General features: G+C 63.3%; 59 protein-coding genes (2 of these 59 cut by a window edge). 19 read left to right on the top strand and 40 right to left on the bottom strand.

The genetic code is table 11. From position 1 onward, the window contains the following. Together ACIQUB_RS25940 and ACIQUB_RS25935 are read left to right on the top strand one after the other, a co-directional pair. Positions 1-492 carry the 3' end of a TIGR02302 family protein gene (locus ACIQUB_RS25940; protein WP_113235408.1) on the top strand. 2,250 nt of this gene lie to the left of the window's left edge, so only the last 492 of its 2,742 coding nucleotides appear in the window; the start codon falls outside the window, past its left edge; it ends in the stop codon at positions 490-492. Positions 493-617: 125 nt separating this feature from the next. Next, positions 618-1,070, top strand: a complete 453-nt coding sequence (locus tag ACIQUB_RS25935; protein ID WP_111565151.1) for a hypothetical protein — start codon at positions 618-620, stop codon at positions 1,068-1,070. A gap of 53 nt (positions 1,071-1,123) precedes the next feature. Here the strand turns inward: ACIQUB_RS25935 and ACIQUB_RS25930 are convergent, their stop codons facing one another. The 3 genes from ACIQUB_RS25930 to ACIQUB_RS25920 form a co-directional block, all read right to left on the bottom strand. Continuing rightward, on the bottom strand, positions 1,124-1,483 hold the full coding sequence (locus tag ACIQUB_RS25930) for a response regulator (RefSeq protein WP_026283548.1): 360 nt from the start codon (positions 1,481-1,483) through the stop codon (positions 1,124-1,126). A 195-nt stretch (positions 1,484-1,678) separates the two neighbouring features. Beyond that, positions 1,679-2,221 carry a hypoxanthine phosphoribosyltransferase gene (gene hpt, locus ACIQUB_RS25925; protein WP_018901493.1) on the bottom strand — a complete coding sequence of 181 codons (543 nt, stop codon included), beginning with the start codon at positions 2,219-2,221 and terminating at the stop codon, positions 1,679-1,681. A 62-nt stretch (positions 2,222-2,283) separates the two neighbouring features. Continuing rightward, positions 2,284-2,958: a hypothetical protein gene (locus tag ACIQUB_RS25920; RefSeq protein WP_113235414.1), complete on the bottom strand. Its 675-nt coding sequence runs from the start codon at positions 2,956-2,958 to the stop codon at positions 2,284-2,286. Between the two features lie 205 nt (positions 2,959-3,163). Between ACIQUB_RS25920 and ftsE the strand changes: the two genes are divergently transcribed. The 4 genes from ftsE (at position 3,164) to ACIQUB_RS25900 (ending at position 6,490) form a co-directional block, all read left to right on the top strand. Further along, entirely contained in the window at positions 3,164-3,823 is a 660-nt protein-coding gene (ftsE, locus tag ACIQUB_RS25915) for a cell division ATP-binding protein FtsE (RefSeq protein WP_047508673.1), read from the top strand. Beyond that, a complete protein-coding gene (locus ACIQUB_RS25910; RefSeq protein WP_113011861.1) occupies positions 3,816-4,826 on the top strand; it encodes an ABC transporter permease in 1,011 nt (336 codons plus the stop codon). Before ftsE ends, ACIQUB_RS25910 begins: the two co-directional genes overlap by 8 nt. An 83-nt stretch (positions 4,827-4,909) precedes the next feature. After that, complete coding sequence (locus ACIQUB_RS25905; RefSeq protein ID WP_289730244.1) at positions 4,910-5,605, top strand: YdcF family protein; 696 nt, start codon at positions 4,910-4,912, stop codon at positions 5,603-5,605. An 84-nt stretch (positions 5,606-5,689) separates the two neighbouring features. Next, positions 5,690-6,490, top strand: coding sequence for a lysophospholipid acyltransferase family protein (locus ACIQUB_RS25900; protein WP_113235409.1), 801 nt, complete (start codon positions 5,690-5,692; stop codon positions 6,488-6,490). A 53-nt stretch (positions 6,491-6,543) separates the two neighbouring features. Here ACIQUB_RS25900 and ACIQUB_RS25895 read toward each other — a convergent pair whose 3' ends face one another. Further along, entirely contained in the window at positions 6,544-7,074 is a 531-nt protein-coding gene (locus ACIQUB_RS25895; protein WP_113011864.1) for a gamma-glutamylcyclotransferase, read from the bottom strand. 51 nt (positions 7,075-7,125) lie between these two features. Between ACIQUB_RS25895 and ACIQUB_RS25890 the strand changes: the two genes are divergently transcribed. Beyond that, a complete protein-coding gene (locus ACIQUB_RS25890) occupies positions 7,126-8,127 on the top strand; it encodes a DUF2125 domain-containing protein (protein ID WP_113235410.1) in 1,002 nt (333 codons plus the stop codon). Between the two features lie 37 nt (positions 8,128-8,164). Here ACIQUB_RS25890 and ACIQUB_RS25885 read toward each other — a convergent pair whose 3' ends face one another. From ACIQUB_RS25885 to ACIQUB_RS25875, 3 genes are all read right to left on the bottom strand, one after another. Beyond that, positions 8,165-9,094: a prephenate/arogenate dehydrogenase family protein gene (locus tag ACIQUB_RS25885; protein ID WP_047508689.1), complete on the bottom strand. Its 930-nt coding sequence runs from the start codon at positions 9,092-9,094 to the stop codon at positions 8,165-8,167. Further along, complete coding sequence (hisC, locus tag ACIQUB_RS25880; RefSeq protein WP_113235411.1) at positions 9,091-10,200, bottom strand: histidinol-phosphate transaminase; 1,110 nt, start codon at positions 10,198-10,200, stop codon at positions 9,091-9,093. The genes ACIQUB_RS25885 and hisC overlap by 4 nt, the downstream gene beginning before the upstream one ends. 336 nt (positions 10,201-10,536) lie before the next feature. Beyond that, positions 10,537-11,313: a class I SAM-dependent methyltransferase gene (locus tag ACIQUB_RS25875; protein ID WP_026283544.1), complete on the bottom strand. Its 777-nt coding sequence runs from the start codon at positions 11,311-11,313 to the stop codon at positions 10,537-10,539. Positions 11,314-11,366: 53 nt separating this feature from the next. On the opposite strand from ACIQUB_RS25875, the gene gloB reads away from it, so the two are divergent. Then, a complete protein-coding gene (gloB, locus tag ACIQUB_RS25870; RefSeq protein ID WP_113011868.1) occupies positions 11,367-12,137 on the top strand; it encodes a hydroxyacylglutathione hydrolase in 771 nt (256 codons plus the stop codon). Positions 12,138-12,151: 14 nt separating this feature from the next. Beyond that, on the top strand, positions 12,152-12,574 hold the full coding sequence (locus ACIQUB_RS25865; RefSeq protein ID WP_113235415.1) for a cupin domain-containing protein: 423 nt from the start codon (positions 12,152-12,154) through the stop codon (positions 12,572-12,574). A gap of 7 nt (positions 12,575-12,581) precedes the next feature. Here ACIQUB_RS25865 and ACIQUB_RS25860 read toward each other — a convergent pair whose 3' ends face one another. The 11 genes from ACIQUB_RS25860 to ACIQUB_RS25810 form a co-directional block, all read right to left on the bottom strand. Further along, entirely contained in the window at positions 12,582-12,929 is a 348-nt protein-coding gene (locus tag ACIQUB_RS25860) for a metalloregulator ArsR/SmtB family transcription factor (protein ID WP_113235412.1), read from the bottom strand. A gap of 104 nt (positions 12,930-13,033) precedes the next feature. Then, complete coding sequence (locus ACIQUB_RS25855; RefSeq protein WP_402933584.1) at positions 13,034-13,804, bottom strand: SDR family NAD(P)-dependent oxidoreductase; 771 nt, start codon at positions 13,802-13,804, stop codon at positions 13,034-13,036. 172 nt (positions 13,805-13,976) lie between these two features. Further along, positions 13,977-14,384: a F0F1 ATP synthase subunit epsilon gene (locus ACIQUB_RS25850; RefSeq protein ID WP_018901478.1), complete on the bottom strand. Its 408-nt coding sequence runs from the start codon at positions 14,382-14,384 to the stop codon at positions 13,977-13,979. Positions 14,385-14,461: 77 nt separating this feature from the next. Next, entirely contained in the window at positions 14,462-15,910 is a 1,449-nt protein-coding gene (atpD, locus tag ACIQUB_RS25845) for a F0F1 ATP synthase subunit beta (protein WP_018901477.1), read from the bottom strand. A 23-nt stretch (positions 15,911-15,933) separates the two neighbouring features. Beyond that, positions 15,934-16,818, bottom strand: a complete 885-nt coding sequence (locus tag ACIQUB_RS25840; protein WP_018901476.1) for a F0F1 ATP synthase subunit gamma — start codon at positions 16,816-16,818, stop codon at positions 15,934-15,936. Positions 16,819-16,844: 26 nt separating this feature from the next. Beyond that, positions 16,845-18,374 (bottom strand): F0F1 ATP synthase subunit alpha, encoded by a 1,530-nt coding sequence (atpA, locus tag ACIQUB_RS25835; RefSeq protein WP_018901475.1) that lies wholly within the window; start codon positions 18,372-18,374, stop codon positions 16,845-16,847. Beyond that, complete coding sequence (locus ACIQUB_RS25830) at positions 18,374-18,940, bottom strand: F0F1 ATP synthase subunit delta (RefSeq protein WP_026283540.1); 567 nt, start codon at positions 18,938-18,940, stop codon at positions 18,374-18,376. Before ACIQUB_RS25830 ends, atpA begins: the two co-directional genes overlap by 1 nt. 254 nt (positions 18,941-19,194) lie before the next feature. Then, positions 19,195-19,584, bottom strand: a complete 390-nt coding sequence (locus ACIQUB_RS25825; protein WP_111565144.1) for a DUF4345 domain-containing protein — start codon at positions 19,582-19,584, stop codon at positions 19,195-19,197. An 80-nt stretch (positions 19,585-19,664) separates the two neighbouring features. Beyond that, positions 19,665-21,878: a primosomal protein N' gene (locus ACIQUB_RS25820; RefSeq protein ID WP_402933577.1), complete on the bottom strand. Its 2,214-nt coding sequence runs from the start codon at positions 21,876-21,878 to the stop codon at positions 19,665-19,667. Between the two features lie 54 nt (positions 21,879-21,932). Continuing rightward, positions 21,933-23,078 (bottom strand): AAA family ATPase, encoded by a 1,146-nt coding sequence (locus ACIQUB_RS25815; protein WP_113239235.1) that lies wholly within the window; start codon positions 23,076-23,078, stop codon positions 21,933-21,935. 22 nt (positions 23,079-23,100) lie between these two features. Beyond that, on the bottom strand, positions 23,101-24,048 hold the full coding sequence (locus ACIQUB_RS25810) for a GNAT family N-acetyltransferase (RefSeq protein WP_018901470.1): 948 nt from the start codon (positions 24,046-24,048) through the stop codon (positions 23,101-23,103). A 142-nt stretch (positions 24,049-24,190) separates the two neighbouring features. Here ACIQUB_RS25810 and ACIQUB_RS25805 point away from each other — a divergent pair, with 142 nt between their 5' ends. Beyond that, positions 24,191-25,126 (top strand): tyrosine recombinase XerC, encoded by a 936-nt coding sequence (locus ACIQUB_RS25805; protein ID WP_113239236.1) that lies wholly within the window; start codon positions 24,191-24,193, stop codon positions 25,124-25,126. An 86-nt stretch (positions 25,127-25,212) separates the two neighbouring features. Continuing rightward, complete coding sequence (locus ACIQUB_RS25800) at positions 25,213-26,301, top strand: TraB/GumN family protein (protein ID WP_402933571.1); 1,089 nt, start codon at positions 25,213-25,215, stop codon at positions 26,299-26,301. Positions 26,302-26,587: 286 nt separating this feature from the next. Here ACIQUB_RS25800 and lpdA read toward each other — a convergent pair whose 3' ends face one another. From lpdA to sdhC, 17 genes are all read right to left on the bottom strand, one after another. Further along, the gene (gene lpdA, locus ACIQUB_RS25795; RefSeq protein WP_113239238.1) at positions 26,588-27,994 is read right to left on the bottom strand and encodes a dihydrolipoyl dehydrogenase; all 1,407 of its coding nucleotides are present in this window, start codon (positions 27,992-27,994) and stop codon (positions 26,588-26,590) included. Between the two features lie 26 nt (positions 27,995-28,020). Then, positions 28,021-28,659, bottom strand: coding sequence for a LysE family translocator (locus tag ACIQUB_RS25790; RefSeq protein WP_402933567.1), 639 nt, complete (start codon positions 28,657-28,659; stop codon positions 28,021-28,023). A gap of 31 nt (positions 28,660-28,690) precedes the next feature. Further along, positions 28,691-29,443, bottom strand: a complete 753-nt coding sequence (locus tag ACIQUB_RS25785) for an SDR family oxidoreductase (protein ID WP_113239239.1) — start codon at positions 29,441-29,443, stop codon at positions 28,691-28,693. Then, positions 29,440-29,994: a hypothetical protein gene (locus tag ACIQUB_RS25780; protein ID WP_113239240.1), complete on the bottom strand. Its 555-nt coding sequence runs from the start codon at positions 29,992-29,994 to the stop codon at positions 29,440-29,442. The genes ACIQUB_RS25785 and ACIQUB_RS25780 overlap by 4 nt, the downstream gene beginning before the upstream one ends. 54 nt (positions 29,995-30,048) lie before the next feature. Next, positions 30,049-31,287, bottom strand: a complete 1,239-nt coding sequence (gene odhB / locus ACIQUB_RS25775; RefSeq protein ID WP_113239241.1) for a 2-oxoglutarate dehydrogenase complex dihydrolipoyllysine-residue succinyltransferase — start codon at positions 31,285-31,287, stop codon at positions 30,049-30,051. A 118-nt stretch (positions 31,288-31,405) separates the two neighbouring features. Then, on the bottom strand, positions 31,406-34,390 hold the full coding sequence (locus ACIQUB_RS25770) for a 2-oxoglutarate dehydrogenase E1 component (RefSeq protein WP_047508723.1): 2,985 nt from the start codon (positions 34,388-34,390) through the stop codon (positions 31,406-31,408). A 159-nt stretch (positions 34,391-34,549) separates the two neighbouring features. Further along, on the bottom strand, positions 34,550-35,452 hold the full coding sequence (sucD, locus tag ACIQUB_RS25765; protein WP_018902319.1) for a succinate--CoA ligase subunit alpha: 903 nt from the start codon (positions 35,450-35,452) through the stop codon (positions 34,550-34,552). 240 nt (positions 35,453-35,692) lie between these two features. Beyond that, on the bottom strand, positions 35,693-36,886 hold the full coding sequence (gene sucC, locus ACIQUB_RS25760; RefSeq protein ID WP_047508728.1) for an ADP-forming succinate--CoA ligase subunit beta: 1,194 nt from the start codon (positions 36,884-36,886) through the stop codon (positions 35,693-35,695). Between the two features lie 40 nt (positions 36,887-36,926). Then, positions 36,927-37,889, bottom strand: a complete 963-nt coding sequence (mdh, locus tag ACIQUB_RS25755; RefSeq protein WP_018902317.1) for a malate dehydrogenase — start codon at positions 37,887-37,889, stop codon at positions 36,927-36,929. 180 nt (positions 37,890-38,069) lie between these two features. Then, on the bottom strand, positions 38,070-39,233 hold the full coding sequence (zapE, locus tag ACIQUB_RS25750) for a cell division protein ZapE (RefSeq protein WP_402933560.1): 1,164 nt from the start codon (positions 39,231-39,233) through the stop codon (positions 38,070-38,072). A gap of 48 nt (positions 39,234-39,281) precedes the next feature. Further along, positions 39,282-39,803, bottom strand: a complete 522-nt coding sequence (locus tag ACIQUB_RS25745) for a protease inhibitor Inh/omp19 family protein (RefSeq protein WP_113239243.1) — start codon at positions 39,801-39,803, stop codon at positions 39,282-39,284. A 303-nt stretch (positions 39,804-40,106) separates the two neighbouring features. Further along, a complete protein-coding gene (locus ACIQUB_RS25740) occupies positions 40,107-40,886 on the bottom strand; it encodes a succinate dehydrogenase iron-sulfur subunit (protein ID WP_018902314.1) in 780 nt (259 codons plus the stop codon). Further along, positions 40,879-41,334, bottom strand: coding sequence for a type II toxin-antitoxin system VapC family toxin (locus ACIQUB_RS25735; protein ID WP_113239244.1), 456 nt, complete (start codon positions 41,332-41,334; stop codon positions 40,879-40,881). Before ACIQUB_RS25735 ends, ACIQUB_RS25740 begins: the two co-directional genes overlap by 8 nt. Then, entirely contained in the window at positions 41,334-41,567 is a 234-nt protein-coding gene (locus ACIQUB_RS25730) for a hypothetical protein (RefSeq protein WP_402933555.1), read from the bottom strand. Before ACIQUB_RS25730 ends, ACIQUB_RS25735 begins: the two co-directional genes overlap by 1 nt. A 51-nt stretch (positions 41,568-41,618) precedes the next feature. Then, positions 41,619-43,475, bottom strand: a complete 1,857-nt coding sequence (sdhA, locus tag ACIQUB_RS25725; RefSeq protein WP_113011879.1) for a succinate dehydrogenase flavoprotein subunit — start codon at positions 43,473-43,475, stop codon at positions 41,619-41,621. Between the two features lie 8 nt (positions 43,476-43,483). After that, positions 43,484-43,864 (bottom strand): succinate dehydrogenase, hydrophobic membrane anchor protein, encoded by a 381-nt coding sequence (gene sdhD, locus ACIQUB_RS25720; RefSeq protein ID WP_026283704.1) that lies wholly within the window; start codon positions 43,862-43,864, stop codon positions 43,484-43,486. A gap of 11 nt (positions 43,865-43,875) precedes the next feature. After that, entirely contained in the window at positions 43,876-44,271 is a 396-nt protein-coding gene (sdhC, locus tag ACIQUB_RS25715) for a succinate dehydrogenase, cytochrome b556 subunit (RefSeq protein ID WP_026283703.1), read from the bottom strand. A 315-nt stretch (positions 44,272-44,586) separates the two neighbouring features. Between sdhC and ACIQUB_RS25710 the strand changes: the two genes are divergently transcribed. Next, positions 44,587-45,171: a hypothetical protein gene (locus ACIQUB_RS25710; protein ID WP_113239245.1), complete on the top strand. Its 585-nt coding sequence runs from the start codon at positions 44,587-44,589 to the stop codon at positions 45,169-45,171. Positions 45,172-45,180: 9 nt separating this feature from the next. Here the strand turns inward: ACIQUB_RS25710 and ACIQUB_RS25705 are convergent, their stop codons facing one another. Genes ACIQUB_RS25705 through tsaD form a run of 5 tightly spaced genes read right to left on the bottom strand, consistent with a single transcriptional unit; the run spans position 45,181 to position 48,657 of the window. Next, a complete protein-coding gene (locus ACIQUB_RS25705) occupies positions 45,181-45,828 on the bottom strand; it encodes a class I SAM-dependent methyltransferase (RefSeq protein WP_402933550.1) in 648 nt (215 codons plus the stop codon). 4 nt (positions 45,829-45,832) lie between these two features. Beyond that, entirely contained in the window at positions 45,833-46,264 is a 432-nt protein-coding gene (locus ACIQUB_RS25700) for an EVE domain-containing protein (protein WP_037181980.1), read from the bottom strand. Positions 46,265-46,269: 5 nt separating this feature from the next. After that, the gene (locus ACIQUB_RS25695; protein ID WP_113197401.1) at positions 46,270-46,563 is read right to left on the bottom strand and encodes a YciI-like protein; all 294 of its coding nucleotides are present in this window, start codon (positions 46,561-46,563) and stop codon (positions 46,270-46,272) included. Positions 46,564-46,573: 10 nt separating this feature from the next. Beyond that, positions 46,574-47,566 (bottom strand): NAD(P)H-dependent glycerol-3-phosphate dehydrogenase, encoded by a 993-nt coding sequence (locus tag ACIQUB_RS25690; protein WP_113238655.1) that lies wholly within the window; start codon positions 47,564-47,566, stop codon positions 46,574-46,576. Next, the gene (gene tsaD, locus ACIQUB_RS25685) at positions 47,563-48,657 is read right to left on the bottom strand and encodes a tRNA (adenosine(37)-N6)-threonylcarbamoyltransferase complex transferase subunit TsaD (RefSeq protein ID WP_113197399.1); all 1,095 of its coding nucleotides are present in this window, start codon (positions 48,655-48,657) and stop codon (positions 47,563-47,565) included. Before tsaD ends, ACIQUB_RS25690 begins: the two co-directional genes overlap by 4 nt. A 73-nt stretch (positions 48,658-48,730) precedes the next feature. On the opposite strand from tsaD, the gene hemC reads away from it, so the two are divergent. The 7 genes from hemC to ACIQUB_RS25650 all read left to right on the top strand — a co-directional run. After that, positions 48,731-49,660 (top strand): hydroxymethylbilane synthase, encoded by a 930-nt coding sequence (hemC, locus tag ACIQUB_RS25680; RefSeq protein ID WP_402933543.1) that lies wholly within the window; start codon positions 48,731-48,733, stop codon positions 49,658-49,660. 6 nt (positions 49,661-49,666) lie between these two features. Further along, the gene (locus ACIQUB_RS25675) at positions 49,667-50,389 is read left to right on the top strand and encodes a uroporphyrinogen-III synthase (RefSeq protein WP_113238657.1); all 723 of its coding nucleotides are present in this window, start codon (positions 49,667-49,669) and stop codon (positions 50,387-50,389) included. An 89-nt stretch (positions 50,390-50,478) separates the two neighbouring features. Then, a complete protein-coding gene (locus tag ACIQUB_RS25670) occupies positions 50,479-51,819 on the top strand; it encodes a COG4223 family protein (protein WP_113238658.1) in 1,341 nt (446 codons plus the stop codon). Between the two features lie 4 nt (positions 51,820-51,823). Further along, positions 51,824-53,452: a heme biosynthesis protein HemY gene (locus ACIQUB_RS25665; RefSeq protein WP_113238659.1), complete on the top strand. Its 1,629-nt coding sequence runs from the start codon at positions 51,824-51,826 to the stop codon at positions 53,450-53,452. Between the two features lie 15 nt (positions 53,453-53,467). Next, a complete protein-coding gene (locus tag ACIQUB_RS25660) occupies positions 53,468-53,953 on the top strand; it encodes a TerB family tellurite resistance protein (protein ID WP_112946040.1) in 486 nt (161 codons plus the stop codon). Further along, positions 53,943-54,776, top strand: a complete 834-nt coding sequence (locus tag ACIQUB_RS25655; protein WP_402933538.1) for a glutamine amidotransferase — start codon at positions 53,943-53,945, stop codon at positions 54,774-54,776. Before ACIQUB_RS25660 ends, ACIQUB_RS25655 begins: the two co-directional genes overlap by 11 nt. A gap of 140 nt (positions 54,777-54,916) precedes the next feature. Then, on the top strand, positions 54,917-55,395 hold the 5' portion of the coding sequence (locus ACIQUB_RS25650) for a RidA family protein (RefSeq protein WP_047508761.1). The gene runs 7 nt beyond the window's last position; only the first 479 of its 486 coding nucleotides appear in the window; it begins with the start codon at positions 54,917-54,919; the stop codon falls past the right edge of the window.

Here is a 55,395-nt window from a genome sequence, read left to right as displayed (position 1 = left end):
CTGAAGCAGCTGCGCGAGCGCCAGGACCAGCTCGGCAAGCAGCTCGGCGAAATGCAGAAGAGCCTCGGCGACATGGGCATGAAGCCCGGCCAGGGCTTCGGCCAGGCGCAGCGCGAGATGGAAGGTGCAGGTCGAGAGCTCGGCCAGGGCCGCGGCGAACCGGCCATCCAGGGCCAGGGTCGCGCGCTGGAAGCATTGCGCCAGGGCGCCCGCGACATGATGAACCAGATGATGCAGGCGCAGCAGGGTCAGCAAGGCCAGGGTCAGGGGCCGCAGGGTCAGGTCGGCCAGGGCAATCAGAACGGCCGCGATCCGCTCGGCCGTCCGCGCCGCGCCGACGGTCCGGACTTCGGTGACCAGGTGAAGGTGCCCGATGAGATCGACGTGCAGCGCGCCCGCGAAATCCTCGATGCCATCAGAGAAAAGCTGGGCAACAACCCTTCACAGGAGATGGAACGGCGCTATCTTGAACGCCTGCTCGATATTCAATAAGACGCAGGATATATTCTTGATTTCAAACCTGCCCCGAACAGCGGCTTTTCACCCGTATGGGGCTATTCCAAAACCGCGGAAGCTTCGTAATGTCGCGGCGGCAGGCGACGAACGATAGCGATTCGATGGCAATTCTCTTCAAGACGGTAATCGACGAAAACACGGCATTCGAGATGATCGGCAATGCCCTGTCCGAGCATGGCAACGACTATGACGGCTATCTGAACGTCGTCGCTGACGAAGGTGAGCAGACGCTGACCTGGGGCCCAAACATGCATGCCGAGCAGTTCCAGGCCGAAATGACGGAGATCTTTCGCGCCACCTGGGACATCTGCCCTTTCTGGGTGGTCTATGAGCGCCGCGACGACCGCAAGGATCCCGACGCCAACGACATCCGCAACGCCGCCTTCAGGCTGACCCGCGCATATGACGGCGTGCTCGTCGTCACCCTCAGCTTGCTCGACAAGCGCGACCACGCCGAAGATATCGAGCTGATCTTCGTCTGCTTCAAGGAAGACCCGCAGCGCCGGAATTTTCGCGTACGCTTCGAGGGCAAATTCATTCAGCCGCAAAACTGAAAAAGCCGGCGAGAGCGCCGGCTTTGATACGATAGATCTGCCTTAGCCAGCCCTCAGGCAGCGAGAGCCCGGGCAACCGCCTTGCGGATATCGGGAAGCGCGAATGGCTTCGACACGACATCGACGATCTTCTCGGCGAGGTCATCGGCACGTTCGCGCTGTTCGGCATAGCCGGTCATCAACAGGATCTTCAGCGCCGGAAAGGCCGACTTCGCCTGGTGCGCGAGTTCGATGCCGTCCATCACGGGCATGCGGATATCCGACAGCAGCAGGTCGTAACCGCCGATGTTGAGCTTCTCCAGCCCTTCCGCACCGTCAGCCGCTTCTTCGGTCTCATGACCGTCGAGGCGCAAAGCGCGGGCTACGAAAGAACGCAGGGAATCTTCGTCTTCCGTAATCAGAATTCTTGCCATGGTGTGCATTGCTCCGTTTCATGCCCTACCCGCAAATCACACGACTTTCCTTTGCGAGTGGTAAACGGCCGAAGGCAATGATCCGGCGATGGACGGGATGGTTAACAACCCGTCTTGAAATGAGGCACCCAAGCATGTCGCGCAAAAGTGTGCAGCGGTTTTGCGGCAACGACATGCGACAAGAAAAAGAGGTGACTACGCGTCGCCCGTCACCACGCCGACGAAGGGAAGTTCGCGGAAGGCATAGGCCACGTCCATGCCGTATCCGACGACGAAATAGTCGGGGCATTCGAAGCCGACATAATCCGCTTCCAGCTTTTCCTTGCGCTTCACGCTCTTGTCGAGCAGCACGGCGATGGTGACGTTGCGGGCGCCGCGCTCATAGAGCAGTTCCTTGGCGAACTTCAGCGTGCGGCCGGATTCGAGAATGTCGTCGATCAGGAGAACGTCGCGATCCTTCACCTCGCTGTCGATATCCTTGACGATCCGAACACCCTGCGAAACCGTGCCGGTGCCGTAGCTCGACAGCGTGATGAACTCGACCTCGGGCGCAAGCCCGCTGTCATGCAGCGCGCGAATAAGGTCGGCCGCGAAAATGAACGAGCCCTTGAGCACGGCGATGACGAGCAGGTCCTTGGTCGGTCCCTTCGCGATCTCCCGGGCGATGGCATGATTGCGCTCGGCAATCATCTCGGCCGTAAAAAGAGGATCGATATTCTTACCGCGCACCACAGGCATGAAGGCTTGCTCCCTGAAAACAAGCACAAGCCGTTAGCACAAACCGCGCGGCGAAACACCCCTTAGGGCATAAAGGAGAGCCGAACCTCGGGCGTTTTTCCACCGGGATACTGTATCCTGGAGGAGAAGCCACGGCTCTGGCCACCATAGATCACGTCGGCGGGCGCATTGATCACCACGCTGGCGACCAGTTTCTCGTCGGCATAGAGGTTCGCCCGGATCGGCCGCACCATCTGCGTGGTGCCGCTGACATTGTCGATAATGCCGTTGATCAGAAGCACTCGCATCCCGTTGGCATCGCGCGGCGTCGCTGTCACATGGGTGAAGTGCAGCGGATCGGTATCGACAGCCGCATTGGAAGCGGACAGGCCGGAGAACCCGCCGGAGAGACCGAAGACGAGGACGCAGAGCGCCACCACAAGCACGGAGAAATGCTTGAGCGAGGCCTGCTGCAGCCACGCCTCGGCGGCCTGCACGAAGGATGGCGCCTGAACCGGCGCTGCTTGCGCTGTACGCGGCGATGGACGAGCGCCGGCGCTGCGGCTGTTGTCGTTGAAGCTGCGGCCCTTGAAGCTGCGATCGTTGAAGTCAGGCCCGCGCTGCTTGCCGATGACAACGAACTCGGCGTCGGCGATATCGGCGGGACGGCTTTGCCGGTGCTCGCGCTTCGCGGCCTCTGGCGGCAGGAAATCATAGGCCCGCCCGGGTGCCTGGCGCTTGAACGAGGAGGATGTCATGACGACCGCCTTTCCGGTATCCACTGCTTTCACGCCCGGCCTCACAGGCGGGCATTGAAACGAATCCTCTCTACTCGTAAATTTTATTGGTTAATGCTTCGCAAATGCCGCCATCAAACAGGCGTCTTTCCGGCGAAATTTACCCGTTGTTAACGGATCTGGTTAACAAGTCATGCGGTGAAACAACAAGAAACTGAGCGGCCCGTTGATCCACTTCGAGAATGTCGGTTTGCGCTATGGAATGGGACCGGAAATCCTCCGGGACCTGACCTTCGACATCCCGAAGAAATCCTTCCAGTTCCTGACCGGCCCCTCCGGCGCCGGCAAGACCACGCTGCTTCGGCTTCTCTTCCTCTCGCTGCAGCCGACACGCGGGTTGATCCGCATGTTCGGTCGCGACATAACCGATATACCCCGCACCGAACTGCCGCTTCTGCGCCGCCGCGTCGGCATCATCTTCCAGGAATTCCGCCTGCTCGATCATCTCACCACCTATGAGAACGTGGCGTTGCCGCTGCGCGTGCGCGGCAAGGATGAGGCCTCCTACAAGACCGACGTGCTGGAACTGCTGAAATGGGTCGGCCTCGGCGAGCGCATCAACGTGCTGCCGCCAGTGCTTTCGGGTGGCGAGAAACAGCGCGCCGCGATCGCCCGCGCCCTCATCGACCGCCCCGAAATCCTGCTCGCCGACGAGCCGACCGCCAACGTCGATCCGCCGATGGCGCGCCGCCTGCTCAACCTCTTCCTCGAACTCAATCGCCTCGGAACCGCCGTCGTGATCGCTACCCACGATCTGACGTTGATGGACCAGGTGGACGCCCGCCGGATGATCCTCTCGGAAGGGCACCTCGACATCCATGACTGAGCCAACCGCCCGCCCCGCAGCGCCAGCAGCCTCCAAGGGTCAGAAACGCCCGGAGATGAAGGTGCGCCCAACCGCGCCGATCCTGCCGTCCGCCAATATCCAGGGCAACGCGCTGATGGTCGTGATCGCGATCATGGCCTTTCTCGCCTGCCTGACGCTCGGCGGCGTCTCGATGGTGCGCTCGACGGCCGCAAGCTGGGAAAGCCAGATCTCCCGCGAGATCACCATCCAGATCAAGCCCGACGACGGGCTGGACATGGACAAGGCGCTGAATGACGCCCGCCGTATCGCGCTCACCTTCGTCGGCACCAAGGATGGCCAGATCGTCGACGAGGCCGCCACCGCGCGCCTGCTCGAACCCTGGCTCGGCACCGGCCTCGACATCAAGGAACTGCCCGTTCCCCGCCTCGTCATCATCACCATCGACGAAAGCAACCCGCCCGATTTCGATGCGATGCGCGCCATGCTGAAGGAGAGCATTCCACAATCCTCGCTCGACGATCACCGCACCTGGGTCGACCGCCTGGTCTCCATGGCCCACACGACTGTCATGATCGGCACCGGCGTGCTGCTGCTGGTCTTCTCCGCCATGGTGCTGACCGTCGTCTTCGCCACCCGTGGCGCATTGTCCGGCAACAGGCACATCGTCGAAGTCCTGCACTTCGTCGGCGCCGAGAGCTCCTTCGTTGCCAATGAGTTCCAGAAGCATTTCCTGAAGATCAGCCTCAAGGGCTCGGCCGTCGGCTCAGCACTTGCCGCCCTCTTCTTCATGAGCGCCGGCTTTTTGCAGAGCCGCACGCTCGCCACACCGCAGACCGACCAGGCGACAGCATTGTTCGGCACCTTCTCGGTCGGCGCGCTCGGCTATGCCGGCATCTTCGCGACGATGATCGTCATCGCCCTCCTGACCACCTTCACTGCCCGGCTAACGGTCATGCGCACCATCTACGAAATCGACACGCTGCGCTCCGATCCCACCCGTGCCGACGGCCTTCCGAATTAAGATTACGGGCTGCATTTTGCCATGAAAGCGTCTGTTCGCCGCCCTAATCTGCGTATATTTTTCGATTCATGAGCATGAGCCGCATGTCGCACGACCCGATTCGCCCGAAAACGGAGCTTTCCCGCTCCGAGAGCGAGCCCGCGCGCCGTGGCCCCGTACGCCGCATGCTGCGCTGGGGCGGCGTCACCTTCGTGCTCGCTATCGCCCTGGTTTTCGGGGGCTTTCTGTTCTTCGCGGATTCGGTCACGACCCTCAAACCGCCGCTCGATCCGCATGCCGATGCCATCGTCGTGCTGACAGGCGGCTACCAGCGCATCGACCAGGCCGTGGAACTCCTGCAGAAGGGTGCCGGCAAGCGCCTGTTGATCTCGGGCGTCCATCCGACCACCACCCGCAACCAGATCCGCAAGATGACGCAGGCAGCGCCCGATCTCTTCGATTGCTGCGTCGACATCGGCTACGACGCGCTGGACACGATCGGCAATGCCGAGGAAGCGACCAACTGGATCCACGCCAAGGGCTACAAGAGCGTGTTGATCGTCACCAACAACTACCACATGCCGCGTAGCCTCGCCGAACTCGCCTATGTCGATCCCGAAACACAGTTCGTGCCCTATCCCGTCGTCAACACCGATCTGAAGAACAGCAACTGGTTCACCGATCCCAACGCCATGCGCGTCATGCTGGCCGAATACGGCAAGCTGCTCTTTGCCGGCGCCCGCAACCTGACCGGCCTCTTCCGCCATCCTGGCCTGCGCTCCGCCGAAGGCGATACCTGAGCCGATCAGCGCTTTTTATGGCGGAGAATATCGTGTAGGACGGCTGTGCCGCCCGTCTGGCGGATTTAGGCCTCGGGAAACTTCATGATCGCCCTGCGTTCCGTTCTCTTCAACACGATCTTCTACGCCAATCTCATTCTGCGAATGATTGTGTTCTCGCCCTATTACTTCCTGGCGCCGCGCCGGAGCGCCTATCGCATCCCGAAGAACTGGGCGCTCTCCAACCACTGGCTGATGGAAAAGATCGTCGGCACCACCTTCGAGATCGAGGGCCTGGAGAACCTGCCCGAGGGCGGCTACATCCTGGCGCCCAAGCACCAGTCCTTCTGGGACACCTATGCGCTGCTCCCCTGGCTGAAGGACCCGGTCTATATCCTCAAGCGCGAGCTCATGTGGATCCCGCTCTTCGGCTGGTACGCGAAGAAGCAGCGGATGATCCCGATCAATCGCGGCGCCCGCGGCAAGGTCATGGTCGAGGCGCTGCGCCGCACCAAGGAAGAACTCGCCACCGGCCGCCAGCTGATCATATATCCCGAGGGCACCCGCCGTCCGCCGGGCGCCGAGCCGGTCTACAAATACGGCATCGCCCGCATGTATCGCGACCTGCAGCTGCCGGTCGTTCCTGTCGCCATGCAGCCCGGCCTCTTCTGGCCGCGCCGCTCGACCATGCGCTATCCCGGCCACTACAAGGTCCGCATCCTGAAGCCGATCGAGCCCGGAATGGACCCGGACGCCTTCTTCGCGCATCTGATCGAGGTGACCGAACGCGCCAGCGACGAGATCCTGATGGGCGACGCCGCGCGCAACCCAAACCTGCCCCTGCCGCCCACGGCACTCCAGCGCCTGGAGGAACTGCGCAAGCAGAACGCCGCAACGACCGGCTAAGGCGCATAGCGCCGTGGCCCGGCTGAGGCGCGCAGCGCCTTGGCCTAATCAGTTCAGGCCGCCCGCAACCGCTCCACCTCATCGACCACGTCTTCCAGCCAGTGGTCGCGAATACCCATCTCTTTCAGGTGCGCCAGCGTGTTGAAGACATAGGCGTCGTTCGGCCCGGACTTTCCTTGCGCCTGATGCACGATGCGTGCCGCGGCCATCGTATCCAGCGAGCCGGCATATTGCGTGTGGTCGCGGTCGACGACATAGGCGACGCCCTTGACACCGCGCCCGCCTGCAAGCTGCAGCGGAACCTGACGCTCGAGATAAACGTTGGTCACCAGTTCGCGTTCTCTGAGATAGCCGATGACCTCGTCCCAATCCTCGCCCGCGACGCGAAACGCCATGCCGCGGCACGATCCCCCGCGATCGAGCCCCAGCACCAGCCCCGGATTTTGCTCGGTGCCCCGATGCACCCACGAGCGAACGCAGAGAGATCGCCGATAGCCATGAATAAGCGCTTGTGACCGTTCAACAAACGCGAACCCCGGATTCCACATCAGCGATCCGTAGCCAAACACCCAAAATTCGTCCATATCCCAAGCCAGACCGAGATTCTAATTTGCGGACAACCATTGGAGAACATCATGGCAGCGTCAAGCCAATCTCGTAGCGGCAGGAAATTCTGGTTGCTGGGGGCAGGCATCGTTCTCGTGGTCGCACTCTATACCGGCGGCTGGTTCTATGCCGCCTCGACGCTGAAGAGCACGGTTCTGACGGCGATCGGCCCCGGCAACAAGGCCGGCGTATCAGGCGAATGCGCCGATATCGACTTCCGCGGCTTCCCCTTCCGCATCGGCCTCTTCTGCTCGAAGGTGGATGTCGACGACAACGTCAATGGTGTATCGGCAAGCTTCGGCGCCCTGCGCTCTGCAGCCCAGGTCTACGCCCCCGGCCATATCGTCTGGGAACTTGATTCGCCCGCCGAAATCCGCACCGCGCATGGCCTGTCGGTCAACGCCGAGTGGACGAACCTGCAGTCGAGCCTTGTCACCAAGCTCAAGGGCATCGACCACTCCTCGACCATAATCGACGGCCTGAAGGCGACCGCCGTCTCCTCCGCCACCGGCCAGACGATCAACTTCGACGCCGCCCACACCGAACTGCACCTGCGCCAGAACGGCGCCGATCTCGACGGCGCGATCTCGCTGACCGACGCGCAGACGGTGATCAAGGATTGGCCGCAGGTCTTGCCCAAGCTCTCGACCAGCGCGGATGTCACACTGGCGGGCAAGGCCGGCATGATCGACGGGAGCGACGAGAAGGGCCTCTACGGCGCCAGCGGCGAGCTCCGCAAGGCGGTGGCCGATATGGGCGATGGCAAGGTGATGACGCTGTCAGGCCCCTTCTCCTTCGACGAGGAGGGTTATCTGACCGCCCAGTTCAAGCTGCAGATCGAAGACGTCAACGCCTGGCGCGACAGCATCAAGCAGGGCTTCCCCGATATCGCCAAGACCGTCGACACCGCCGCCAAGCTTTTGAAGGCAATGGCCGGCGGCGGCGGCACCGTCTCCGTCGACCTCGTCGTCCAGCGCGGCAACGCCACCGTCAGCGGCTTCATCCCGCTCGGCCAGATCCCGCCGATTTGAGTTTAGGTGGCGCGGCGCCATGGCGCCGCCTCGGCCCTCAACCCTTCTTATCAAGCGTATGCGGCCGCCCGAAGTCCGGCGCGTCGACATCCTGGCCGGCCTCGATGATCGAGCGGCGGATGGCCCGGGTGCGGGTGAAGAGGTCGAAGATCTTGTCGCCCTCGCCCCAGCGGATCGCCCGCTGCAGATAGGCAAGGTCTTCGGAAAACCGCGCCAGCATCTCCAGGATCGCATCCTTGTTGTGCAGGCACACATCCCGCCACATGGTGGGGTCGGAGGCGGCGAGACGCGTAAAATCGCGGAAGCCGGAGGCGGAATACTTGATCACTTCCGATTCCGTCACCGTGCCCAGATCATCGGCCGTGCCGACGATGTTGAAGGCGATGAGGTGCGGCAGGTGCGAGACGATAGCGAGCACCTTGTCGTGATGTTCAGGGTCCATCACGTCGATCTTCGAGCCCAGCGTCTCCCAGAAGCGGCTGAGCGCCTTCAGTGCCGTCTCGTCCGTGCCCTCGAGCGGCGTGAAGATGCACCAGCGGCCGGCAAACAGGCCGGGGAAGCCGGCATCCGGACCCGATTTCTCCGTACCCGCCAGCGGGTGGCCGGGAATGAAATGGACATTGCCGGGCATATGCGGCTGCATCTGCGCGATGACCGACGCCTTGGTCGAGCCGACATCGGTGACGATGGCGCCCGGCTTCAGGCTACCGGCGATCTCCTTGGCAACCGCCTCCGACGCTCCAACAGGTACCGAGACGATGACGAGGTCCGCGTCCTTGACCGCTTCTGCCGAAGACGTCGTGTAGCGGTCACCGAGCTCAAGCTCTTCCGCCCGCTTCAGCGTCTCGGCGCTGCGGGTGGCGATGACCACCTCTTTCGCCAAGCCCAGCCGCTTGATGTCATGCGCCAGCGACGAGCCGATCAGGCCGATGCCGATAAGCGCGATGCGATCGAACTGGACCGTCATGCTTTCCGTCCCATAAACTCGCCGAGCGCCTCGATGACGCCGCGGTTGGCCTCTTCGGGGCCGACGCTCATGCGCAGCGAATTCTTGAAGCCGTAGCCCTTTACGGCGCGCAGGATATAGCCGCGGCTGGTGAGGAACTCGTCTGCCTCGTCGGCGCGCTTGCCGTCCACATCGGGGAAATGGATCAGCACGAAATTGGTGACCGAGGGCGTGACCTTCAGCCCGATCGCCTCGAAGGCGCCGGTCAGCTTGTCGATCCACATCTGGTTGAAAGCGACGGCTTCCTGCATGAAGGACTGGTCGCGGATGGCAGCCGCACCGGCCGAGATCGCCGCCATGTTCATGTTGAACGGCCCACGCACGCGGTTCAGCGCATCGACGATATCGGCGGGCGCATACATCCAGCCGACGCGCAGCGCCGCCAGGCCGTAGACCTTGGAGAAGGTGCGGGTCATGACCACGTTCGGGTTCGACGACACGATCTCGATACCGGATTCATAGTCGTTGCGGCGCACATATTCGGCATAGGCGGCGTCGAGCACCAGCACGACATTCCTAGGTAGGGCCGCATGCAGGCGGCGGATTTCGCTGACCGGAACATAGGTGCCCGTCGGATTGCCGGGGTTGGCGATGAACACCATCTTGGTCTTCTCGGTGACGGCGGCGATGATCGCGTCGACATCGACCGTCGCTTCCTTCTCCTTGACCGTGACGACGGTGGCGCCGGCGCCCATGATCTGGATCTTGTAGACCAGGAAGCCATGCTCGGTGATGATGGCCTCGTCGCCGGGCGCCAGATAGACATGGCAGAGCAGGCCGAGCAGCTCGTCCGAGCCATTGCCGCAGAGAATGTTAGCCGGGTTAAGCCCATGCACCGCGGCGATCGCCTCGCGCAGCTCGACGGCCTGTCCGTCCGGATAACGCTCGAGATTGTCGGCCGCGGCGCGATAGGCGGCAATCGCCTTCGGGCTGGCGCCGAGCGGCGTTTCGTTCGACGAGAGCTTGTAGACGCGCGCCACGCCCGGCGCATGTTCCTTGCCGGGCACATAGGCCGCGATATCAAGAATACCGGCACGGGGAACAGGCTTGCTCGTCTCTACGCTCATGGGATCAACCTTGGAAAAGGCCGGGGTGTCCGGCTGGAAATTGCCTTGAGGCAATAGAACGGAAATGGGGCGTTGTCGAGTGGTGGGGGGAGTGATCAGTGGTCCCTCTCTCCCTTCTGAGGGTAGGGAGGAAAGTGGGCGAGCGCCCCGCCACGAGTCTCTTCCCCCCACCGGGGGGAAGGTGCCGGCAGGCGGATGAGGGGGCCAACGGCACAACCTCCACTAATTGCCGGCAACAAAACGACAAGGTAGACTCCGAGCCCGGAGCCCCCTCATCCGGCCCTTCGGGCCACCTTCTCCCCGCTGGGGAGAAGGGAATGCCGCACCGCTGCAGACCTACCGCGTCCGCGTCGTCGGCACGCCATGCGGTGACAGCACCGGCACGAACACACGCCGCGACGCGCGCACCGCCACCGGCAGGCCCTGATAGAGCCGCTTCTGCGCCTCGACGATGATGACGCCCGAAAAGGCCGGCCAGAGCGCCCGCCCGACATATTCGAACGCGCCGCGCAGCCGCATCATCGTCCGCAGCTTCGACGGCGGAAACAGCAGCGCCTCTGCCGAGGCCCCCGGCGTGAAATTCGTCTCGCGCAACAGATGCGTCAGCTGACCCCGCGAATACGGCCGCCCGGAGCCGAACGGCGTGTGCTCCAGCCGCGCCCAGACGCCGCGTCGGTTCGGCACGACGATGACCAGCCGCCCGCCCGGCGCCAACACCCGCCAGAGCTCCTTCAGCGTCTCGCGCGGGTTTTCCGCGAACTCCAGCGAGTGCACCATCAGCACCCGGTCGATCGACGAATCCGGCAGCGGCAGTTCCTCGTCGAAGATCAGCGCCGTCGATGACAGCGATCCCATCGGCCAGTTCACCGCGCCCTGCCCCGCCGGCATGAAGGCGAAGGTGCGCTCGGTATCGGCCTGAAAGCGATCGAGGAACGGCACGGCATAGCCGATGCCCACCAGCCGCTCCTGCGGCAGCCGCACCCAGAGCGAGGAGAGCGCCATGGCGATCGACTGCTCGGCGATGCGGCCGAGGTCGGAATGATAGAATTGGCGTAGGTCAACGATATCTGCGTGCATTGCGATAAATGTTATCAGTGAGCGGTTGGACTTCAAGGCCGCAGCCTCTACATTCGGGGTCAGTCCGAGATAAAGAGGCACTTTAGATTATGAAACCTTTGGATTTAGACGTTTTTCTCTGCCGCACCGATAATTTCGGCGTGCTTGTTCATGATCCCGAGACCGGCCTTACCGCCTCCATCGACGCTCCCGATGCCGACGCCGTCATCGCCGCCGCGAACCGTCGCGGCTGGACGATCAGCCACATCTTCACCACCCATCACCACACCGACCACGTCGAGGGCAACCTGGCGCTGAAGGAGAAGTACGGCTGCGAGATCATCGGCCCGATCAACGAGGCGGTGGCGATCCCCGGGCTCGACATGACGATGTCCGACGACGATACCTTCCTGTTCGGCGAACACCCTGTCCGCGTCATAGAGACCCCCGGCCACACCGCCGGCCATATCTGCTACCACTTCACCGACGACAAGCTGCTCTTTGCCGCCGACACGCTGTTCGCGCTCGGCTGTGGCCGCCTGTTCGAGCGCCCGCCGGCCGATATGTGGCACTCGCTGCAGAAGCTCGCCGTGCTTCCCGATGAGACCGCGATCTATTTCGGCCACGAATATACGCTCTCTAACGCCCGCTTCGCGCTCACCATCGACCCGGATAACGAACGTCTGAAGGCCCGCGCCGCCGAGATCGAGGCCTTGCGCGCCGAGGGCAAGTTCACCATTCCGACGACGCTCGCGCTGGAAAAGGAAACCAATCCTTTCCTGCGCGCCGGCGACCCCGCCATCCGCCGCAACCTGTTGATGGAAACCAAGACCAACGAAGAGGTCTTCGCCGAGATCCGCAAGCGCAAGGATAATTTCTGATGGCGCCGGCGCCGATCTCAGCCGACGACATCATCCGCGAACTGAACTTGGAGCCGCACCCAGAGGGCGGCTTCTACATCCAGACCTTCCGCGACAGCGAAGGTGCGGAGCGCGGGCACTCTACGGCGATCTATTATCTGCTGAAATCCGGCCAGCGGTCGCATTGGCATCGCGTCCACGACGCGGCCGAGGTCTGGCACTATTATGCCGGCGCGCCATTGGCGCTGCACCGCGCTGAACACGGCGGCCGGAGCGAGACGCTGATGCTTGGCCCCGATATCCTCAGTGGCCAGCGCCCGCAGGCAATCATCCCCGCCAACTGGTGGCAATCGGCCGAAACGCTCGGCGACTATACGCTGGTGGGCTGCACGGTTTCGCCCGGCTTCGAATTCTCGAGCTTCGAGATGGCGCCACCGGGCTGGTCGCCGGACGCCTGAAAGCGCCTTACCCCTGCTGCTCGACCACCTCGGGCAGCATCACGAACAGTGACTTGAGCAGCGACACGGTGCCTGAATGGCCGACGCTGTAATAGATCATGCGGCCCTCGCGGCGGGTATTGACCAATCCCTCGAGACGCAGGCGGGCGAGCTGTTGCGAGACCATGGCCTGCTGCATGCCGAGAATGTCCTCGATCTCGCTGACGGTCTTCTCCTCATCCGCGAGAATGCACAGGATGAGCAACCGCGTATGATGAGCCAGCGCTTTCAGAAGTTCACTTGCTGCCCGAGCTTTGGTCGAAAACCCCTGCAATTCGTGATCGGCCATACCCGATCGAGGTGTCGGCAAGTGCATGTTATGTCTCTGCTTGCATATATATCAAAAATGACAAGTGCTCATAACACGTACGCAACGCCGGATAATTTGGATCTCCTAAAGTGCCAAAAAAAGTCACTTGATCAGCAGATAAGCTGGCCGCCGTTAACCTCCAGCACCTGGCCGGTCACGTAACCCGACAGCGACGGCGCCGCCATGAAGAGATAGGCCGGCGCGCAATCCTCCGCCGTCCCCAGCCGCTGCAGCGGTATGCCCTTGCGGGTCTGCTCGAGCTTCTCGGCGGACGAATAGCGCTGGGGGAAATCGGTCTCGATCGTTCCCGGCGAGATGCAGTTGACGCGGATGCCGTCGGGAGCGAGTTCGCGCGCAAGCGCTTTCGAGTAAGTCGAGACGAACGCTTTGGAGGCCGAGTAGATCGCCGAGCCCGGGCTGCCGCCCGTCAGCGCCGAGATCGAAACCGTGTTGACGATCGCAGCCTCGCCCGCGGCCCTCAGCGCCGGCAGTAGCGCCCTGGTGACCTCAACGACCGATGTCTGGTTCAATTGCACCACCTGGCCATACTGCTCGTCGGTGAGCGTGCCCGCCGGAAACCGGCCGAACATCGTGCCCGCATTGTTGACCAGCGCGTGGATCGTCTTGAAATGGCCGAGTACCTTGCTGGCAAAAACCTGGCACCCCTCGCCCGTCGAGAAATCGCCGGCGATCAGAATGGCGCGGCGATCTTCTTCCGCCGTCAGCAGGAAGTCGGGTAAAGTCCGCTCGCCGTCGCGGCCGGTGTGAACCAGCACCCGCGCACCGCAATCGAGAAACTGTCTCGCGACCTCGAGCCCGATCCCGCGACCGGCACCCGTGACCACCACATTGCGGTTTTCGAACAACTTCGGATGAAACATCAAACCCTCCCCATCAGCGGCCGAACCGATGCGGATCCGACATGGTGAGAAGATAGCCTCTGCATCCGCCAATGATCAACCGCTACCGGCCTTCGATAGCCGAGAAGAGCCTCGAGCGAGCAACAAAAAAGCGGCCTTGCGGCCGCTTCGATGACAGTCAGAGCTGGAAGGCTCAGTCCTTGTTGACGACACCCTGGAGGTGCGTCATTTCCATGATGAAGTGTTCCAGCTTGGACTTGTGCTCGTGATGCTGGGCATCCTCGAGTTCAGACTTGGCGGCGTCGATGCGACGGTCGAGTTCGTCCTTGGAGACGTCTTCGACGGGGATCGCGGATTCCGCGAGCAGCGTGCAGCCGGTCGGCAGGATGTCGGCGAAGCCGCCGAACACCACGAAGTCCTTCTTGACACCGCTGGCGGAGCGAACGCTTACGACGCCCGGCTTGATGGTCGTCATCGTCGGCGCGTGGTTCGCCATGACGGTCATCTCGCCCTCGGTTGCCGGAATGACAACTTCGGTCACCATCTCGGACAAGAGCAGGCGCTCCGGAGATACGAGTTCAAAATTGAAATTGTCAGCCATGACGTTTCACTTCTTGATTGTCTTTGAAACGAGAGACGGCGCGCGGGGACGGTCCCTGCGCGCCGTAAGTGAATGCATCAAGCGGCTGCGGAGAGCTTCTTGGCCTTTTCGATGGCTTCTTCCATCGAGCCGACCATGTAGAAGGCTGCTTCCGGCAGGTGATCGTATTCGCCGTTGACGAGGCCCTTGAAGCCCTTGATCGTGTCTTCGAGCGCAACGAGCTTGCCCGGCGAACCGGTGAAGACTTCGGCGACGAAGAACGGCTGCGACAGGAAGCGCTCGATCTTGCGGGCGCGGGCAACAGCCAGACGGTCTTCTTCCGACAGTTCGTCCATGCCAAGGATGGCGATGATGTCCTGAAGGGCCTTGTAGCGCTGCAGCGTCGTCTGAACCTTACGAGCCACTTCGTAGTGCTCTTCGCCGACAACCATCGGGTCGAGCATGCGCGAGGTGGAGTCGAGCGGGTCAACGGCCGGGTAGATACCCTTTTCAGCGATCGAGCGCGACAGAACGGTCGTTGCGTCCAAGTGGGCGAACGAGGTGGCCGGAGCCGGGTCGGTCAAGTCGTCGGCGGGGACGTAAATCGCCTGAACCGAGGTGATCGAGCCCTTGGTCGTGGTGGTGATGCGTTCCTGCATCGCGCCCATGTCCGTGGCAAGCGTCGGCTGATAGCCAACAGCCGAAGGAATACGGCCGAGCAGAGCCGACACTTCGGAACCTGCCTGCGTGAAGCGGAAGATGTTGTCGACGAAGAACAGAACGTCCTGGCCCTTGTCACGGAAGTCTTCAGCGATCGTCAGACCGGTGAGAGCAACGCGAGCGCGTGCGCCCGGCGGTTCGTTCATCTGGCCGTAAACGAGCGCAGCCTTGGAGCCTTCGCCGCCGCCGTGCTTGTTGACGCCCGATTCGATCATTTCGTGGTAAAGGTCGTTGCCTTCGCGGGTACGTTCACCCACGCCTGCGAATACCGAGTAACCACCGTGCGCCTTGGCGACGTTGTTGATCAGTTCCATGATCAGAACGGTCTTGCCGACGCCGGCGCCGCCGAACAGGCCGATCTTGCCGCCCTTTGCGTAAGGAGCGAGCAGGTCGACGACCTTGATGCCGGTGACGAGGATCTGGCCTTCGGTCGACTGGTCGACGTAGGAAGGAGCGTCCTGGTGAATGGCGCGCTTGCCCGAAGTGACCAGCGGGCCGGCTTCGTCAACCGGTTCGCCGATGACGTTCATGATACGGCCGAGCGTTTCCGGACCGACCGGAACCGTGATCGGCTCACCGGTGTCGGAGACCGGCTGACCGCGAACCAGACCTTCGGTCGAGTCCATGGCGATCGTGCGAACTTCGTTTTCACCCAGGTGCTGAGCGACTTCGAGCACGAGGCGGTTGCCGCCGTTCGTGGTTTCGAGTGCGTTCAGGATCGCCGGCAGTTCGCCTTCGAAGGCAACGTCCACGACGGCGCCGATAACCTGCGTAACCTTGCCGGCGGAGCCTGCCGCGGCCTTCTTGGGGGTAGCTGCCTTAGCCATCTTCTTACCCTCTTTCCCTTACCTCAGAGCGCTTCCGCGCCCGAAATGATTTCAATGAGTTCCTTGGTGATCTGAGCCTGGCGCTGACGGTTGTAGGAAAGCGTCAGCTTGTTGATCATTTCACCAGCGTTACGCGTCGCATTGTCCATCGCGCTCATCTTGGCGCCCATTTCGCCGGCGACGTTCTCGAGGAGCGCGCGGAAAATCTGGACCGAGATGTTGCGTGGAATCAGATCCTCGAGGATCGATGCCGGATCTGGCTCGTATTCGTAGACCGCGCCCGCATGTGCCGCGTCCTCGGCAACCGCCTCGCCAGCCGAAGCCGGGATGAGCTGCTGTGCCGTCGGAACCTGCGAGATCACCGACTTGAACTCGGAATAGAAGAGCGTGCAGACGTCGAATTCACCGGCTTCGTACATCTCGATGATGCGCTTGCCGATGCTGTCGGCGTTTTCAAAGGCGACACGCTTGACGTCGCGGAGTTCCTTGCGCTCGACGATGAGCGGCAGGAATTCGCGGCGCAGGCTGTCGTAGCCCTTCTTGCCGACAGTGAAGATCTTTACCGTCTTGCCTTCTGCGGTCAGCTTGCGGGCATGATCGCGGGCAAAACGGGAAATCTGCGAGTTGAAACCGCCGCAGAGGCCGCGATCAGCCGTGCAGACAACGAGCAGGTGAACCTGATCCTTGCCTGTACCGGTCATGAGAGCCGGCGCACCATCCGCATCGGTGACGGCATTGGCGATGTTCGCCAAAACCGCACTCATCCGCTGCGAATAGGGCCGGGCGGCCTCGGCCGCCTCCTGCGCACGCCGAAGCTTCGCCGCGGCGACCATTTTCATCGCCTTGGTGATCTTCTGCGTCGCCTTGACGGAGGCGATCCGGTTTTTCAGATCCTTAAGTGAAGGCATCCGTGATCCGTCCTAACTGGGTCCGATTACGAGAAAGACTTCGCGAAGCTGTCGATGGCAGCGGTGAGCTTGCCCTTCGTATCGTCGCTGATGGCCTTTTCGCTACGGATCGTGTCGAGGATCGCCGAACCTTCGGAACGGAGGTACGACAGCAGGCCCTGCTCGAACTTGCCGACCTGGTTGACCGCGACCTTGTCGAGGTAACCGTTGACGCCGGCGAAGATCACCGCGACCTGTTCTTCCGTCTTCAGCGGCGAGAACTGCGGCTGCTTCAGGAGTTCGGTCAGGCGTGCGCCGCGGTTCAGCAGGCGCTGCGTCGATGCGTCGAGGTCGGAGCCGAACTGGGCGAAGGCGGCCATTTCGCGATACTGGGCGAGTTCGCCCTTGATCGAGCCGGCAACCTGCTTCATGGCCTTGATCTGAGCAGCCGAACCAACGCGCGAAACCGACAGACCGACGTTAACGGCCGGACGAATGCCCTGGTAGAACAGGTCGGTTTCGAGGAAGATCTGGCCGTCGGTGATCGAGATCACGTTGGTCGGGATGAACGCCGAAACGTCGTTACCCTGGGTTTCGATGACCGGCAGAGCCGTCAGCGAGCCAGCGCCCATTTCGTCGGAGAGCTTAGCAGCGCGCTCGAGGAGACGCGAATGCAGGTAGAACACGTCGCCCGGGTAAGCTTCGCGGCCCGGCGGGCGGCGCAGCAGAAGCGACATCTGGCGATAGGCGACAGCCTGCTTCGAAAGGTCGTCGTAACCGATCAGGGCGTGCTGGCCGTTGTCGCGGAAGTATTCGCCCATGGCGCAACCGGCGAACGGTGCCAGGTACTGCATCGGAGCAGCGTCCGAAGCGGTCGCGGCGACGACGATCGAGTACTTCATTGCGCCGCGTTCTTCGAGAACCTTGACGAACTGGGCAACGGTCGAACGCTTCTGGCCGATAGCGACGTAGACGCAGTACAGCTTTTCGCTGTCCGGGCCGTTGTCGTGGATGGCCTTCTGGTTCAGGATCGCGTCGAGAATGATCGCGGTCTTGCCGGTCTGACGGTCGCCGATGACGAGCTCGCGCTGGCCACGGCCAACCGGGATGAGCGCGTCGATGGCCTTGAGGCCGGTCGACATCGGCTCATGAACCGACTTACGCGGAATGATGCCGGGAGCCTTGACGTCGACGCGCGCACGGCGGGTCGCGTTGATCGGGCCCTTGCCGTCGATCGGGTTGCCGAGAGCGTCGACAACGCGGCCGAGCAGTTCCGGACCAACCGGAACGTCAACGATGGCGCCCGTACGCTTGACGGTGTCGCCTTCCTTGATGGCGCGGTCGGAACCGAAAATAACGACACCAACGTTGTCGGCTTCAAGGTTCAGCGCCATGCCGCGGATGCCGCCCGGGAACTCGACCATCTCGCCAGCCTGGACGTTGTCCAGACCGTATACGCGAGCGATACCGTCACCGACGGAGAGCACCTGACCGACTTCCGAGACCTGCGCCTCTTTGCCGAAGTTTTTAATCTGATCTTTGAGAATTGCGGAAATTTCCGCGGCGCGGATATCCATCAGCCAACCTCTTTCAATGCAAGCTTAAGGGTAGAGAGTTTGGTACGAAGAGACGTATCAATCTGACGGGACCCGACCTTCACGATCAGACCACCAAGAATTGACGGATCAACCGTGACGTTGACCGCCACGTCTTTGCCGGTGACGCCCTTCAGCGCCGCCTTCAATTCAGTTTCCTGCGCTGCGTCGAGCGCATGGGCCGAGGTAACCTCGGCGGTAATTTCGCCACGCTGCTTGGCAGCGATGACACGGAAGGCCTTGATCATGCCCGGGAGAGCAAACAGGCGGCGATTACGCGCCACGACCTTCAGGAAGTTTGCAACGAACCCGCTGATGCCAGCCTTTTCGCTGATCGCGATGATCGTCTTCAGCTGATCTTCAGCCGAGAAAACCGGGCTGGAGATGAAGCGCTTCAGATCGTCGCTCTCGTCCAACATCGCCTGAAAACGGTCGAGATCGGCGGTCACGTTCGCGACTGCACCCTCCTCGAGCGCCAGTTCGAACAGCGACGAGGCATATCGCTCTGCAACACCAGATGTAAGCTGGGACGTGTCTGCCACGGGCACAAATTTCCCTGATTTCAACCCAAGAATCCGGCCTCCGGCGGGCGCCTGATTTAAATTCTTGAATTCGTTATGATTTCCCCCAGAAATCGCAAGAGAAGCCTCTTGCTTCTTCCGAAATTCGGGGTCCGTCTAACATAGGATATCGGGACTCGCAACACGCGTAACGCCGTAATCCTATTTTAGCATCGATTTCTGCCGCAAAAATGCCGAAACCGTTCACGGTCCAAAGACCGTCACTCCGAAATCGGCGTGTTTCAGGCGGAAAAGAAACCGAAGACATAGCCGAGCGGAAGCGCCGCCAAAATCACCTGCACAACCAGAAGTACATAATTCATGATGGTGCCTCCTCGGTCGGAAAGCAGTGAGATGATGCGCGCGAATGCGGCCATCGCAAACGCCGCGCCAAGCGCCAGATAGGTGAAGTTCTGCGCCAGCATGATCGCCGCGAGCCCGGTGCCGAGATAGAAGCCGCCCATCGAGCGCAGCTCGGCATAACCGTCGCGACGACCCTCGCGCACCTGCATCCCGAAGAGCCGCATCGCATAGCCCGGCGCGAACATGATGATGAAGCCCGCAAGCGCGGTAAACGCGGCGGCGCCGAAGGCAAGCTGCTCGCCCAGCTCCGTCGGAAAGTAGAATTCCATGATGTGACCCCAAATCACTGTGATTTGCAGCCCTTATGCCATGATATCGGCAGGCCGCAAACGCCCGAGATCAGTGGACTCTAAAGGAAGCTCTGCGGATCGATATCGAGCTGCACATGGATGGAGCCGCGCTCCTTGGGCGATTGCGCCAGCATGGTGCGCAGGTAGGCCTGCATGTCGGAGTTCCGGCGACCATGCACGAGGAGCCGGAAGCGATGGCGTCCGCGCACCAGCGCCAGCGGCGCCTCGGCCGGCCCAAGCACGGAAATGCCCGTCACCTGCGGCGCTGCGTTGCGCATGCTGCGCGCATGCCCCTCCGCATCCTGCCTGGTTTCCGCCGAGACGATGATCGATGCCAGCCGCCCGAACGGCGGCAGGATCGCCCGTTCGCGCTCGGCGATCTCGCGCTCGTAGAAGGCGCCGGCATCGCCCGAGACGATCGCCTGCATCACGGGATGCTGTGGCTGGTAGGTCTGCAGCAGCCCGTGGCTCTTCAGACCCGTACGCCCGGCGCGGCCCGTCACCTGCGACAGCAGCTGGAAGGTCCGTTCGGCGGCGCGCGGATCACCATTCGCGAGCCCGAGATCGGCATCGATGATGCCAACAAGCGTCATCAGCGGGAAGTTATGCCCCTTGGCCACCAGCTGCGTGCCGATGACGATATCCGCCTCGCCCTTGGCGATGGCGTCGAGCTCCAGACGCAGCCGCTTCACCCCGCCCATGATGTCGGAAGAGAGCACGATGGTCCGCGCCTCGGGAAAATGCCGCTCCACCTCTTCCGCGATCCGCTCCACTCCCGGCCCGCAGGCAACAAGATGATCGAACGTGCCGCATTCCGGGCAGGCCTCGGGCGTATGCTGGTGATAACCGCACTGGTGGCACTGCAGCTGCCGCTTGAACCGGTGCTCGACCAGCCAGCTGGAGCATTGCGGGCACTGGAAACGATGACCGCAGACCCGGCAGAGCGTCAGCGGCGCATAGCCGCGCCGGTTCAAAAACAACAGCGCCTGCTGCTTTTTCTCCACCGTCTTGCCGATGGCCCGCAGCAACACCGGCGACAGGAAGCCGCCACGCTCCGGCGCATGCCTTCGCATGTCGACTAGGTGCAGATCCGGCAGCGCCGCGTCGCCGAAGCGGGTCGGCAGGTGGATGGTCGTATAGCGCCCGCTCTGGCCGTTGACCTGGCTCTCCACCGATGGCGTGGCCGAGACCAGCACGAGCGGGAAATCGCCGATCCGGGCGCGAACGACCGCCATGTCGCGGGCATTGTAATAGACGCGGTCTTCCTGCTTGTAGGCGGGATCATGCTCTTCATCGACGATGATCAGCCCGAGATCCTCGAACGGCAGGAACAGCGCCGAACGCGCCCCCGCCACGACCCGGACCTCCCCCGTCACCGCCTGCCGCCAAACCTTCTCGCGCGTCTTCGGCGCCAGATCCGAATGCCACTCGGCGGGCTTCGCCCCGAAGCGATCCTGGAAGCGCTCGAGGAAACTGGCCGTCAGCGCGATCTCCGGCAACAGGATCAGCACCTGCTTGCCGCGCTTCAGCGTCTCGGCGATCGCCTCGAAATAGACCTCCGTCTTGCCCGAACCGGTCACGCCATCGATCAGCGACACCGCGAACTGGCCGTTGCGGACCTCTTCGAGGATTTCGTCGGCCGCCTCCTTCTGCGGACCCGCGAGCCGCGATGGCGCGAAATCCGGATCAGGCTTGGCCACGATTGGCGGCGGCGGCAGGAAGATCGTCTCGAATATCCCCTGTGCGATCAACCCATCGACGACGCTGGTCGAAACCCCGGCCGCATGCGCCAGGCCGATGCGCGTCCACGACAACCCGTCGCCGGCGGCATCGAGCACCCGGGCGCGCGCCGGCGTCATCCGCTCCGGCTCGCCGCCCACGAAGCGCAGCCCCTCGACCATCGGCTCCGGATCGAAGGCGTTCGGAACACGCAGCGCCATACGCGCCACCAGCCCCGGCGGCGACAGCGTGTAGCTCGCCACCCAATCGACGAAATCGCGCATATCCTTGGAGAGCGGCGGGCAATCGAACACCTTGGTGATCGGCCGAAGCTTCTTCGGATCGACGTCCTCGTCTCCCCCCTCCCAGACGGCGCCCATCACCTGGCGCGGCCCAAGCGGCACCTGCACCACAGAACCGGGCTCCACCGCCATGCCCTCGGGCACCGAATAGGAATAGGGCCTGGGCGCCGGCATGGGTACGAGCACCGACACCGTGCGCACGGCGGGCGGCGGCTCGATCGGGCCAAAGAGGTCGGACGAATCTATGCTCATCGGGCGCGACCATGCCCGCAACGAGACCAAAATGAAACCCGCGGCATCGCGCTATCAATCGTCATCGTCGTCCTCGCCGGCAATCGTGCCGGTAAGCCGCATGCCCTCGATCCAGGTGGCGCCGTTTTCGCGGATCACCTTGCGAGGCCGGACGCCACAACGCTCGCGCACGGCCTCCGCCAGCTGCGCCGAGTGGGTGACGATCCACACCTGGCTGCTCTTCGAAGCGGTCGCGATCATGTCCGCCAGCGGCTCCAGCATGTCGGGATGCAGGCTCGCTTCCGGCTCGTTGAGCGCGATCAGCGGCGGCAGGCGGTAGGACAACAATGCCGCCGCAAGCCCGAGAAAGCGTATCTGCCCGTCCGACAATTCACGCGGCTGGAACACCCGGTGCGGAAAATCGGGAAAGGCGAGCCCGAAAGACGCCGTCTCCTCCGGCTCCGGCACCACGAGCCGCGCGCCGCCGAAAGCCGAGGCGACGACGCGGTCGAGATCGACCGTGTCCTGCCTTGTATGCCTGATCGTCGCGAACACCGCCGCCAGATTGGCGCCGTCCTCATCCAGCATCGGCCCGGTCACGGCAAGGCAGGGCTGGCGCAACGGGGAGGCGCGGTCGGTGCGGAAGCCATGAAAGAAGCGCCAGTTGGCCACCACCCGGCGAAAGGCCGCGATCTCGGGAAAATGCCCGGCATCGCCTAGCAGCGCCATCGCCGTCTCGGATGTTAGCGCCTGATCCGGATAATCCTGCATCCGCCCGGAGCCATCGCGCACCTGGATGGAAGGCCCCGCCCGCTTCATCATGACAACCGGCCGCCCGTGATCGACGATCAACTCCTCGGCCTTCACCTGCGGCTCCAGCGGAAACCCGGCAGCCGCCTCTGGCGGGCGCATGCCGACCTCGACCCTGTAGCGAAACGTGACGGCGAGCTCCTCGTCCAGGAGCTCGACCTCCAGCCGCACCCGCGCCGGCCCTTCATTCTGCTTGCGCGTGCCCGACCACAGCACCGAGAACATCCCGCCCTCGGCCGCAAGCTCGCGCACCAGCCGCCCGGTGACGGCCGCCTGCACCAGCTGCAGCGCACGATAGAGATTGGATTTTCCCACACCGTTCTCGCCGAGAAACAGCGAGGTCTCCGACAGATCCATGCGGATCGAGCGGAGCGACCGGTAATTCTGGGCGAACATGGAGCGGAGTTGCATGACCCCGCTTTACCCCATCCGCTCAGCGAAATGAATGGGCATCGGCCATCTCGGGCAGGCTTGGCTCGACAAGCGGCTGGAACCGCGCGTCGCCATCGCGCTTCAGCGCCTCGACGGTGTGCGTCTCCAGCGCCCTTGTGACGTCGTTGATATCGCCATCAAGATGCTCGACCGGGATCATGTCGCCGATGATAAAATCGAAACGGTCGCCGCGCTTGTTGAGGAGCTCGTGGAACACCGTCATGTCGCGCAGCTCCGTCGACCACTTGGCGAACCAGTAGAACAGCCCGGAATTGCGCGCCGTCATATGGACAGGCAGGATCGGCAGATTGTACTTGCGCGCCAGCCCGACGGCCGACGTCTTCCACGGCCGCTCGTTGAGCCGGCCGTTCGCCCAGTAAGCGATGCGCCCGGAGGGAAACAGCACCGTCGCCTTGCCCTCACGCACCGCGTGGTTCGTCAGCTGCAGCGTCTCGCGCGCCTTCAGCTTGCTCTTGTGCTCGTCGCGCCATTCGACCGGAATGATCATCTCGGCAAAGCGCGGATTGACGCGCACCGCATCACGGTTGGCGAACACCATCATGTCAGGCCGCCGCGTCTTCAGCAGGTCGAACACCGCAACGCCATCCGCAATCCCGGTCGGGTGGTTGCTGACGAGAATGAAGCCGCCCTTGTCAGGAATACGCTCGGCATTGGTCACGCCGATATCGAGATCGAGCAAATTGCTCATATACTCGAAGCACTGGAAACCAGGCATGTTGGCGATGTCGTTGGCAAAGGTCATCGCCTTGTTGTAGCGCAGCAGCGTGTAGAGAAACGGCCGCATGACGGGCCACAGCGGGTGGCCGACGATGCGTTGTCCGCGTTCGGCGATCAACGTGTCGACGATATGTCCGGGTCTGCCTTGGGAAACGAGCGCGATCGTTTCTGCGAATTGTCCGAATGCCGTCGTGGGTTGGCGCCGTGCCATGCAAGATCCTGCCTCGTTGGGAAACCAGTTATCGCGATTATTATGATCGAAGCATGACAGGCACTTGGCCGATGTTAGCGATTCCATAACCGTCCCTCAGGCAAAATTGGCGGTCCGACCGGCAAATTCAAGAGGCGGAAACGTGAATGAACTCCTGATCATGGCCGATGCGCGGCTGATGGCGGAACGCGCCGCCTGGCTGCAAAGCCTAGCCGGCGAACGACGTCTGTCGCAGCACACGCTCGACGCCTATGAGCGCGACACCCGCCAGTTCCTGACCTTCATGACCGGCCATCTCGCCGGCCCGACGACGCTGAAGGACATCGAAGCGCTGCGGCCCGCCGATTTCCGCGCCTTCCTCGCCGCCCGCCGCCGCGACGGCACCGGCGCCCGCTCGCTTGGCCGCAATCTCGCCGGCCTGCGCTCGCTGCTGCGCTATCTCGAAAAGAAGGGATTGGTGAACGCCGCCGGCGCCGGCGCCATCCGCTCGCCGAAGCAGCCGAAATCGCTCCCAAAGCCGCTCTCCGACACCCAGGCCGTCACCGTCGTCAGCAACGAGGCGCAGCTGCACGAGGAGCCCTGGATCGCCGCCCGCGACGCCGCCGTCATGACCCTGCTCTACGGCTGCGGCCTGCGCATCTCCGAAGCGCTCGATCTGCTTCCCGGCGACATCACGCCAGGCGCCACGACGCTGCGCATCACAGGCAAGGGCAACAAGACCCGCCTGGTGCCGCTGCTCTCTGTCGTCTTCGAGGCGGTCGACAAATACCGAAAGCTCTGCCCCTATCATCTCGCCGCCGACCAGCCGCTGTTTCGCGGCGCGCGCGGCGGCAAGCTGCAGCAGGCGATCATCCAGCGCACCATGCGCACGATGCGAAGCGCCTTCGGCCTGCCGGAGACCGCCACCCCGCACGCGCTGCGCCACTCCTTCGCCACCCATCTGCTCGCCGGCGGCGGCGATCTCCGCACCATCCAGGAACTGCTCGGCCATGCCAGCCTGTCGACCACGCAGGTCTACACGGGTGTGGACGCCTCGCGCCTTCTCGACGTTTACGACCGCGCCCATCCCCGGGCGTAATCCTTTGTTAACGTCTTCTCTTAAAGGAATATGGAAGGCCCAGCGCGTAAAGCTTGGGGCAAATCCTTTGTGACCGGAACACCATCATGACGATCTCCCTCGGCCACCGCAGCCTTTCCACCGCCTTGCCGGCTCGCTTCGGCAACATCGTGCTCTGGCTGATCGCTGCCATCCATGTGCTGGCCGCAGCAATCCTGATCGCCACCCTCGTCTCCATCTCTCCGGCGTCAGCCGCGGATGACGCAAGCTGCACCGGCCGCAACATCCTCGACGACCTGAAGGTGAGCAACCCCGCGCGCTACGAGCAGGCGGTGAAGGAAGCCGACGCCGTGCCGAACGGCAAGGGCATCTTCTGGAAGATCGAAAAACCGGGCATCAAGCCATCCTGGCTGCTCGGCAGCATGCACGTCACCGATCCGCGCGTCCTCGACCTGCCGCCACGCACGAAGGCCGCCCACGATGCCGCCGATACTATCGTCATCGAATCCGACGAGATCCTCGACGAGAAGAAGGCCTCGGCGGCCCTGATGATGAAGCCCGACCTGATGATGTTCACCGACGGCACGACCATCGACAAGCTCTTGTCGCCCGAGGATTACACACGCCTCGAGGCCGGCCTAAAGACGCGTGGCATTCCGCTCGCAGCCGTCTCGCGCATGCGCCCGTGGATGATCTCGAGCGTCGTGGCGCTGCCCGCCTGCGAAATGGCCCGCAAGGCCAAGGGCGTCCAGTTCCTCGACCAGAAGATCGCCACTGACGCGGCCGCTCAGGGCAAGCAGGTCAAGGGCCTGGAGACGCTCGCCGAGCAGCTGCAGGCCATGGCCGAACTCCCCACCGAATTCCACATGAAGTCGCTGATCGAGACCCTGGAACTCGGCTCGAAGATGAACGACGTCGTGGAAACCATGACCGACCTCTATCTCTCCGGCGATATCGGCATGACCATGCCGATGTTGAAGACGGTAACGCCCGAGGGCGCCGACGACAGCAGCGACTACGCCGCCTTCGAACAGCGCATCATCCTCGACCGCAGCAAGATCATGGCCGAACGCGCCGCCCCGATCCTGGCCACCGGCAACGTCTTCATGGCCGTCGGCGCGCTTCATCTGCCGGGCGAAGGTGGCGTGATCGAGCTCTTGCGCAAGCAGGGCTTTACGGTGACGGCGGTGAATTGAGGGCGCTGAGGACCAAGCTCTTCGCTTGCCGCAAAAGTCCCCTCCCCAACCCCTCCCCACAAGGGGGAGGTGCTAACTTGTGGCGACGCTGAGCGTTCGCCTCCTACCTCACATCAATTGATAGGTTGCCGTACTGCCGAGCGATTGCCGCCCGGAGCCCCTCCCCCTTGTGGGGAGGGGTTGGGGAGGGGACTTACGACAACGAGCAAACCGCGCGAGGGTTAGCCGAACGAAAAAGGCCGCGGTCCTCTCGAACCACGGCCTCTTCGAAGCTTATGTTAAAGCCTTACATATGGATCGGCTTGAAGAACGCAGCCAGCGCCGCTTCCTTCACCGCTTCCGACATGGTCGGGTGGGCGTGGCAGGTGCGGCCGAGGTCTTCGGCGGAGCCGCCGAATTCCATCAGGACGGCGATCTCGTGGATCATTTCGCCAGCGCCGAAGCCGACGATGTGGCCGCCGAGGACGCGGTCGGTGGTCTTGTCCGAGAGGATCTTCACGAAGCCATCCGTCGCCAGCATGGCGCGCGCGCGGCCGTTGGCCGTGAACGGGAACTTGCCGACCTTGTAGGCGACGCCAGCGGCCTTCAGCTCTTCCTCGGTCTTGCCGACGGAGGCGACTTCGGGCTGCGTGTAGACGACGCTCGGGATGACGTCGTAGTTCACATGGCCGTGCTGGCCGGCGAGGATTTCGGCGAGCGCAACGCCCTCGTCTTCAGCCTTGTGCGCCAGCATCGGGCCCTTCACCACGTCGCCGATCGCATAGATACCGGCAACGTTGGTGCGGAAATGACCGTCGATCTCGACGCGGCTGCGATTGTCGAGCGCAACGCCCGCTTCTTCGAGACCAAGGCCGGCCGTGTAGGGAATGCGGCCGGTGGAGATCAGTACGACATCGGCTTCGACGGTGACAGCAGCGCCGCCAGCGACCGGCTCGAACGTCACCTTCGCGCCCTTGCCACCCTTTTCGACGCCCGTGACCTTGGAGCTCAGGTTGATGTCGACACCCTGCTTGGCGAGCATGCGCTGGAACTGCTTGGAAACGTCGCCATCCATCGCGCCGAGGATCTTGTCGAGATATTCGATGACGGTGACCTTGGCGCCGAGGCGCGACCAGACCGAGCCGAGCTCGAGGCCGATAACGCCGCCGCCGACGACGATCATCGTCTCAGGCACCTTGTCGAGCGCGATCGCGCCGGTGGAGGAAACGATCACCTTCTCGTCGATGTCGACCTTCACGCCGGGGATGCCGGCAACGTCGGAGCCGGTGGCGATGACGATGTTCTTGCCTTCGATTTCCTGGACCTTGCCGTCCTCGGCCGTAACCGAGACCTTACCAGCCGAGACGATCTTGCCGGTGCCGATGAAGTTGTCGATCTTGTTCTTCTTGAACAGGAAGGCGACGCCATCGACGTTCGACTTCACGGTGGCGTCCTTGTGGGCCATCATCTTGTCGAGGTTCAGCTTCGGCGCCGCGACCTCGATGCCGAGCGCGTCCATGCCGTGGCCAGCCTGATGGAACATTTCCGACGCATGCAGCAGCGCCTTGGAGGGAATGCAGCCGACATTGAGGCAGGTGCCGCCGAAGGTCGCGCGCTTTTCGACGACGGCGACCTTGAGGCCGAGCTGGGCCGCCTTGATGGCAGCGACATAGCCGCCGGGGCCGGTTCCGATAACGATCACATCATAGGACATTGTTGCTTTTCCTTTTCGTTATTTGCTTAATCCGCCGCACGGGCGAGCGCGAGACGGAAGCCGAAGCCGACCAGGGCGGCGCCGGTAATGCGGTTGAACCATTTGCCGCTGGCGATGAAGCGATCGCGAACGGCCTTGACGGTGAAGAAGGTGGAGACGGCGGCAAACCAGGCGACCAGCGCGGTCGCCATGCCGATGCCGTAGCTGAACTGGATGAGGCCGGGCGTGTCGTGATGAACGAGCGTCGAAAACAGCGACAGGAAGAACAGCACCGGCTTCGGGTTCAGCGCATTGGTGATGAAGCCCATGCCGAGGCAGCGCAGCGCCGAGATCGGCTTGCGATCCTCTTCGCTTACATGGATGTCGGCCACGTTGAAGCCCGGCGCGCGGAACGACTTGATGCCGAGATAGACGAGATAGGCGACACCCGCCCACTTGATCATCGCAAACAGCATCAGCGACTGCGACACGATCAGCCCGAGGCCGAGGATCGTGTAGCTGATGTGGAATAGAAGCGAGAAGCCCATGCCGATGCCGGTCATGATCGCGGCGCGGCGGCCGTGAACGATGCTCTGGCGCAGGATCACCGCGAAGTCGGCGCCCGGCACGACGATGAAGATCGAGAAGACGGCCATCAGGCCGAGAAATTCGAGAACATACTGCATGCTCATACCGCCCTTGAAATGATGAACCCGATCATCGGCCGCCGCTTACATTGAGGATCGCGCCGGTGACGTAGGATGCGTCCCTGGATAGCAGATAAAGCACCGCGTCGGCGATCTCTTCCGCCGTTCCGGCGCGCTGCATCGGAATGCTCGGCGCCATGTCGCGCGCCCGGTCCGGCAGGCCGCCGGACGCGTGGATTTCGGTGTCGATGACGCCTGGCCGCACCGCATTGACGCGCACGCCCTCAGTCGCCACTTCGCGGGCAAGGCCGATGGTGAAGGTATCGATCGCAGCCTTGGAGGCGGCGTAGTCGACATATTGCGAGGGCGAGCCGATGATCGCGGCCATCGACGAAATATTGACGATCGCCCCGCCCTTGCCGCCATGTTTGGTCGACATGCGGCGCACGGCCTCGGCCGCGCAGAGGATCGAGCCGGTAATGTTGATCCGCATCATCCGCTCGATGCGCGCCACCGACATCTCGTCGATACGGGCCGGCGCATCGACGATGCCGGCATTGTTGGCAAGCCCGTCCAGCCGGCCGAAGTGGCGGTCGATGGCTTCGAACATCTGCGTGATATCGGAGGCCTCGCCGACATCGCCCTTGATCGCGATGGCATCGCCGCCGCCGGCCTTGATCCTGGCCACGACCTCATCGGCCGCAGCCTTGTTGGCAGCGTAATTCACGGCGACGCGCCAGCCTTTGGCGGCGGCCAGCAGGCTGATCGCGGCCCCGATGCCGCGGCTGCCGCCGGTCACGAGAAGAACGGGTTGGTCACTCATGACGCACATTCCTTGAAGTCGAGCACATCCCAGGGCGCCACCGATGCCTTGCCCTTGCCCCAGATCGACGAGGCGCGAATGGCCGGTCCGATGCCGGGGAAGAGGATCTTGTCGGCCGCCTGCCCGGCTTCCGGCTGCAGGTTGTCGAGCGTGCCCTTGGCGTCTATGCCGTAGACCATGCCCTGCCAGATCGTGCAGGCCTCGAGATCGGCCCCCGTCGCGTCTCCGTCAGGGCACTTGAACATGACCATCGCAAGCGACCGCGCCGGGTCCTCGGACGGCATGACATAGCCGTCGAGCGTAAGCGGCGTCTTCAAGACCTTGACCGTGAAGCGATTGCTGGCGGCAGCCGCGGCTGACGCGATCGGCGTGAAGCGCAGCTCGTAGGCGCCGTCGCGATCGGCATAGACAGCATTGGCCTGCTTGCACTCCGCCGCCATCAGCGGCTGGGCGCAAAGGGTGGCGGCGAACAGGAGCGCAGCCACACGCGTCACGGAGCGGCCGGAAGCGGGCGTGGTATGCGATGAGCGGAAGGCGGGTTTCAGCGACATCAGGTGTTCCGGTGCTGAGGCGAAAAGGGCCGCTCGCGCGGCCCTGTCGGTCTCTTAGAGATCGAGAACGAGGCGTTCCGGATCTTCCAGGCTTTCCTTGACGCGCACGAGGAAGGTAACGGCTTCCTTGCCGTCGACGATGCGGTGGTCGTAGGAGAGCGCGAGATACATCATCGGACGGATGACGATCTGGCCGCCGACGACGACGGGACGATCCTGGATCTTGTGCATGCCGAGAATGCCCGACTGCGGCGCGTTCAGGATCGGCGAGGACATCAGCGAACCGTAAACGCCACCATTGGTGATGGTGAAGGTGCCGCCCTGCATGTCCGCCATCGAGAGCGAACCGTCACGAGCCGACTTGGCGAGACGGCCGAGGTCCTTTTCGATCTCGGCGATCGACATCTGGTCGGCATCGCGGATGATCGGAACGACCAGGCCCTTGTCGGTGCCGACGGCCATGCCGACGTGGCAGTAGTTCTTGTAGATGATGTCGGTGCCGTCGATCTCGGCGTTGACGGCGGGCAGTTCCTTCAGCGCGTGCGTAACGGCCTTGGTGAAGAAGCCCATGAAGCCGAGCTTCACGCCGTGCTTCTTTTCAAACACGTCCTTGTACTTGGCGCGCAGTGCCATCACGGCGCTCATGTCCACCTCGTTGTAGGTGGTGAGCATGGCGGCGGTATTCTGGGCGTCCTTGAGGCGCTTGGCGATCGTCTGGCGCAGGCGCGTCATCTTCACGCGCTCTTCGCGGCCGGCATCCTCGACCGTCGACGGGCCGCGTGCGGCGGCAGGGGCTGCCGGAGCAGCAGCGGCAGGAGCCGCAATGCCCTTGGCGACGGCAGCGATCACATCGCCCTTCAGAACCTGGCCGCGCTTGCCGGAGCCATCGACCTGATCGGCCGAAAGGTTGTTTTCAGCGAGCATCTTCGAAGCAGCCGGTGCCGGCGGCATCGAGGAAGCGGCAGCGGCAACCGGTGCGGCAGCGGCAGGAGCCGGCTCGGCGGCCTTGGCGGGGGCGGCAGCTGCAGCCGGAGCAGCTGCGGCAGCAGCACCGGCGCTTGCGGCGATCTGGCCGAGCAGCGCGTCGAGACCGACGGTTTCGCCGGCCTGTGCGACGATTTCGGAAAGGACGCCGGCAGCCGGTGCCGGAACTTCGATGGTCACCTTGTCGGTTTCAAGCTCCACCAGCGGCTCGTCGGCCTTGATGACATCGCCGACCTTCTTGAACCAGGTGCCGACGGTTGCCTCGCTGACGGATTCACCGAGAGTTGGAACGCGGATTTCTGTGGCCATTGTTCAAATCCTGAATTTTGATCTTTGTGATGTTTGACGGCGTTCCGGCGCGATCGGCCGGGATCTGAATTAATGCGGAGAGGAAACGCGGCGCGCTCCCTCCCCGATCTCATTCTCGTTAGCCGCCGAGCGCGTCCTCGAGGAACGCGGCGAGCTGTGCCAGATGCTTGGACATCAGGCCGGTTGCGGGCGATGCCGCGGCCGGACGTCCGGTGTAGCGAACGCGCTGGTACTTCGCATCGATATGGGCAAGCACCCATTCCAGATACGGGTCGATGAACGACCATGCACCCATGTTCTTCGGCTCTTCCTGGCACCAGACCATTTCCGCGTTGCGGAAGCGGGAGAGCTCGTTGATGAGCGCCTTGGCCGGGAACGGGTAGAGCTGTTCGACGCGCAGCAGGTAGACATCGTCGATCCCACGCTTTTCGCGCTCTTCGAGCAGGTCGTAATAGACCTTGCCGGTGCAAAGCACGACGCGACGGATCTTGGCGTCCTTCTGCAGCTTGATCGGGCCGTCCTTGATGACCTCGGCATCGTCCCAGAGGAGACGGTGGAACGAGGTCTCGCCGGCCATTTCGGCCAGGCCCGACACGGCGCGCTTGTGGCGCAGCAGCGACTTCGGCGTCATCAGGATCAGCGGCTTGCGGAAGTCGCGCTTCACCTGGCGGCGCAGGATGTGGAAGTAGTTCGCCGGCGTCGTGACGTTGGCGACCTGCATGTTGTCTTCCGCGCAAAGCTGCAGGAAGCGCTCGAGGCGGGCCGACGAGTGCTCGGGACCCTGGCCTTCATAGCCGTGCGGCAGCAGGCAGACGAGACCGGACATGCGCAGCCACTTGCGTTCGCCAGACGAGATGAACTGGTCGAACACGACCTGCGCACCGTTGGCGAAGTCGCCGAACTGGGCTTCCCAGAGCGTCAGCGCGTTCGGACGGGCCAGCGAGTAGCCGTATTCGAAGCCGAGAACGGCTTCTTCCGACAGCATCGAGTTGATGACTTCGTAGCGCGCCTGGGTCGCCGACAGGTTGGCGAGCGGGATATAGCGCTCTTCCGTTTCCTGATCGTAGAGAACCGAGTGACGCTGCGAGAAGGTGCCGCGTTCGCAATCCTGACCCGAGAGACGGATCTTGTGACCTTCGGTGACGAGACCGCCGAACGCCAGCGCTTCCGCCGTTGCCCAGTCGATGCCCTCGCCGGTCGAGATCATGTTGGCGCGGTTTTCCATGAAGCGCTGGATCGTGCGGTGCGCATGGAAGCCTTCCGGGATCTCGGACAGCTTGCGGCCGATTTCCTTCAGCTGCTTCATCGGCACGGCGGTCTTGCCGCGGCGCTGCTCGTCGGCATTGTCTGCCGTGCGCAGGCCCGACCACTCGCCGTCAAGCCAGTCGGCCTTGTTCGGCTTGTAGTGCTGGCCGGCCTCGAACTCCTGCTCGAGATGCGCGCGCCAGTCGGCCTTCATCTTCTCGACTTCGCCTTCGGTCAGCACGCCCTCGGAAACGAGGCGCTCGCTGTAGAGCTGCAGAACGCTCTTGTGGGCGCGAATGACCTTGTACATCTTCGGCTGCGTGAAGGACGGCTCGTCGCCTTCATTGTGGCCGTAGCGGCGGTAGCAGAACATGTCGAGGACGACAGGCTTGTGGAACTTCATGCGAAATTCCATGGCGATCTTGGCGCCGTAAACCACGGCTTCCGGATCGTCACCGTTGACGTGCAGGATCGGCGCTTCGATCATCTTGGCGACGTCGGACGGATAGGGCGACGAACGCGAGAAGGCCGGGTTCGTGGTGAAGCCGATCTGGTTGTTGATGATGACGTGCATCGTGCCAGCAACGCGGTGGCCGCGCAGACCCGACAGGCCGAGGATTTCGGCGATCACGCCCTGGCCGGCGAAAGCCGCATCGCCGTGGATGAGGAGCGGCAGAACCTTGGCGCGCTCCGACAGCGGAATGATGTCGCCGTCCCAGACGGTGGCGCTCATGTCCTGCTTGGCGCGAGCCTTGCCCATGACGACAGGGTCAACGATTTCAAGGTGCGACGGGTTGGCCGTCAGCGACACGTGAACCTTGTTGCCGTCGAACTCGCGGTCCGAGGAGGCGCCGAGGTGGTACTTCACGTCGCCGGAACCTTCGACTTCGTCAGGCGCGTAGGAGCCGCCCTTGAACTCGTGGAAGATGGCGCGGTGCGGCTTGCCCATGACCTGGGAAAGCACGTTCAGGCGGCCGCGGTGGGCCATGCCGAACACGGCTTCCTTGAGGCCGAGATGGCCGCCGCGCTTCAGGATCTGCTCGAGCGCCGGGATCAGCGATTCACCGCCGTCGAGGCCGAAGCGCTTGGTGCCCTTGAACTTGACGTCGAGGAACTGCTCGTAGCCTTCGGCTTCGATGATCTTCGACAGGATCGCCTTCTTGCCTTCGTTGGTGAAGGCAACGCCCTTATCAGGACCTTCGATCCGTTCCTGGATCCAGGCCTTTTCCTCAGGGTTCGAAATGTGCATGAACTCGACGCCGATCGTCGAGCAGTAGGTGCGCTCGAGGATCTCGATCATCTCGCGAACGGTGGCGTATTCCAGGCCGAGCACGTTATCGATGAAGATCTTGCGGTCGTAGTCGGCTTCGGAGAAACCGTAGTTTTCCGGCGACAGCTCCTTGTAGTCTTCAACGGGAGCGGCGATGCCGAGCGGGTCGAGCTTGGCGTGCAGGTGGCCGCGCATCCGGTAGGCGCGGATCATCATGATGGCGCGCACGCTGTCGCGCGTCGCCTGCAGGATGTCGGCGCCTTCGGTCGGCTTGCCGGCTGCTTCAGCCTTGGCCTTGACCTTGGTCTCGACGACCTTCTCGATCACGCCCCAGTCGCCGTCGAGCGCCGAGACGAGGTCGCCGCTGGCCTGCATCGGCCAGTTCTTCTTGCGCCAGGATGCGCCCTTGGCGGCCCGCTTCACATCATCAGGATTGTCTTCCAGCGCCTTGAAGAAGGCGCGCCATTCTTCGTTGACCGATGCCGGGTCGTCCTCGTAGCGCGCATAGAGCTGCTCGATGTAAGCAGCGTTGGCGCCATCCAGGAACGAGGTGATCTGAAACTGCTCGTTGGCTTCTTGCCGTGCCATGGTGTTACGCGGACGCTTCCGCCCGCCTCCTGACTTTGTGATTTTGCCGATCCCATCGACCGGCTGCCGCATCTTCATGTTCAGCCGCCTGTCCGCGGCTCAGTCTTGGTTCGAACCGGGCAGCACGCAAAGCGCATCCTGCCCGGTGTATAGATTGGCTTAGCCCTTGAGGACTTCAACCAGCGTCGTGCCGAGGCGTGCCGGCGAAGGCGAAACCTTGATGCCGGCTGCTTCCATGGCAGCGATCTTGGATTCCGCATCGCCCTTGCCGCCGGAAACGACAGCGCCGGCGTGGCCCATGGTGCGGCCCTTCGGAGCGGTACGACCCGCGATGAAGCCGGCCATCGGCTTCTTGCGGCCCTTCTTGGCTTCGTCGATCAGGAACTGCGCCGCGTCTTCTTCAGCCGAACCGCCGATTTCGCCGATCATGATGATCGAGGTCGTGGCTTCGTCGGCCAGGAACATCTCGAGCACGTCGATGAACTCGGTGCCCTTGACCGGGTCGCCGCCGATGCCGACAGCCGTCGTCTGGCCGAGGCCTTCGTTCGACGTCTGGAACACGGCTTCGTAGGTCAGCGTGCCGGAGCGCGAAACGATACCGACCGAACCCTTGCGGAAGATCGAGCCCGGCATGATGCCGATCTTGCATTCTTCCGGCGTCAGGATACCCGGGCAGTTGGGCCCAAGCAGTCGCGACTTGGAGCGGTCGAGGCGAGCCTTGACGCGAACCATGTCCATGACAGGGATACCCTCGGTGATGCAGGTGATGAACGGGATCTCGGCGTCGATCGCCTCGATGATCGCGTCAGCGGCACCAGCCGGCGGAACGTAGATGACCGAAGCGTCGGCACCGGTGCGCTCCTTGGCTTCGGCGACCGAAGCGAAGATCGGCAGGCTTTCGCCCTTCGAGCCGGTCCAGGTTTCGCCACCCTTCTTCGGGTGGATACCGCCGACCATCTGCGTGCCGTAATAGGCGAGCGCCTGTTCGGTGTGGAAAGTACCGGTCTTGCCGGTCAGGCCCTGCACGAGGACCTTTGTGTTCTTATTGACGAGAATAGACATCCGTTAATCCCGATCTCTAGCTTTAGCGCCTGCGAAACTTCGTCCACAAGAGGACGCCGCTACTAATCAAAACAATGCCGCCAGCGACGAGAGGCGAAAGCTGCATGCACATTGTCAGTGCCGCCGGTGACGCATTTTCCTCAAAGGCTGCGCACCACTTTTCTTCCTCAAGCCACCAGAACCAGCAGCCGATGAGAGCCGTAATCGCGAATGCAAGTACGACCCTCAGCATACACTTACCTACGCGTTGATCGCCGCGACGATCTTCTTGGCGGCATCGTCGAGATCGTCAGCTGCCGTGATCGCGAGACCGGATTCGTTGAGGATCTTCTTGCCGAGCTCGACATTGGTGCCTTCGAGGCGAACGACGAGCGGAACCTTGAGGCCGACTTCCTGAACTGCAGCGACCACGCCTTCGGCGATGACGTCGCACTTCATGATGCCGCCGAAGATGTTGACGAGGATGCCCTCGACCTTCGGGTCGGCCGTGATGATCTTGAAGGCAGCCGCGACCTTCTCCTTGCCGGCGCCACCACCGACGTCGCAGAAGTTTGCCGGCTCCTTGCCGTACAGCTTGATGATGTCCATCGTCGCCATGGCGAGACCGGCGCCGTTGACCATGCAGCCGATGTTGCCGTCGAGGGCGACATAGGCGAGGTCCCACTTGGAGGCTTCGATTTCCTTGGCGTCTTCTTCGGTCTCATCGCGCAGCGCCTTGACGTCGTCATGGCGGAACAGCGCGTTGCCGTCGAAGGACATCTTGGCGTCGAGAACGCGCAGATGACCGTCCTTCATGACGATCAGCGGGTTGACTTCGAGAAGCGCCATGTCCTTTTCGCCGAACGCCTTGTAGAGCGCCGGGAACAGCGACTTGGCGTCTTCAGCGGCAGCACCGGAAAGTTCCAGAGCCTTGACGATCTTGGCAACGTCGTCAGCCGTCACACCCGTTTCCGGGTTGATGGCGATCGTGTGGATCTTCTCGGGCGTGTCGTGGGCGACAGCTTCGATGTCCATGCCGCCCTCGGTCGAAACCACGAAGGCAACCTGACCGACCGAGCGGTCGACCAGCAGCGAGCAGTAAAGTTCGCGGTCGATGTCAGCGCCGTCTTCGATGTAGAGACGGTTGACCTGCTTGCCGGCTTCGCCCGTCTGCGCCGTTACCAGCGTGTTGCCGAGCATTTCCTTGGCGTGAGCGACGACTTCGTCGATCGACTTGGCAAGGCGAACGCCGCCCTTGGCGTCGGGGCCGAGTTCCTTGAACTTGCCCTTGCCGCGGCCGCCAGCGTGGATCTGGCTCTTGACGACGTAGAGCGGGCCCGGCAGCGACTTGGCGGCGGCTTCGGCTTCCTCGACCTTGAGGATCGGCACGCCCTTGGCGACCGGCGCACCATAGCCCTTGAGCAGAGCCTTGGCCTGATATTCATGAATGTTCATGGATCTATTCCTGTTTGGATTGCGTCAGCGGTCGGTCGGCTTATTTCAGCGACGGCGCGATGTTGATGCAGGCTTCGCACAGGCCGGCGACAGCGGCGACGGACTTGTCGAAGGCTTCCTTTTCGGCCTTGTTCAGGTCGATCTCGATGATGCGCTCGACGCCACCGGCACCGATGATGGTGGGAACGCCGACATACATGTCCTTGACGCCGTACTGGCCGGAGAGCTGCGCTGCGCAAGGCAGGACGCGCTTCTTGTCCTTGAGGTAGGACTCAGCCATTTCGATCGCCGAAGCGGCCGGTGCGTAGTAGGCCGAACCGGTCTTGAGCAGACCAACGATTTCGGCGCCGCCATCACGGGTGCGCTGGATGATTTCTTCGAGGCGCTCCTTGGTGACCCAACCCATGGTGACGAGGTCGGTGAGCGGGATGCCGCCAACGGTGGAGTAACGTGCGAGCGGCACCATCGTGTCGCCGTGGCCGCCGAGAACGAAGGCGGTGACGTCCTGTACGGAAACGTTGAATTCCTTGGAGAGGAACAGGCGGAAGCGCGAGCTATCCAGAACGCCGGCCATGCCGACGACCTTGTTGGCCGGAAGGCCGGAGAACTTCTGCAGCGCCCAGACCATGGCGTCGAGCGGGTTGGTGATGCAGATCACGAAGGCGTTCGGGGCATACTTCTTGATGCCGGCGCCGACCTGTTCCATGACCTTGAGGTTGATGCCGAGCAGGTCGTCGCGGCTCATGCCCGGCTTGCGGGCGACGCCGGCGGTGACGATGCAGACGTCTGCGCCTTCGATTGCGGAGTAGTCGCTTGCGCCGGTCAGGTTGGCATCGAAGCCTTCAACCGGCGAGGACTGCGCGATGTCGAGGCCCTTACCCTGCGGGATGCCGTCGGCGATATCGAAGAGAACGATGTCACCCAGCTCCTTGAGGCCGGCGAGATGCGCCAGCGTGCCACCAATCATGCCAGAACCAATGAGAGCGATTTTGTTACGCGCCATTTCGGTGTTTCCTTTGCGACCAAAATTCGTCGGGCGACGCACTGAGGGGCTGCGCCCAATTGCCGCAATCGCATAGACCCTAAGGCCAAAAATGGCAACTGATTATTTTGAGACCAGCAATTTCAATCGTTTAGAAGGCAAATTACTTACGTAAACGTAAGAGTTTTTGTCATGAAACTGCTATTCGGCGGCTCGTTTCTCGTGGTGCAGAGCCAGATATTCCGCACTCCGCATCTCGAAAAGGCGCGATGCCGTCCGGTCGAACTCGAAACCTTCGGTACCACGCGCTTGTGTCAACAAGTTCTCAGGCATGGCCGCCGCCGAGATATAGAGCCTCACCGCATGGTCGTAGAGCGTATCGACCAAAATGATGAAGCGCTTCGTCTGGTTCCGCTTCTCGGGTCCGAGCATGGGAACGTGATCGACAAATATGGCATCAAAGCGTTCGGAGATGGCAAGGAAGTCTGCAGCACCCAGAGGCTTGTCGCAGAGATCGGAGAAGGTGAACCGCGCCAGCCGGTCGACGGCGAGCGGCACATGGATCGAGCGGCCCTTCATCGGCAGCTCGATCGGCTGCGCTTTGCGCCCGTGCAGCGCCTGGTTCCAAGCGGCGTCCATGGCCATGTCGGCATAGCGGTCGAGCGGCGTGATGTAGACGGGAAGGCTGTCGATCTTCTCCATCCGGTAATCCGTCGGAGAATCCAGCGTTACGGTCTCGACGTGCTTGTTCAAAAGATCGATGAACGGCAGGAAGAGACCACGGTTGAGACCGTCACGATAGAGATTGACCGGCTCGACGTTGGACGTCGCGACCAGCACGCAGCCGCGACCGAACAGGTCGGAGAACAGCCGCGACAGGATCATCGCATCGGCGATATCGGTGACCGTGAATTCGTCGAAGCACAGAAGCTCGGCTTCGTCATAGAGTGCGGCACCGACGACCGGGATCGGATCGGCCTGCTTGGTCTCGCCATTCTTCAACCGCAGCCGGTGTGCGGCGATGCGATTGTGCACATCGGCCATAAACTCATGGAAATGCGCCCGCCTCTTCCTAGCGCAGGGCGCCATCTCGAAGAACATGTCCATCAGCATCGTCTTGCCGCGGCCGACACTGCCGTGAATGTAGAGACCCTTGACCGGCTCGGATGATTTCTTCTTGGCCGCGAACAGCCAGCCGAGCGCGCTCGATTTCGCTGCCGGACGCTTCTGCTTGAGTTCCGACAGCACCCGATCCAGGCACTTCGCCACATGCATCTGGGCGGAGTCGAGTTGAAGCGAGCCCGAGGCCGTCAGCGACTTCAATTGTTCGCTGACGCTCAAGCTGTAGTCTGGCATCGGTTGCATTGAGATAATCCGCCTGGAAAAGATCGGCGGAGCGAGCCGCCGGCTCGCTTATCGGCTGAGCGCGATCGGCTGGCCGCTGCTGGTCTGGCCGCTGAAGGCGTTGTCGGCGGTCTTGTAGACGCTGCCGATCTGGCTGCCGTTGCGATCCTTGAACAGGACCTGCTTGCCCGAGACTTCCCAGGAGCCCATCGCCGTCAGCTCGCCGACGCAGCCGCGCGTACCCCCGCGCGAACCGCTGCCGAGGTTGGTGAGCGTCAGGAACATGTCGCAGGAGCCGTTGACCCGCCAGCTGCCGACCAGGGATTCCTTGGTAACGTCGAGACCGCCGCCATTGGCCGCCATTGCGCCGCCGCCCTGCACGCCGCCCATCGGCGCCGTCGAGGCCGGAGCGGCCGGGAACTGCGAGGAACCACCGGGAGGAGGCAGCTGACCGCCCTGCACCGAAGGCACCGGCTGCGCCGTCAAAGGCGCCGGTGCTGCGCTGTAGCTCGCGTCGTTATAGGCCGTACGCTGGCAACCGGCGAGTGACAGAACAACCGCCATACCTGTCATCGCATATCGCAACTGCATCTGAATGCTCCCGAATGTCCGCTTTTGTCGCATGAAAATAGTAATTAGCTTATTTTCGAATGAACGTGTTTCACTTTGGTTAATCAAGCCGTAATGGCCGTGAATTGCCTGACGGAGCTAGGTCTGTGACAGCGCAATTCAACCTTTACGGCTGAGAACTTCCTGAAGATAGAATTTGTCAGCAAGGTGATGACCAGTCATTTCTTCTGGAAATGCTGTCGCCTGTTTCACGATTGAACGATGATCATCTCGCACCGGCAGGCATCGGCGGCCCGACAAGGGCCGCCGGATGGATGGCTCGCGTCAGACGCGGCGCTCGACCATCATCTTCTTGATCTCGGCGATTGCCTTGGCCGGGTTCAGACCCTTCGGGCAGGTCTGCGCGCAGTTCATGATCGTGTGGCAGCGATAGAGGCGGAACGGATCCTCGAGGTTGTCGAGGCGCTCACCCTTGGCTTCGTCGCGGCTATCGATCAGCCAGCGATAGGCCTGCAGCAGCACGGCCGGACCGAGATAGCGGTCGCCGTTCCACCAGTAGCTCGGACAGGAGGTCGAGCAGCAGGCGCACAGAATGCACTCGTAGAGGCCGTCGAGCTTCTGGCGGTCTTCGTGGCTCTGCTTCCACTCGGTCGCCGGCGCCGGCGACACCGTCTTCAGCCAGGGCTCAATCGAGCGGTGCTGGGCGTAGAAGTTGGTGAGATCAGGCACGAGGTCCTTGACGACGGGCATGTGCGGCAGCGGATAGATCTTCACCGAGCCCTTGATGTCGTCGAGACCCTTGGTGCAGGCCAGCGTATTCGTACCGTCGATGTTCATCGCGCAGGAACCGCAGATGCCCTCGCGACAGGAACGGCGCAGCGTCAGCGTCGGGTCGATCTTGTTCTTGATGTAGAGCAGACCGTCGAGCACCATCGGGCCGCAGTCGTCGACATCGATATAGAACGTGTCGATCGACGGGTTCTGGCCATCGTCAGGGCTCCAGCGATAGACGCGGAATTCGCGCGTATTGGTGGCACCGGCCGGCTTCGGCCACACCTTGCCTTCGCGTATCTGGGAATTCTTGGGAAGTGCGAGTTCAACCATGGTTATTTTCCTGTGGCGACGTGGAGCCGGGCAAGGCCGCTCCCAAAATACGAATCTTGTTGTCAAATCCAGCCGCGGAAGCCTTGGCGGCGAATTTTCGGTCGGCAGTCACGAGAATATCGTCGGCATCGTCGAGCGCACAGGCGAGATACATCGCGTCATAGATGGAGTGATCCATCGTGGAAGAAAGATCGAATGCGACATCGATCAGGTCTATCGATGGCACAAGGTGCTTGAAGGCCGTCTTCACCCTTGCAACAGCCTCCGAAGCCTGCGCGGTTGAGATGATGCCGGTCCGGATTTTCCTGCGAAGAACATGTGCCACTTCAGCCAGAACGATATCGGGTGCCTTCAACGCCGCTTCAGCCTTGGTCAACTGAATGGCGTCGAGATGATCTTCCTCATCGACAAACCATTTCACCACCACCGATGCATCGACGACAATCATCAGCGATCCCGCAATTCGCGAAGGATTTCGACGCTGTCGGTCTGCACGACGCCCTGCGGCGTCATTGCAGCGATACGAACGGCAGCGTCGTAAAGTGACTCCGCAGGTGTGTCCGCGACGGATGCGCTCAAGCGTTCGTTGACCTCCTCTTCCAACGTCCGCTTGTGCGCACGGGCAAGGTTCTCCAGCTTGGTCAAAAGGCTTTCATCGATCCTGATGCGCATTTCACCCATGATTTCGCTCCTTAAAGCGGCTCAGCCAGTTCTACCTTGCCACATTCCCCATCAGTAAACACGCGCCTTGGGCGCGATCTTCTGCGGGTCGATCCCTTCCGCGATCAGCTCGGTATGCACGGGGCGATAGTCGAGCTTGACGTCGCCGGCGTCGTTGACCCAGGCAAGCGTGTGCTTGCGCCAGTTGACGTCGTCGCGGCCGGCGAATGCGCCTTCCGTGTAGTCCTCGCGGGCGTGCGAACCACGGCTTTCCTTGCGCGCTTCGGCGCCGTAGATCGTGGTGATGGCGTTGGCCATCAGGTTCTGCAGCTCGAGCGTCTCGACGAGGTCGGAATTCCACACCATCGAACGGTCGGTGACCTTGATGTCGCGCATTTCCTGCCAGATGGCCGAGATGCGCTGGCAGCCCGATTCCAGCGATTCCTGCGTACGGAAAACGGCGGCGTCTTCCTGCATGGCGCGCTGCATCTTCTCGCGAAGATTGGCCGTCGGCGTACTGCCTGAGGCGTGACGCAGACCGTCGAAGCGGTCCATGATCTTGTCACAGGCCGCGACATTGAGATGCGGCACCGGTGCGGCGCGGTCGATGACTTCGCCGGCGCGAATGGCGGCGGCGCGGCCGAAGACCACGAGGTCGATCAGCGAGTTGGAGCCGAGACGGTTTGCCCCGTGCACCGAGGCGCAGCCGGCTTCGCCGACCGCCATCAGGCCCGGAATGACCCGCTCCGGATTGGAGCTGTCAGCGTTGAGCACCTCGCCCCAGTAGTTCGTTGGAATGCCGCCCATGTTGTAGTGAACGGTCGGCAGAACCGGGATCGGCTCGCGCGTCACGTCGACGCCGGCGAAGATCTTGGCGCTCTCGGAAATCCCCGGCAGACGCTCATGCAGAACGGCCGGATCGAGGTGGTCGAGATGCAGGAAGATGTGGTCCTTGTTCTTGCCGACGCCGCGACCTTCGCGGATCTCGAGCGTCATGCAGCGCGAAACGACGTCGCGCGAGGCAAGGTCCTTGGCCGACGGTGCGTAGCGTTCCATGAAGCGCTCGCCCTCGGAGTTGACGAGGTAGCCGCCTTCGCCGCGCGCACCCTCGGTGATCAGACAGCCGGAGCCGTAGATGCCGGTCGGGTGGAACTGCACGAACTCCATGTCCTGGAGCGGCAGGCCGGCGCGGGCAACCATGCCGCCGCCGTCGCCGGTGCAGGTGTGGGCCGAGGTCGCCGAGAAATAGGCGCGGCCGTAGCCGCCGGTCGCCAGCACCACCATCTTGGCGGCGAAGCGATGGATCGTGCCGTCGTCGAGGCACCAGGCGACGACGCCGGTGCAGCGGCTGCCGTCATCCGACATGATCAGGTCGAGCGCGAAATACTCGATGAAGAATTCCGCGTTGTGGCGCAGCGACTGGCCGTAGAGCGTGTGCAGGATGGCGTGGCCGGTACGGTCGGCAACGGCGCAGGTGCGCTGTACCGGCGGGCCTTCGCCGTAGTTCTGCATGTGGCCGCCGAACGGGCGCTGGTAGATCTTGCCTTCTTCGTTGCGCGAGAAGGGAACGCCGTAGTGCTCGAGCTCATAGACCGCCTTCGGCGCTTCCATGGTGAGATACTGCATGGCGTCGACGTCGCCGAGCCAGTCGGAGCCCTTGACGGTGTCGTAGAGGTGCCACTGCCAGCTGTCGGGCGTCATGTTGCGCAGCGAAGCCGCGATGCCGCCCTGCGCCGCAACGGTGTGCGAGCGGGTCGGGAACACCTTGGTGATGCAGGCCGTCTTGAAGCCCTGTTCGGCCATGCCGAGCGTGGCGCGCAGGCCGGCGCCGCCGGCGCCGACGACGATCACGTCATAGGAGTGATCGATGTACTTGTAGGCCTTCCCGTTCTGAGCGGGGCCATTCTGAGCGGATGAATTCGATGCCATGATATCAATTATCCTACAAAGGCGATCTTCAGAATGGCGAAGAGACAGAGCCCCGCCATCAGGATCGAAAAGAAGGTGTTGAGCATCACGAGCGCGATCTTGGTGACTTCATGGTGCACGTAGTCTTCGATGATGACCTGCATGCCGAGCTTCATGTGGATGACGCCCGACACGACCATCAGGCCCATGACGACGGCGACGAACGGGTTCGACAGCGCGTGAACCACCTGCGCATAGGGCTGGCCGGCATGGATGATCATGAAAATGATGAAGAAGAGGAAAAGCGGCACGTTGGCAACGGCCGTCACGCGCTGGCGCCAGAAATGTTCGGTGCCGTCCTTGGCCGAACCGAGGCCGCGAACCTTACCCAAGGGGGTACGCATATCCATGTGATCAACCTTTAGAAGCGAATGAGGAAGCCGATCACCCAGACCAGCAAGGTCAGACAGAGCGAGGCGATGATGTTGGCGATGGCGAGCTTGGTCGAAAACTGCTTGTCGAAGCCGTGACCGAGGTCCCACATGAAGTGGCGGAAGCCGCCGAGCATGTGATGGATGAGCGCCCAGGTATAGCCGAGCAGCACGAGCTTGCCGATGATGCTGCCGAGCACCCAGTTGGCCCAGTCGTAGGCGCCGACGCCGGTTGCGGCGGCGATCAGCCACCAGGCGACGAGCAGCGTACCGACATAGAGCGCCCCACCGGTGATACGGTGGACGATCGACATAACCATGGTGGGGATTGGTTTATAAATCTGCAAATGCGGCGACAGGGGCCGATTATTTGTCACGTTCGCCATCAGAACCTCGCGGCGGTCTTTCTGCGCCTCCCGGGATCCGGAAAGCATCCAAGCATCCACACGATGGTCACAAAGCTGTGCGTGCGTTGCATCATTGGCGACGTTTAATCACCGAAACACCTAACGACAAGTATAATTGACGCACCCACCGAATTTAATCGATTTGCGTCTTGACGTCGCAGTTGACATAGGTCAACCGGCCCGCCCCGCTACCCCTTGCGGATGAATTTTCAAGCTTTGGTGGACAAGCCTGCGCTTTTGGCGCATTTTCGCGTTAACGCTTTGTTAAGCATTCCGTTTCCGGAGACCAACGCGATGTTCAAGACATCCTCGAAACTCGTTTCGCTTGCCGTAGCAGTGCTGATCGCGCTGCCCGCCGCAGCCGGAGATCTCGGCAGCAATTTCGTCCCGCGCCACCACGATCGCGGCCATGGCGGCGGCATCGGATATGGCAACATCGGACAAAGCATGGGCCATCGCGGCATCGCAAACGGCTTCGCATCCGGTTCTGTCATCCGCCATCGCGGCACGTCGATCATCGGCAATTACGGCGGCTGGAACAACGGCCCGCGGCAGATCGCCGGCGGCTACGACGGCTACCGCCCGCATCCGGGCCGCGGCCGCTTCATCCAGCGCTTCTCCTCGCCCTCGTCCAATTTTGCCCGCAGCAACATCGTCATCATCGACCAGCGCGGCGAAGCGCGCGCGCCTTCAGGTACCTATTCCGGCTCTTCCTATGCTTACGAGACGGATGGCGGCACCTATGTCGGCGGTTACGGCTATGCCGGCTACGGATATCAGCCGACCGTCCGGCTGGCGCCGATGGCAAAGGTCATACACGTCAACAATCGTCGCAATGCCTGCTCCTACGAACAGGGCGTCTGCGTCATCCGCCCTTGATAGTCGTCATCAGCCGTTGAAGCGCCAGACCGTGGTCTTCTTGACCTCGCTGTCCTCAAGCGCCCGCGTCACCGGCACCTGATAGACCGCGCAGGCCGACAGCCGATCCTTCGGCAGATAGGCCCGCCCTGGGTCGCCGACGAGCACGGTCACCCCGCCGGCCGCCAGCCGCTCGAACCACGGCACCAGCGCCATGGCGAAGTCGCGATCATAGAACACATCGCCGGCCAAGAGCACATCGGCATCGATCGCCGAGCCGATCAGGTTCTCACCCGTGAAATCGATCTCGACCCCGTTCAGCTCGGCATTGAGCGCCACCGCTGTCTTCGTCCACGGATCGATATCGGCGGCGAGCACGCTGTCCGCGCCCGCCATCTTCGCCGCGATCGCCACCAGCCCGGAGCCGCTGGCGAAATCGACGACGCGCTTGCCATCAACCGTTTCGGGATGATCGAGCACATAGCGCGCCAGCCCCTGCCCGCCCGCCCAGGCAAATGCCCAGAAGGGTGGCGGCAGGCCGATCTCGGCGAGCTCTTCTTCTGTCTTCAGCCAAAGCTCATGCGCTTCGCTTGCAACGTTGAGCCGGATCTCCGGCACATGCGGCGGCGTCATCGGGCTGGTATTGTCGCGGATGAAGAGCGCGGGGTCGGTCTTCACGATATCAGCGCGGCGGGTTGTCGAGCCCGCCCATGCGGCAGACCTCGGCCCATTCCTCGTCAGTCACCGGTTGCACGGAAAGCCGCATCGACGTCACCAAGGACATCTTCGACAGCTTCTCGCTCGCCTTCACATCCTTCAGCGTCACCGGCTTCGGCATGTCACGGACGGCGCGGATATCGACGCAGTCCCACTTGGGATCGCCCTTGGCGGTGGAATCGGGATGCGACAGCGCGCAGACCTCGACGATGCCGACGATCTCCAGCCCATCATTGGAGTGGTAGAAGAAGCCCTTGTCGCCGATCTGCATCGCCCGCATGTTGTTGCGCGCCAGATAGTTGCGAACGCCGGTCCACTCCGTGCCCTTTTCGCCGGCAGCCTTCTGCTGCTCCCAGGACCATGCCGACGGTTCGGATTTGTAAAGCCAGTGCGCCACTTGAATTAAGCCTCCGGCTTGTTGAAGACCCAGTTGAAGGGCTTCACCTCGACGCTCTCGAACAGGCCCGCCTTCGCATAGGGATCGGCATTGGCGATATCGGTCGCCGCCTCGATGGTCTCGGCCTCGACGATCACGAGGCTGCCGCAAGGCTTGCCCTCAGCATCGAGAAACGGACCGGCCATCTTCAGCGTGCCGGCGGCGTTGAGCGCATTGAGATGCTCGACATGCGTGGGGCGCGTGTCCATGCGGACATTGAGGTGGCCAGGCTTATCCTTGCAGACAAAGGCGAAAAGCATGTGGGTTCTCCTATTCGGTCGTGATCGGACGCGTCATCAGCTGGTCGATGGCAGCGGCAATGCCGAGCTTGCCCTCGATGATTGCGGACACCGCGTCGGTGACTGGCATGTCGATATCAAGCGACTTGGCGAGCCGCGACACGACGGCGGCGGCAAACGCCCCCTCGACAAGCTCGCCATGCGCGGGGTCGCGCGTCTCGCCGCGCCCGAGCGCGATGCCGAAACGCAGGTTGCGCGATTGATGGCTGGTGGCGGTCAGCACGAGGTCGCCGAGACCGGACAGACCCGGCACCGTATCCGCCTGCCCGCCCTTCGCAACGACGAAGCGCGACATCTCGGCAAGCCCGCGCGCGATCAGCGCCGCCCGCGCCGAATCGCCGATGCCGGCGCCCTCGACGATACCGCAGGCAATCGCCAGCACGTTCTTCAGGGCGCCACCGAGCTGCACGCCGATCCTGTCGGACGAAGGATAGAGCCGGAAGGTGCGCCCCGAGATCGCCTGCGCCAGCCGCTCGGCAATCTCGCCGTTCTCGGCAGCAACCACCATCGCGGTCGGCAAGCCCTTGGCGATATCGGCCGCAAAGCCCGGCCCCGACAGTACGGCAATCGCATGCCCCGGCAACGCCTTGGCCAGCATGTCGGTCAACAGATTGCCCGTGGTCTTCTCGATCCCCTTGGCGCAGGTGACCACGACGGCGTCCTTAGCCAGGTAAGGTTCATACTGCCGCGCCGCATCGGCCTGCGCCTGCGAGGGCATGGCAAAGAGCACGATGCCGGCATCACCGATCGCATCCGGCTCGGCGGAAAACTGCAGCGTCTCCGGCAACGGAATACCTGGAAGCGCCGCATCGTGCAGATGCTCGGCGGCGAGATCGGCCATCAGCTGCGGGTCGCGGCCGATCAGCGTCACCTTGTGCCGCCCCGTCAGCGCGATCACGGCAGCCAATGCCGTCCCGAATGCGCCGGCGCCGATGACGGCGATCGTTTCGCTTTCTCCACTCATGCCTTTGCTCCCCGCTTGCCGAAGCCCAGCAATGTCTCGGCGCTCGAATCCAGCGGCCAGCGCGAGCGCGGCTGCACGTCGAGGTCATCGGGCGCAACGCCCGTAGCCATCCGCTCCAGCCCGGCCCAGGCGATCATGACAGCGTTGTCGGTGCAGAGATGCAGCGGCGGGGCCACGAAGCGGAAACGGTTCTTGTCGCACAGCGCCTGCAGCGTGCCGCGCACGACGAGATTGGCGGCAACGCCGCCCGCCACCACCAGCGCCGGCTGCTCGACATCGGGATAGAGCGCCTTGAACCGCTCGAGCCCGCGCCCGATCCGGTCCTTCAGCGTCCGCGACACGGCATCCTGGAACGAGGCGCAGATATCGGCCACGTCCTGGTCGGTCAGCGGCGCAATCTCTGTCGCCGCCTGCCGCACGGCCGTCTTCAGGCCGGAGAAAGAGAAATTGAGCTTCGCCTCGCCGACCAGCGGTCGCGGAAATTTGAACCGCTGAGGATTGCCCGCTTTCGCCGCCCGCTCGACAGCCGGCCCGCCCGGATAGGGCAGGCTCAAGAGCTTCGCCGTCTTGTCGAAAGCCTCGCCCAGCGCGTCGTCGATCGTCGTGCCCCAGCGCTCATATTCGCCGACCCCGCGCACCAGGATCAGCTGTGTATGCCCGCCGGAGACCAGCAGCATGAGATAGGGAAAGGAAAGCCCGTCCGTCAGCCGCGCTGTCAGCGCATGGCCTTCCAGATGGTTGACCGCATAGAGCGGCTTGCCGGATGCCTTGGCGATCGCCTTGCCGGTCATCAGACCCACAAGCAACCCGCCGATCAGCCCCGGACCCGAGGTCGCGGCAATCGCGTCGATGTCGGACAGCGACACATTGGCGCGTTTCAAAGCCTCGTCGATCAGCGTATCGAGTGCCTCGACATGGGCGCGCGCGGCGATTTCTGGCACCACGCCGCCATAGGCGCTATGCTCTTCGAGCTGGCTCAGCACCACATCGGAGCGCACGGTCGGCACGCCCTTCGCATCCCGCTCGACAACGGCGGCGGCGGTTTCGTCGCAGCTTGTTTCGATACCGAGGATACGCAGAAAGGGAGCCATGGTGCCTGATCGTTGATTGCGATGGGTCTGAAACCTGTTTACGAGAAACTCCGGTAACAACGGATCAATGCGGATGCAAACAAAACCTTTCCGGATCGGCACCAGAGGCGGCCCACTGGCGATCGCCCAGGCAAACGAAGCTCGAGACAGGCTGATGGCCGCCCATAACCTCCCCGAGGAGATGTTCGAGATCGTGGTGCTCTCGACCAAGGGCGACCGCATCACCGATCGCTCGCTCTCCGATATCGGCGGCAAGGGCCTGTTCACCGAGGAGCTGGAAGAGAAGCTTTCGAGCGGCGACCTCGACATCGCCGTGCATTCCTCCAAGGACATGCCGACGACCCTGCCCGAGGGGCTCTGTCTCTCCGCCTACCTGCCGCGCGAAGACATTCGCGATGCTGTCGTAGGCCGCACCGCCCCGAAGCTGATCGACCTGCCGCATGGCGCCACTGTCGGTTCCTCGTCGCTGCGCCGCCAGGCGCTGATCCGCCGCATGCGCCCGGATATCAACGTCATCACCTTCCGCGGCCTCGTCGACACCCGCCTGCGCAAGCTGAGCGAAGGCCAGGTCGACGCGACGCTCTTGGCGCTCGCCGGGCTGAAGCGGCTCGGCAAGGTCGAGGTCATCACCGACATCCTCGACCCCGACACCTTCCCGCCAGCACCTGCCCAGGGCGCGATCTGCATCGAAAGCCGCATCGGCGACACGGTAACCGACGCGCTGCTGGCGCCGATCAACGATATCAGGACCTACGACACCGTCTCCTGCGAGCGCGCCTTCCTCGGCGCCCTCGATGGTTCCTGCCGCACGCCGATCGGCGGCTATGCCGTCTGCGAAGGCGACCAGATCCGCCTGCACGGCCTGATCATCACCCCCGATGGCCGCAGCCAGCATGCGATCACCATCGACGGCCACCGCCGCGACGCGGAAGCGCTCGGCACCCGTGCCGGCCAGGATATCCGCGCCCGCGCAGGCACCTCGTTCTTCGACAGCTGGAGCTGACGGCGCATGCGCGTGCTCGTCACCCGTCCACCGCATCCGGGCGAGCGCACCGCAAAACGGCTGGCGGAGATGGGGCACGAGCCGATCATGCTGCCGCTATCGGCCCCCGCCCACGACCCGGACGCCGCCTTTGCGGCGCTCGCCAACTCCGACGGCCCGATATCAGTCACCAGCGCCGAGACCATCCGCGTTCTCACCGAACGCCCTGATGACCTCGCCCCACATCTCTCCCGCCCCCTCTTCGCCGTCGGCGACGCCACCGCGGACGAAGCAAGGATAGCGGGCTTCAGAGACGTCACCGCCTCCACCGGCGACGGCGCAGACCTCGCCGAGCGCATCGCGCAACTGGACACCGCGCTATCAGACAAGACCAGCCTCCTCTACCTAGCCGGCTTCCCCCGCGCCGAAACCTTCGAGACCCGCGCCGCCGCCCTCGGCCTGACCGTCACCACCGTCGAATGCTACCGCATGCGCCGCCTCGACATCCCCGACCAACTGCTCCGCGAACTCTTCTCGGCCCACGAACCCGACGCGATTCTCTTCTATTCTCGCCGCACCGCCGAGGATTTCTTCGCCCTCAAGGAAATCTCCGCCAACCTCGACGCCCTCATCGGCGTCCGCCTGCTTTGCCTCAGCCAGGCCATCGCCGACGCGGTTCCTCCGACCCTGCAGGGCCAGTCAGCGATCCCCGACAGCCCGGATGAGACCGCCCTGTTGTCGCTTCTGTGAGCGACGTGGCTGGCAAATTTCATCTGGCCTCTTTCCTTCACCGGCCTCACTGACTACTTTCGAACCACTGTAAGAATTATGAGGGTCTCATGGCACCAGGAAATCCGCCCCGCCATTCGAAGAGCACCGACGAGCCGGTCACGATCGACTTGGATGCGCAGGAGATTGCCTCGGAAGAGAGTGCCAGCAAGGACATCCAGCATGACGCAGGCCCGGATATCGGCAAGGCAGCCGACGAGGTAGCCGAAGCGCCGCCGGAGACCAGCGAATCGATCGTTCCCGATGAGGGCCTGACCGGGGAGACGGACGAGAGCGACGCCGCGAAGGCCAAGGCGGATGCGCCTGTTGAAGAGACGGCGGAGCCCTTCGCCTATGACAAGGCGCCCGATCCCGAACTGCCGCCCTATAATCATGCGCCTGAGCCTGTGGAGCCGCCGAAGAGCGAGCCGCCGCGCCAGCCGGGCGGCACCTCCGGGTTGATCGCCGCCGGCATCGTCGGCGGGCTGATCGCGTTGATCGGCGCCGGCGCCATCCAGTATGCCGGCTTCCTGCCCGGCTCGTCGACCCCTGAGACGGCTTCGCCCGAGGTGGCCAATCTCTCCGGCGAGATCGACGGCCTCAAGCAGTCCGTCGCCAACCTTGCCGCCGCACCGCAGGCCGCACCGGCCAATGATGCGCTCGAAAGCCGCATCGCGGCACTTGAGACCGCCGCCAAGGCGCCTCAGGTAGCCGACTCTGGCACGGATAGCGCCACGGTCGATGCGCTGAACCAGAAGATATCGGATCTCACCGCCCAGCTCGACCAGCTGCGCGGCGCCGTCAGCCAGGCGACCGAGCAGCGCGCGACAAACGGCGCCGAGCTCGAACAGCGCCTCACCGCCGCCGAACAGAAGCTCAACGAGCCGCGCCAGGACGTCGCCGTCGCCAAGGCGATCGCCGCGGCCGGCCTGAAGGCCGCGATCGATCGCGGCGGCCCCTTTGTCGCCGAGCTCGACACCTATGCCGGCGTTTCGCCGGATGATCCCGTCGTCGCCGACCTCAAGAATTTCGCCGAAACCGGCGTGCCCTCGCGCGCCGAGCTGATCCGCCAGGCGCCGGATGTCGCGACCGCGATTGTCGGCAGCGTCAACAAGGCCGATCCGAACGAGAGCTGGTCCGACCGGCTGATGGCCGGCGCCAAGTCGCTAGTCAGCGTGCGCCCGGTCGGCAACATCCAGGGCGAAAGCGTCGAGGCGATTGCCGCGCGCATGGAAGACAAGGTGAAGAACGGCGACCTGCCGGGTGCGGCCAACGAGTGGACCACGCTGCCGGCAGATGCCAAGCAGGCATCGGCCGCCTTCAAGCAATCGCTGGACGCCCGCATCCGCGTCGAGGAGCTGGTCGGCAGCGCGCTGTCGAAGGCTGTCTCAGGCACCGGTAAGGAGGGCTGAGGATATGATCAGGCTCGTCGTCTTCGCGCTTCTCGTGCTCGTTCTCGGCTACGGCTTCTCTTGGCTTGCCGATCGCCCAGGCGATCTCTCGCTCATCTGGGAGGGCCAGCTTTATCAGACCCGGCTGATCGTCGCCGCCACCGCCATCATCGCGCTGATCGCGGTCGTCATGGTCGCCTGGTGGCTGGTGCGCGTCATCTGGACCTCGCCCCACTCCGTCACCCGCTATTTCCGCGCCCGCAAGCGCGACCGCGGCTACCAGGCGCTCTCGACCGGCCTGATCGCCGCCGGCGCCGGCAATGCGCTGATGGCCCGCAAGATGGCCGCCCGCTCGCGCGGCCTGATCCGCGCCGACCAGGAGCCGCTGATCGCGCTGCTCGAAGCCCAGGCCGCCCTCATCGAAGGCCGGCATGACGAGGCCCGCGCCAAGTTCGAGGCGATGGTCGAGGATCCCGAAACCCGCGAGCTTGGCCTGCGCGGCCTTTATCTCGAGGCAAAGCGCCTCGGCGCCAACGAGGCCGCCCGGCAATATGCCGAAAAGGCCGCCGACAACGCGCCCTATCTTCCCTGGGCCGCACAGGCGACGCTCGAATACCGCAGCCAGTCCGGCCGCTGGGACGATGCGATCCGCCTGCTCGAGCAGCAGAAGGCCGCCCGCGTCATCGAAAAGGCCGAGGCCGACCGGCTGCGCGCCGTGCTGCTGACCGCCCGCGCCGACGAGAAGCTGGAGAACGATCCTTCAGGCGCCCGCGACGACGCCACCCACGCGCTGAAACTCTCGGCCGATTTCGAGCCGGCCGCGATCATCGCCGCCAAGGCACTGTTTCACGAAGACAAGCTGCGCAAGGCAGCCTCCATTCTCGAACAAGCGTGGAAGACCAACCCGCATCCCGAGATCGGCGCCACCTATGTGCGCGCCCGCAGCGGCGATTCGCTCGCCGACCGGCTGAAGCGCGCCGAAAAGCTGGAGGCGCTCCGCCCCAACAACATCGAATCGCTGTTGATCGTCGCCCAGGCAGCGCTCGACATCAGGGATTTCGCCAAGGCCCGCGCCAAGGCAGAGGCCGCCGCCCGCATCGAGCCGCGCGAGGCAGCCTTCCTGCTGCTCGCCGATATCGAGGAAGCCGAGACCGGAGACCAGGGCCGCATCCGCCACTGGCTCGCCCAGGCGCTGAAGGCGCCGCGCGATCCGGCTTGGGTCGCGGACGGCTATGTCTCCGACAAATGGCTGCCGCTCTCTCCCGTCACGGGCAAGCTCGACGCCTTCGTCTGGAAGGCGCCGTTCGGCCAGGTCGAGGGCCCGGTCGAGGAAGGCTCCGTCATCTCCATCGACAGCGCGCTGAAGAGCCTGCCGCCGGTACGCGATGTCAGGCCCGAAAGTGCCGCCGGCGATCACCGCATCATCGAGCTTGAGCGCGCCGCGACCATCGCCAAGGCCGCCCGCCCGGTGGCCGAGACGCCGGCGGCACCCGCGCCGGCCAAGCCGAAACCGGCCCCGAAGGAGCCGGCAACCGCGACCAAACCTGCCGACGCCCCCGAACCGCGCCCCTTTTTCGGCGGCCTGCCGGATGATCCGGGCGTGCGCAATCCATCGGCCGAGCCAGAACCCAAGACACGGCTTCGCCTCTTCTAGCCAAACAGGACCCGTATGTTCGAACGCTTCCAGGCATTTTTTCAGAACCTGACCGCAGACACCCCAAAGAGCAGCTTCGCCCCCGATGATCCCCGCATCGCGGTGGCCGCACTCTGCATGCAGGTCATGGAGGCCGACGGCCAGATCAAGGACAGCGAGAAGAAGCGTCTGCGCACGCTCCTGAAGGACCAGTACGGTCTCGACGGCAAACAGCTCGACGCGCTCATCGCCGCCGGCCAGGAAGCCGAGAGCGACGCTGTCGACTATTACCGCTTCACCTCGGACCTGAAGCGTCACCTCGACACCGAGCAGCGCCTGGAGCTGATCGGCATTCTCTGGGACATCGTCTATGCCGATGGCGAGCGCAGCGAGATGGAGGACGACGCCATCTGGCGCATCGCCGAGCTTCTCGGCGTCTCAGCCCGCGAGCGCATCCAGAAGCGCCAGGAAGCGGCAAAGCGCGTCACCGGCATCGATGTGGTGCAAGACGATGCCGACTGACAGTACAGGCGCGGCGGGCATAGGTGGCGCGGGCACCGGCATTGCCGGCCCCGGCGCCACGGACGCCAACGACCCGGGCTCAAGCATCGAAGGCAAACGCCCGGTCCTGATCGTGCTGCATCAGGAGAGCTCCAGCCCTGGCCGCGTCGGCCAGCTGCTCGCCGAGAAGGGCTATCCGCTCGACATACGCCGCCCGGTGCTCGGCCAAAAGCTGCCGACAACGCTTGCCGAGCATGCCGGCGCCGTCGTCTTCGGCGGCCCGATGAGCGCCAACGATCCCGACGACTTCGTCAAGGCCGAGATCAACTGGCTCGACGTGCCGCTGAAGGAGAAGAAGCCGTTGCTCGGCATCTGTCTCGGCGCGCAGATGCTGGTCCGCCATCTCGGCGGCAAGGTCGCGGCCAATGCCGACGAGACCACCGAGATCGGCTGGTATCCGCTGCGCGCGACCGAAAAGGGCCGGCAGCTGATGCACTGGCCGCGGATGGTCTACCACTTCCACCGCGAAGGCTTCGATCTGCCGCGCGGCGCCGATCTGCTCGCCGAGGGCGACGTCTACCCGAACCAGGCCTTCCGCTACAACGGCCACGCCTGGGCGCTGCAGTTCCACGCCGAACTGACCCGCGCCATGATGCACCGCTGGGTCGTCCACGGCGCCCACCGCTTCATCCTCCCCAACGCCCAGCAGGGCCGCGAGCATCTCGAAGGCCGCATGCTGTTCGACGCGCCGCTCAAGGCCTGGCTCAACGAATTCCTCGATCTCGTCTTCGAGGGCAAGAAGCCGAAATCGGCCCCCGCGGCCAAGGCCACGCTGACGGCCTGATGCGGAGAGCCGCGCGCCGTGTTATGGTGTGCGACGTCACTTCGACGGCATTTTAGTAGCAGAAACAGGTTCCGATCCACGATCCGGCCGATTGGTCGCGCCAAGCGCCGCCATGACCGCAGCCATGTCAGGGGAACAGCATGTCGAACTACGAACAGAAGCTTGTCTCCCTGGGCCTCGTCCTGCCCCAGCCGCTGAAACTGCCCTCTCACATGACGCTACCCTTTCCCTGGGTCAACGTGCGTGGAAACAGGGCCTTCATCTCCGGCCACGGCCCGCAGAACCCGGACGGCTCCCCATCAGGCCCCTTCGGCGTCGTTGGCGACACGGTGACGATCGAGGAAGCCCACGCCTCGGCCCGCAAGGTGGGGCTTGCCATGCTGGGAAGCCTGAAGCGCGAACTCGGCAGCCTCGACCGCATCACCGGCTGGTGCCGCGTGCTGGGCATGGTCAACTGCGCCCCCCACTTCTCCAACCCGCCCGCCGTCATCAACGGCTTCACCGAGCTGATCAACGACGTCTTCGGCCAGGACGTCGGCCGCCACGCCCGCTCCGCCATCGGCGTCGCCGGCCTGCCGCTGAATTTTCCTGTAGAGATCGAGGCGGAGGTGATGATTTC

This window comes from Rhizobium sp. NPDC090275 (assembly GCF_044772225.1).
Lineage (GTDB): Bacteria > Pseudomonadota > Alphaproteobacteria > Rhizobiales > Rhizobiaceae > Rhizobium.
The sequence above is the reverse complement of the archived record's forward strand: the minus strand, read 5'-3'. Positions and strand labels throughout refer to the sequence as shown.

Coding starts and splice junctions, on each gene's coding strand:
- ACIQUB_RS25745 (WP_113239243.1), bottom strand. CDS start 39,803: ATGCAGTTGCGATATGCGATGACAGGTATGGCGGTTGTTCTGTCACTC.
- hisC (WP_113235411.1), bottom strand. CDS start 10,200: ATGAGCGTAGAGACGAGCAAGCCTGTTCCCCGTGCCGGTATTCTTGAT.
- hemC (WP_402933543.1), top strand. CDS start 48,731: ATGCAAACAAAACCTTTCCGGATCGGCACCAGAGGCGGCCCACTGGCG.
- ACIQUB_RS25910 (WP_113011861.1), top strand. CDS start 3,816: ATGACTGAGCCAACCGCCCGCCCCGCAGCGCCAGCAGCCTCCAAGGGT.
- sucD (WP_018902319.1), bottom strand. CDS start 35,452: ATGTCTATTCTCGTCAATAAGAACACAAAGGTCCTCGTGCAGGGCCTG.
- ACIQUB_RS25655 (WP_402933538.1), top strand. CDS start 53,943: ATGCCGACTGACAGTACAGGCGCGGCGGGCATAGGTGGCGCGGGCACC.
- ACIQUB_RS25815 (WP_113239235.1), bottom strand. CDS start 23,078: ATGCAACTCCGCTCCATGTTCGCCCAGAATTACCGGTCGCTCCGCTCG.
- sucC (WP_047508728.1), bottom strand. CDS start 36,886: ATGAACATTCATGAATATCAGGCCAAGGCTCTGCTCAAGGGCTATGGT.
- ACIQUB_RS25930 (WP_026283548.1), bottom strand. CDS start 1,483: ATGGCAAGAATTCTGATTACGGAAGACGAAGATTCCCTGCGTTCTTTC.
- ACIQUB_RS25735 (WP_113239244.1), bottom strand. CDS start 41,334: ATGATTGTCGTCGATGCATCGGTGGTGGTGAAATGGTTTGTCGATGAG.
- zapE (WP_402933560.1), bottom strand. CDS start 39,233: ATGCAACCGATGCCAGACTACAGCTTGAGCGTCAGCGAACAATTGAAG.
- ACIQUB_RS25730 (WP_402933555.1), bottom strand. CDS start 41,567: ATGGGTGAAATGCGCATCAGGATCGATGAAAGCCTTTTGACCAAGCTG.
- ACIQUB_RS25895 (WP_113011864.1), bottom strand. CDS start 7,074: ATGGACGAATTTTGGGTGTTTGGCTACGGATCGCTGATGTGGAATCCG.
- ACIQUB_RS25885 (WP_047508689.1), bottom strand. CDS start 9,094: ATGACGGTCCAGTTCGATCGCATCGCGCTTATCGGCATCGGCCTGATC.
- ACIQUB_RS25670 (WP_113238658.1), top strand. CDS start 50,479: ATGGCACCAGGAAATCCGCCCCGCCATTCGAAGAGCACCGACGAGCCG.
- ACIQUB_RS25905 (WP_289730244.1), top strand. CDS start 4,910: ATGTCGCACGACCCGATTCGCCCGAAAACGGAGCTTTCCCGCTCCGAG.
- ACIQUB_RS25860 (WP_113235412.1), bottom strand. CDS start 12,929: ATGCACTTGCCGACACCTCGATCGGGTATGGCCGATCACGAATTGCAG.
- sdhD (WP_026283704.1), bottom strand. CDS start 43,864: ATGGATATGCGTACCCCCTTGGGTAAGGTTCGCGGCCTCGGTTCGGCC.
- ACIQUB_RS25740 (WP_018902314.1), bottom strand. CDS start 40,886: ATGGTTGAACTCGCACTTCCCAAGAATTCCCAGATACGCGAAGGCAAG.
- ACIQUB_RS25935 (WP_111565151.1), top strand. CDS start 618: ATGGCAATTCTCTTCAAGACGGTAATCGACGAAAACACGGCATTCGAG.
- atpA (WP_018901475.1), bottom strand. CDS start 18,374: ATGGATATCCGCGCCGCGGAAATTTCCGCAATTCTCAAAGATCAGATT.
- sdhC (WP_026283703.1), bottom strand. CDS start 44,271: ATGGCGAACGTGACAAATAATCGGCCCCTGTCGCCGCATTTGCAGATT.
- ACIQUB_RS25810 (WP_018901470.1), bottom strand. CDS start 24,048: ATGGCACGGCGCCAACCCACGACGGCATTCGGACAATTCGCAGAAACG.
- ACIQUB_RS25665 (WP_113238659.1), top strand. CDS start 51,824: ATGATCAGGCTCGTCGTCTTCGCGCTTCTCGTGCTCGTTCTCGGCTAC.
- ACIQUB_RS25855 (WP_402933584.1), bottom strand. CDS start 13,804: ATGTTTCATCCGAAGTTGTTCGAAAACCGCAATGTGGTGGTCACGGGT.
- mdh (WP_018902317.1), bottom strand. CDS start 37,889: ATGGCGCGTAACAAAATCGCTCTCATTGGTTCTGGCATGATTGGTGGC.
- ACIQUB_RS25695 (WP_113197401.1), bottom strand. CDS start 46,563: ATGCTTTTCGCCTTTGTCTGCAAGGATAAGCCTGGCCACCTCAATGTC.
- hpt (WP_018901493.1), bottom strand. CDS start 2,221: ATGCCTGTGGTGCGCGGTAAGAATATCGATCCTCTTTTTACGGCCGAG.
- ACIQUB_RS25770 (WP_047508723.1), bottom strand. CDS start 34,390: ATGGCACGGCAAGAAGCCAACGAGCAGTTTCAGATCACCTCGTTCCTG.
- atpD (WP_018901477.1), bottom strand. CDS start 15,910: ATGGCTAAGGCAGCTACCCCCAAGAAGGCCGCGGCAGGCTCCGCCGGC.
- tsaD (WP_113197399.1), bottom strand. CDS start 48,657: ATGGCTCCCTTTCTGCGTATCCTCGGTATCGAAACAAGCTGCGACGAA.
- ACIQUB_RS25820 (WP_402933577.1), bottom strand. CDS start 21,878: ATGAGCATAGATTCGTCCGACCTCTTTGGCCCGATCGAGCCGCCGCCC.
- ACIQUB_RS25840 (WP_018901476.1), bottom strand. CDS start 16,818: ATGCCTTCACTTAAGGATCTGAAAAACCGGATCGCCTCCGTCAAGGCG.
- ACIQUB_RS25710 (WP_113239245.1), top strand. CDS start 44,587: ATGTTCAAGACATCCTCGAAACTCGTTTCGCTTGCCGTAGCAGTGCTG.
- ACIQUB_RS25660 (WP_112946040.1), top strand. CDS start 53,468: ATGTTCGAACGCTTCCAGGCATTTTTTCAGAACCTGACCGCAGACACC.
- ACIQUB_RS25850 (WP_018901478.1), bottom strand. CDS start 14,384: ATGGCTGACAATTTCAATTTTGAACTCGTATCTCCGGAGCGCCTGCTC.
- ACIQUB_RS25790 (WP_402933567.1), bottom strand. CDS start 28,659: ATGCAGTATGTTCTCGAATTTCTCGGCCTGATGGCCGTCTTCTCGATC.
- ACIQUB_RS25785 (WP_113239239.1), bottom strand. CDS start 29,443: ATGAGTGACCAACCCGTTCTTCTCGTGACCGGCGGCAGCCGCGGCATC.
- ACIQUB_RS25825 (WP_111565144.1), bottom strand. CDS start 19,584: ATGGAATTCTACTTTCCGACGGAGCTGGGCGAGCAGCTTGCCTTCGGC.
- odhB (WP_113239241.1), bottom strand. CDS start 31,287: ATGGCCACAGAAATCCGCGTTCCAACTCTCGGTGAATCCGTCAGCGAG.
- ACIQUB_RS25900 (WP_113235409.1), top strand. CDS start 5,690: ATGATCGCCCTGCGTTCCGTTCTCTTCAACACGATCTTCTACGCCAAT.
- lpdA (WP_113239238.1), bottom strand. CDS start 27,994: ATGTCCTATGATGTGATCGTTATCGGAACCGGCCCCGGCGGCTATGTC.
- ACIQUB_RS25920 (WP_113235414.1), bottom strand. CDS start 2,958: ATGACATCCTCCTCGTTCAAGCGCCAGGCACCCGGGCGGGCCTATGAT.
- ACIQUB_RS25780 (WP_113239240.1), bottom strand. CDS start 29,994: ATGTCGCTGAAACCCGCCTTCCGCTCATCGCATACCACGCCCGCTTCC.
- ACIQUB_RS25675 (WP_113238657.1), top strand. CDS start 49,667: ATGCGCGTGCTCGTCACCCGTCCACCGCATCCGGGCGAGCGCACCGCA.
- gloB (WP_113011868.1), top strand. CDS start 11,367: ATGAAACCTTTGGATTTAGACGTTTTTCTCTGCCGCACCGATAATTTC.
- ACIQUB_RS25800 (WP_402933571.1), top strand. CDS start 25,213: ATGACGATCTCCCTCGGCCACCGCAGCCTTTCCACCGCCTTGCCGGCT.
- ACIQUB_RS25890 (WP_113235410.1), top strand. CDS start 7,126: ATGGCAGCGTCAAGCCAATCTCGTAGCGGCAGGAAATTCTGGTTGCTG.
- sdhA (WP_113011879.1), bottom strand. CDS start 43,475: ATGGCATCGAATTCATCCGCTCAGAATGGCCCCGCTCAGAACGGGAAG.
- ACIQUB_RS25690 (WP_113238655.1), bottom strand. CDS start 47,566: ATGAGTGGAGAAAGCGAAACGATCGCCGTCATCGGCGCCGGCGCATTC.